Raw genomic sequence first — 57,671 nt, 5'->3', positions numbered from 1 at the left:
AATGGCCGCGTTTTCCTGATTCTCGGGGATGTCTTTGACAAACGAGCGATCTATTTTCAACGAGTTCAGCGGGAAACGGTGCAGGTAACTCAGCGAAGAGTAGCCGGTCCCAAAATCATCGATCATGATTTGGACGCCGATATCTCGGAGCGACTGGAGCATGGCCACATTGGCCGCCACGTTCTCCATCAAAATGCTTTCGGTAAGTTCCAGTTTCAGCAGTTCGGGCGGTAACCCGGTACGTGCCAGCACCCCGCGGATTACGCCGTTGAGATCCTGATGGTAAAACTGCTGCGCTGAGACATTGACCGAGACGCTCAGTTGGTCAAAACCCATTTGATGCCAAGCCGAAAGCTGGGTGCAGGCCTGTTCCAAGGCCCACTGACCGACCTCGACGATGGTGCCCATGTCCTCGGCCATGCTAATGAAGCGATCCGGGGGAATCATGCCGTGACGACCGTGGTCCCAGCGCAACAGCGATTCAAAGGCCGCGATCTCACCCGTTTCCAAGCTGACAATCGGCTGGTAGAACATGTGGAATTCGCCCCGTTCCAGCGCACGCCGCAGATCCGTTTCCAGGGCCAAGGTCCCGGGTGTGTGGGTTTGCATGGACTTCTCGAAAAAGACCACGCGGCCTTTTCCCATCGATTTGGCGCGGTACATGGCCACATCGGCGTCGCGGATCAGTTCCTCCGCGCTGGGGTAATCCGAGCGCCACACCGCGATCCCGAAACAGGCCGATATGTACACCTCGTGGCCGTCTAATTCGAAGGGCACCGCCAAGGCGTCGAGCATCGCCTGAGCAAAATCCTCGGCCTCACGGTCCCCTTCCAAATCCTCCAACAGCACCAGAAACTCATCGCCTCCCACGCGCGCAAAGGTATCGATCCGCCGCACGCAATTTTGCAAACGTTCGCTGACAGCCACCAACAATTTGTCCCCGAGCAGGTGGCCCAGAGAATCGTTGACCGGTTTGAAGCGGTCGAGGTCGAGCGCCAACAGGGCAAAACGTTCTTCCGGATGGCGTTTGATGCGCTCGACCGCGTGGGCCAAACGATCCATCAATAAGCCGCGATTGGGCAGCCCGGTCAGGCCGTCGTGGGCCGCATCGTGTTTCAACTGTTTTTCCGCATGGCTGCGTCCCAGGAAATTGGCCAGCATGGCGCCGACCGTGCGCACGATGCGTTTGTCGTCTTCACCCCAATACCGACAGCCGGTTAAATCGGCAATCCCGATGTAACCCCAACTACCGCGCTCCTTGGCCGCAACCGGCATCAGCAGCAAGGCACGGAGACCCAGCGCTTCCATAAAGGCCGCCGCCGGCTCCATGCCCTTTTCCAGGTCGGTGCAATTGTCAACCACGATTTTCCGGCGCCGCACGATGCGTTCGTGTAAGCGGGGGAACCGGGTCAGGTCTAACTCAACGGGATCGGGAACGGTCACCGCGACGTCGGGACAAGTCCACTCCAGGATTTTGCTAACGCTTTTGTCCTGCTGGTTAAAAATACCGACAAAGGCGAGATGGGTCCCGGTCACCTCGCCCAGAAGCCGCACCGCTTGGCGCAAGTCGGGATAGTGAATGGTGGAAAACAGGTTGGAAATACGCGCCACCGCCTCTTCAATCATCAAACTCTGGCGCAACTTCTCTTCCACATGACCCCGCTCCCCCACCTCCTCTTCCAACCGTTTATTCACCTGGCAAATCTCTTGAAAACGGTTTTCGAGGGCCATGTGGGCATGGGTCAGGGCCAAACTCTTGCGGTTGAACTGTTCACCGTAGCGATAGGCGGCAAAACCCCCAAACAACAACACCGCCAATACCGACAAAATGGAATGGAACCGTGCCGATTCCGTCTCGGCGCTGATCCAGGCCATGCGCTCTGAAAATGCCGCGGCGCGCCGCGTGCGAAACGCCGAAACCCGATCAATCAAACCATCGGCAAGGGCGTCCAGTTCGGCCCGGCGCGGGTCGGCGGGGTCGATTTCGGTCGTACGACGATCCGACAGCCATTCCATCCCGTGGCGGGCAAAGGTGGAGGCTTCTTTGTGAATCTGAAACACATCGCGATCCCGCGCCGCCAACTCGAGGCGCGCAAAAGCTTCCTCCACGGCGAGAATCCGGGCACGGGCATCCATTAAACGCTGGTCGTCAACCGGCTCGGGGTTCACAAAATGATCGTGCAACGCGCGCAGGCGCTGCTCCATTTGGTAGGTCTGTTCCAACACCTGAAAACGCGGATCGTTTAATTGCTCGATGTGGCGGCCGTTCTGATAGGCAACGCGGGCATGCCAAAGCGTGACCAGCAACGCCGGCACCAACACCAAAAAAAATCCTAGGAACAAGTCCTTGCGCGATCTCATAACCCGCCTCGCCGTCTCCGAGTGGCCATCCTCATTCGCCCACCTTCCGCGTGACGTCCCCAAGCGCCAACCCGAAACCCATCATCCCGAACCAAAGCCCAACGGACGCCGCGACTCGCCGACCGCCTCATGGGAAGCGCCGGGCACAGCCCGCGTTGGGCAAAGACAACAGATGCGTGCAACGGGTTTTTCGATTCTAACCTGAGGCCGCGACTTGGAGCGAGAGAATTCATAACCGAAGCAAGATTCGCCGGCGATGGGAAAATTCACATTATTTGGCAAATCATCCGACTTCCGCGGCATACGGGGTCGCGATCACCCTTCCCAATCGGTGCGTTAGGTCAAGAGACGGAACAACAAAAAGGCACCGACGTAGTTCCCGAGATTGGAGCCAAGGTGACTCATCACCACCACGAGCAGGGTGCGGGTCAAGGGATTGGCATAGATACCGCGCACGCTGCTGAGGTCGATCGGGATGCGTTCACAATCGGTCACCCGCGGCCGCCGACGCCAACCTTCGACCAAACCCACCACCACCGCGGTACGCAGGAGCGGACTTAAAACGGTAAAAGGCGTCACCAGCAAACCCGCCGTAAACGCGGCCAAGGTGGGACGCGCCGGGAGCATGAACAACCCCGTGCATAGCCAATTGGGAATGGCCCAGGTCAACAGAATTTCACGAAAGGATAGGTCACCGCGGCCAAAGAACCCATAGACCAACAAGCCGATGAGGAGCGCGCTCACCATCCAAGGGAACACCCGTACCCACCACGGGGGTTGCGGCATACCGGCAAGGGCATCGCGATCAACCGGGGTTTCGAAGTGGCGGGCCACCGCGGCCAAGCGTTCGGCCGGAATCAAGGCCACCACGTGGTCGCCCTCGGCGCGGCGAATCGAGTCCATTAAATATTGATCCGACTCGTCAAAAAAGGGTTGGGCGACCTCGGGCAAATGGGCACGCAGGGCGCCGTGCATCGATTCGGCGGGTAGGCTGTCTGGCTTGCGGCGCCAAACCAGGGCACGCAACAGTTGCAACAGGGTTTTGGCACGGCGGTTGGGTGACAGTTCCCGCCAGCTCCGTTTCAGGGTCACCTGGAGATCGCGCTCCCCAAAAACCAACTTGGCGCCCATTTCCTGCGCCACCTCCATGCGCGCCAGCATTTCCTGACCCAGCCGCACGGCCACATCTTTGCCCTGCCGGTGTTGAAACCAGGCGGCGGCCACATTGCCCAGCAACATCAAAAAGCGGCCTTGACGCAAGACGTCGATCACTTTGAGGCGACGCCAAAACAGATCGTCGGTAAGGATTTTGAAGCGGGTTTCGCACAAAGCGACACACACGGTATCGGGATTGAGCGCGGCGATCTTTTGGTCCACGGCTTCTAAGTCGGCGGTGTCGTGATCCGTGAGGCCCACCAAGGAAATCAGGCGATCCCCGTCCTTGATTTGCAAAAAGGGCGGATCGCCGGGCGGGTGGTCGGCGGGGTTGGGCGGTGATAAAGCAGCGGTCAAAACAACAACTCCGTGGCGGCGGTCCGGCGGTATTCTAACCGAAGCCCGTGGAACTTGGAAAAAATAGCCGGGTTGGGGATGGATTTCTCCCACCGGCGCACCTCAAACGGAGGGAAACCCCTATTCGGGTGACCCAACACTCAGTATGAGGGTTCCCGACGAAGGGGCCGCCTTCCCAGGTACCACAAAGAACGCGGCAACCAAAAATTTACCGGGAAACCAAGGATGATCCCGCGCCGCATCCTCGAGAAAAAGCCAGGTAAAATTCAAGTAAACGAGGAACCTTTTTTGTCCAACTCTTGATAACATACGGCAACTTATCAAAGCGCAAGAACGGCTAAGCGTCGGGCATTAAAAACAAGGCTCGCCTTAGGTCAAACAACAAAGTGACGAAAGAAAGACACCTTTTCTGACCGATACAGAGGGTCACGAAAACACAAAAACCCGCAACCCGCGCGTTACTTAGTATGCTTTTTTTAATTCATTGCTGCCTTCACCGCGAAGGCCTGCACGCGGCGCATCCCTAATTGAGTCCATGGCAAGGTCGGCAAAAGCCTTTGATTCAGGACGATCCGAACCTGATCACTCGGCATTAAGCGGCGGAAGCGTTCTTGATGATCACGAACCTCGGCCGAATCACCGAATATTTTGCCATCCCGCGGCGATTCCGAGAAGCGGCCCAATTCTTAAAAGTACCGTCCGTTTCGCTCCATTCGTTCGATAGAAAAAGAGGGTTAAAAAGGGTGCCGAAGAGGGAGAATTCTCCGGCACCAAACACCATCGAAGAAAAGAACGAGGACGAGAACGAAGGAAGTAAGGACACTATCCCACGGGAGTTTGCTTAGTCTTTATGGGTTAAAGGTTAGGCACCATCCTACTGCCAAATGCAAAATCTCTCAAGTGAAATTTTCCCTTAAAAAACTTCACAACAACTCACCAAGCCTCAAAAACCGAAGTTTTTAAAATCTCAATTTAACCAAACGTTCAAACTTTCAATCTGTTTCTCGTGGAACCGCTACCCAAGGTTCCGGTGTAACCATGATGAAGGCTAATCTCCTCATCCTTTTTCTTAAGATCCGTCCCCGGATTGCATCATGTTTTGCGCGTAACCCCATAACCGAAGGCCCGCCTCCCTGCCCCTGGTTTCACCCATTGCCGCCCGAAAACCTGAAACCACCGGCCCAACGGTTCATTGCCAGACGGAAACCCTGGTTTTCTGAAATTTTTCACGACCAAACCTTTGTCCTGGTTCGTCGTAAAAACACCACCAAACCACGCGGTTTCTCCTATGCCTAGCTTATTTTCCCGCTTATCCATCATTTGAAGAGAGGTTCCCATGACGCAGTCGACCCCCAGCCCGGACAACCAACCCGGTCCCGTCACCCGTTTGCTCAACCACTGGCAACAAGGTTGTCCCGAGGCGTTGTCGCAACTGATCCCCCTTGTTTATGACGACCTGCGCCGCATGGCCAACGCCCACCTGTACGGCGAAAACCGTTCCGCGCTCCAGCCGACCGCATTAATTAATGAACTCTACCTGCGCCTGCAACAAGCGGCCCATTACGATATTCAAGACCGCACCGATTTTTTCCGTTTTTCCAGCGCCTTGATGCGCCGCATTTTGGTGGACGAGGCCCGTTACCGCTGTGCCGCCAAACGCGGCCACGGCAAACCCATGCAATCGATTGACGATCCCAACTTCTTTAAATTGGCCAACGGTGAAACAGTTCAGCCCGAAACCTTGCTGAGTATTGACGAGGGCTTGCGTGCTTTGCAGAAACGGCACCAGCGCGCCGCCAAGGTTTTGGAGATGCGGTTTTTCGCCGGGTTCACGGTGAAGGAAATCGCCAAAATCCTCGACGTCTCCCGCGCCTGCGTGCTGCGCGACTGGCAACTGGCCCGCCAATACCTGGAACCCCGCTTGAGCCCCGGCGATCCCAACGCCGAGGAAAAACAAAGCGCGTAGCCCGCATTTCTCACCTGTATCCTGCTTCGCGAGCCAAAAACCTTGCTATCACCGCGTTTGCTCCCACCGTTGCATGGCAACGGTGAGAACCGGCCTTCGACGTAGCGCTGCTACGCCGAATGGTCGGACCCCTGTGTCCGGTTTCGGTCGCAAGCCTTGTGCTACCAAACTTTTTGACACGCTCGCGACGAAAACTGGTGAGAAATTCGGGCTAGCCCGGTCCAACCTAAAGGAGCAAGGATGAACACCGCCCGTCCCATCCCAGCCGATCCCGACGCCACCGTGGACAACCTGGTCGAAGCCGCCTTCGATTATCCACCCCAACAGCAGCGCCTGTTCCTAGAAAACCGCTGCCGAAACCAGCCCAAAATCCTGGCCCAGTGCCTGGCTTTACTTGGTTTAGATGAAGTTGATTCGGTGCTGTGCAGCAACCTCGATGTGGAATACGCCCACGAAACCCGCGGCGGCATCGCGGCCTTGACCGACCGCTACCAACTCGGCGGCGTGGTGGCGCGCGGCGGCAGCAGCAAGGTGTATTACGCGCGTTGCCGCGCGACCAACCAACCGGTCGCACTCAAACTCCTCAAGGCCGGGCCGGCCCACGTCTCATGGCGGCAACACTTTTTGCGCGAACAAAACCTGCTGGCGCGCCTCGACCATCCCAACGTGGTGCGCTTCCACGACGCGGGCCAACTCCCCGGCGGGCAATTGTACGTGGCAACGGAATTCATCGCGGGCGATTCCTTATTGCACCACTGCGACCGGCACCAACTGGACCTGCTGCAACGGCTGCGTTTGTTCCGCAAATTGTGCGCGGCGGTGGGCGATCTACACCAGCAGCGCCTGATCCACCTCGACCTCAAACCGGACAACATCTTGGTCACCCCGGAAGGCCGGATCAAACTGATCGATTTCGGCTTGGCCCAACTGAATCCCTACCATAGCGACTGGATCCACGGACAACCGAGCATGTTGACCTGTGAATACGCCGCCCCCGAACTGCTGGGCGGCGAAGGCTTTAACCACCAAAGCGACATCTACGCGCTGGGCGTGGTGCTCTACGAATTGCTGTGCGGGATTCACCCGTTCGAGGGCGTTTCCACCTACGACTTGGTCCACAAACGCCGCGAACAAGCGGTGCTGGCACCGAGCACCTCGCTCAAGCTGCTGCGCATCAACGAAAAAGGCCGCGCGCGTCTGCGCGGTTTAACCAAAGCACGACGCATGCAGGGCATCCCGGTTGGCGAATGGATCGCACCGGATTTAGACGCGGTGGTCCTAAGGGCCATGCATCCCAACCACGAGGAACGCTTCAGCGACACCAAACAACTCAGCCAGGCGGTATTGCGCCACCTGCTCGGATTCACCACCCCGAAACGGGGTAACCGCTTGTGGCAACGCACCTTGGCGTGGCTACGCCGCTTCGATTTGGTCGCTTAGGAAGATTTACCGCGGTGAATGGAACCGATTAAGGTGTGCCTGTCCGCATTGTGAACATACCTTCCTCGGTGTCAAACACCAAGTGCTTGTCCTGGTGGCGGGCCAGGACAATGAGGCTGTCGCTAACGGGAAACAGCTTGCCGTTTTCGAGCTTGTAGCGTTTGCGCGTGACCTCGCCAGATACCGAGTCCCTGGGATATAGATCGAAGTACACGGCATGGGCATCCGCAAAAACCCCGTGAATCAGCGATTCGAAGGGGTTCCTTCGATACTGCCGGCTGGACTTTTTTCGTTGCACCGGTTCACGTTCAGGCAAGTGGCGCTGTACTTTTTGGAAGGTAGCATCATATTCAACCACGGAACCGGTTTTACTGTGCAACGCAAAGAAGGCCTCGCCATTCGCATAAAAATATACCGTGTGGTGCTTTTCGGATTGAAATTGGTGCACCGGCAAAAATTCTTTTCTTTCTAAGTCAAGAAAGGACAGGATATGCAGCCCTTCTTCGTCCTTAAAGCGACAAAGAAACCGGCCCTCTGCTAAAGCTTGGGTACCATACCAAAGCATACTTGCCGGGCGTCCCTTAAATGATTCGAGCTTAATCGTTTCTCTGAATTCGCGCTGGGCGGTTACATAATAGGCAAGCTTGTTTTTCATAACTAAAAAGCCGTCTTTGTAAGGAAAGACCTTTCTGGCGGCAAAAATTTTCAATCGTGGGTCGTCGATTTCATGGACTTGGCCGGCTTCGAGATCAATCAAGCACAATTTGGTTTTCATCTGAGAAAAGTTGAGCACGGCAAGATGGTTTCCGTTTTGTGCGGCACCATGAAGGTTTTGGACAAAGTAATCATCCAACGGGAAGGCTTCGCTGCTCAAATCCGAGAAGCAAAGTGAAAGGAGAAAGAGCGTAACAATCATAAATACAACCCTTTTGGCTGAATCAAAACAGACCCGGAGCCAGTCCGGGTCGCGCTTTAAACGCTATACCAAGATCAGTAGTTTTGCAGTTCGCATTCAGCCCAATCTCGTTCGATCATTTCCCAGGTTTCTTCATCACATGGCGACGGAAAGGTCTGTACCGAACAATCGTAAATTTCCTCGAGAATGTCAAGACAGTCGGGCGTGCTGTCCGCAAGCATCACAAATGACAGAGAAGATAGAAATAGAAGAAACGCGATAACCTTTTTCATGGAATCAATCACCGATAGCGTGACGAAAACGAAGACGCGAACAATCGAACCCCGTCTGTCCTCGTCGTTGATTAGGGCGCCTCAAACGAGGCAGGCCTGATTCCAACATATCAATCACAGAACTGTCTATTGAAAAAAAATCACAGTAAACCGTCAAGTCTCTCAAAAGCAGCTTACCTCTTCTAAACCCGAATCCAGCCAAACAAGCACAGATAATTATCTTGTCTCCATTGCTGCTTTGGAAAACAACACTGTTTAAATTTAGAACCGTCCTTTGGCGAACCATAGGTTGGTTCCGTCTCATCGCGTCACGCTGTTCCCGCGGTAATTTTTCGCGTCGCGAATTGATTAATCCGGCCGGCCCGAGACCGTGATCGTGTTTGGGAACCTGACCGTCGTCTCGAGCACGCCTGTCCCTGTCCCACCCACGAGCACGCTTTTCTTTTTTCTGGTTAGGAACCTCCGGCGGGCCGGAAGCCCTGGTACTGCCAGGTGCTGCCCGGCGCGCTCGCGCCCCGGTAGGCGGACCGGCAGATCCTCGCGCCGTTGGAGAAGCTGCCACCGCGCACCACGCGCTTGCCGCCTCCCGCGGCGCCGACGGGATTCATACCATCTTGTGGGTCATAAGAACCGTACCAATCTGCGCACCATTCCAAAACATTGCCATGCATCTGATAGAGACCCCAGGGATTACACGGCAGATCCTTAACCGAAACAACCTGGTCGCGATAAATTTGATCAGGTTTGTTTTGCCGATACCGATATCGTCCATCAAAGTTGACCTGAGCCGTGTCAATCCTTTCACCGAAAGAAAAAGGTGTTTCGGTTTCCGCCCTAGCGCCCGCCACTGAGAACAAAATGCGGTCACATCGAAAAAGGAGACCGATTCAACGGGAAAGTCTTCGCCTGGGGATCGGCTGGGATTGTCACCCATTACGGCCGACCACAACGCCTGGGGGCAAGCCGTATCGGCGAGCCAAAAGCCTTTGGTGAGGGTGATTTCCCGTTGATCCTCATCGTCTGATCGCCCATGTTCCGTCGCGGGCGAACCCATGGTGAACTGTCCCGGTGGGCACCAGCGGAAGGTTTGGTCCACGCCGGCGACCTCGACCGTTTGCCAAATGCCGTAGGCGTCCCGGCCGTATGCGATGGTGCTCGGGTAGGGAAAATCGTCGGGTGGGGCGATGCGTCGCACCCGTGTTACCGCCATCTTGCCTTCCCCTTTTCGTCGCCTTTGATCATGATCAACTGCATTCGTTTCACACCGGTGTCTTCGTTAGCAGCGGGCGGTTTTTTTCTTGCGGCCGAGGCGGTTTTTTTCTTCGAGTTTGGCGATGTAGGTGGTAGCCAGGTGGACTTTGCACTGGGTTTTGCCCATGTCGACGTTAACCTTGCCGATTTTGGCGGCCACCGTTTTGGCTTGCTCAAGCAGTGGGATGGTGAAGGCGGCGGCGCCGAGCACAAACCCGTTCATGGCGTAGCGGGTTCGGTTGGGGCAGTCGTGGATGGTGTCGCCGACCCGGGTTAGCAAGGTTTCCAGTGTTGCGAAATCGAGTTGGTCGTCGGGTGTGATCGAGAGGCAATGGGTCAAGGTGGCCCAGCCCGCCGCGCTGACATGGTCGCGGTCGTCCTCGATCCAGCGCAGCGCGACGTCCCAGCCGTTGCCCGATTCCGCCGCCACGCCCGCGACCGAATATTCCGAGATCCAGAACCAGAAGGCTCTGTCGGCCCAGGCGTCGAGGTCTTGTTCCGTGAAGGTTTTGGGGTCGGCGGCCAGGCCCGCCAAATATTGGGCGTCGGCGTTGCCGGTGTCGAACAAGGCGCGCACCAGGTCTTGGTCTTTTTTGATCCCTTTGACCATTTTTTTGAGTTCGCCGACACGCACCCCGAAGGCCTCGCCCTCGTAGCCCTGGTTGCGGTAAATGCGCAACGCGTCCTCGTTGCTCTTGGCCTCTAGCTCGGCCATCACGGTTTCCAATGTGGTCATCCGTGCCCCCTGTTGATTGGTTTTAATCCGTATCTAACAGGATTCGGGCGCGGGATTCAATCTTATTTGAAGCGGTAGGAGAATCCGGTCAGGAACGTAGAAAGGCGGCTTTTATCGACGATGGGGCTGTCTTCGATGGTGCTCGGTAAAAACGAGGTGTTAAAAATGCTCAACCATTGCCAACCGGAACGACCCAGGGGCCGAATCACCTGCACACCGACGGCGGGAATCACGGCGGCATCCGGCTGATAGAAAGGCCGGGTCGGCAGGGCCTCGGGTAGGGTGACACCGTAGTAATAATCGGTGTTGTTTTTATCGCGGTAACCCAGGGAGAGGTCGCCGGACAGAATCCACATCCCGGCACGGTGCCTTCGCTGGAGCGACAGGTCCAATTCGTAACCACCGCTGCGGTCCAACACATCGAACATGGCCTCAAAATTCAAGCTGTTACGGCCGAAATTGCGTTGATAGGCCAGGCCGAGATCAAGGGATTTTTCGCGATCTTCCATGCCGCGCAACACCTCGGAATCGTCTTCCTCGTAGCTTTCGAAACGGGGTTGCAGGGCGAATTCGAAGGTTTGTTTGCGGGACTGCACCAAAGCGTAACTTGCGCGGATCCCTTGAAAGGTAAAGCGCCCCGACCGGTAGGTCAGCAACGGGATCGGGATCACCTCGGAATCCTGGCCGGCATAGGCGTTGTCGTTAACGAGCAAACCCAGGCCCAAGCTGAACCGGGGCGGACCGGGCTCGGCGCCGGCGGGAGGTTGTGCTTGCAGGAATCCGAACAGAAGCAGGGCGAACAGCGAAAAAAGACGGGGCATAAGCTTCTTCTCCTGGAATTGATCGGGGTGATGGTTTTTCGACACGGGGTTCAGGGCAAGCGCGGCCACTCCGCCTTTGGGGCAAGCGAAACCGAGCGGGCCGAAACCCGCTCGTGCAAAGTACATGGGACCTATTTGGATTTAGCCGGGTTTGGCGACCAGGACGATGCGTTCGCGACCGGAAACCACCACGCCACCGGGTTTTTCGATGGTGATCGCGTAGAGGGCCGGTTTTTTGACACCGATTTTGGCATCGATCGGGATGATAACCTCGCCGTCACCCGCGGGCATGTCAAACACGCCGCCGTCGACGGGGAAGCGTTCGTCCCCTTCTTCGTCGAAGATCCAGAGTTGGTATTGGTAGGTGCTGGGATCGTTGGCGGCCAAACCTTGGATGCGCATGTAGCCTTCTTGGGCGTCGCCGGACCAGACCACGTCGCCGGAAGCACCGGTCGCGGTTTGATCCGGGGTCGCTTGCCAAGGCAGCGTGGTCGCATCGGTTGAGGCGAGCAGTTGTTGTCGCTGTTCCAGCGGCGAGGGCGGCCGGTTGGCGGCTTCAATCGAGGCGCGCAACTCTTGTTCCAAGGCCGGACGCATCTCGGCGATGGTCGCGGTACGAATTTCGGCGATTTGATCGGCACTGGGCTCGCGCGGCAGCAGGGCGAAGGCGGCCAGGGCGGCTGCAACCAACCAACCGATGATGTTGGTCATGATACCGGCGCTGCTGGATGCTTCCGTTTCTTTGGCCGGAAAAGGCGTCACGACCCCGTTGTCGGCTTCATCCTTGGGCGAAGCGCCCTTTTGGTTCTTTTCCGCAAAAAACATTTTGGCGTCTTCGGCGATGTGGATGTGCAGTTCAGCGGGTAATTTTTCTTCTTCGGATTCCTCGTGGGCGAGCATGGCGGCGGCGACGGCCAGACCTATTTCGTCTTCCAATTCAGCGTAGGCATCCAGTTCGAGCCCGGCGAGGGCGATGCGGTCCTTGCGGTCGAGGTCACCGGTTTCACGGTCAACCAAGATATCGAGAAGGCGTTCGTTGTTCATTGAGCGGCCCTCCTTTCCTTTGGTTTCCCGATCCGTTCCAATTTCTCGCGAATCGTGGCTAAGCCGCGGCGGATGTGGGACTTCACGGTGCCCAGTGCCACCCCGGTGGTTTCGGCGATTTCACCATGACTCATGCCGAGGTGAAGGGACAGGTACAAAACTTTGCGCTGCTCGCGACCCATGTCGTTCATGGCCTCGTGGGCGCGTGTGGCGTCGGCGGAAGCTTCCAAACCGGCGGCGTAGGCGGGTTCGGCGGTTTCGGCGAGTTGGACTTGTTCGGGCCGCCGCTTTTGTTGGCGGAGCCGGTCGATTAAACGGCGTCGAGCGATCATCACCACAAAGGTTTTTTCCGAGGATTTTTCGGCATCAAAGCGCCCGGCATTTTTCCATAGATCGATAAAGATCTCCTGCACGGCGTCTTCGGCTTCTTGTGCGGGGCACAGTCGTTTGGCGACGGACCAGATGAGACCGCCGTAAGTGTCGATACACTTTTTAACCGCGCCTTGATCACCCTGCGCAACCCGAGGCAGCAAGGGGGTGGTGGCATTCATGGATACTCCAGGTAAGGGGTCCGTGGTATCGAAAACCCTGAGCGAGCTTACGAGCATGGATCAATCTCGCGGGATCCGCGGGGGTAGGGCATGGCATGGCGCAGAACGGGGGAGATTGAAACAGGTATCATCGTAGCCGCTTATCCTCCAAAAATCCTATGCAAATCGACAAGAAACAGTGAAAAACCGGGAAGCGCGCACCCGGCTCGGGTTCCGGGCCCCTGAAGAACGCCTGACAAAAGCTGGACAATCAATAGACAAGACAGGAAATGGAGACAGCAAGCGGTGGGAAGTCCGGGTCGGCCGCCCCGGGCCCGGTGCGATTGCCATCCACCGTTACCAGTCTCTTTCGCCGGCGAGGATGGTATGGATGCAGGCGATGTCGTTTTTTTTTGCGAGATGGTTTGAGGATTTGGTAAGCCCTTTTCCGGCAGGGGTTTTCGTTCGGGTCCGCACTCAATTTTGCTTTGTTTGGGATTCTTTATTTCTCAGGATGTGCGGATGGTTTGAGGATGCGGCCACGCCCCGGCACCCTCTGATCCCTCTTCCCGGCGCGGATGAGGCCGTCACTTCGATTCGGCTTCCCGGCGTTTCAAAATCAAGCACCGAACCCATTGGTTCCCGGCATGATAACCCCGGGCTTTCGACAGTTTAGGTAGACCGAACCCCGTCTCATCGGTTCCATTCGGATGCCGAAACCCAAACAATACAGCACCGTCGAAGCCACGGCTTCATCCGCGTCGGGTAAGCGCAACAGAGGGCGCCTCACCGCGCCCGCATCCTCTTTTCATCCTCATATCCTGAGAGAAAACGGATACCAACCCATGCCTAAAACATGGACAGCATCAACCCATCCTCGTCCAGCGCTTCGCCTTCAGTTCAAAGCGCGGCAAGGTCCCCTTGGCCACCACCTCAATCGGGATCCGCAACGCGAATTCAGCCTTGAGCGCCTCACCCAAGCTTTCCACCCAGTCGCCCTCGGCGTTGTCGGTGGGTTCGACTTGGAGCCGCATCTCGGTCATGGCGTCCCGTTCTTCAAGGAGTACGCGGTACTCGGCCACGACCGCGAAGCGGCGCACCACCGCCTCCACCGCCGCCGGGTACATGTTGACGCCGCGCACCACCACCATGTCGTCCGCGCGACCCAAAATTCCGCAGGGAAAACCCCACTCGATGGTTTGCCAATGGGGCTCGGGCGCTTGTAATTGGACCAAATCACCGGTGCGGTAACGCAGCACGGGGGCGGCCTCGCGGCCAAGCGTGGTGAGCACCAGCTCGCCGCGTTCACCCGCGGACGCCGGCGCCTCGGTAACGGGGTCGATGACTTCCACCAGGTAATCGCTTTCAATGATGTGCATCAACCCTTCGACATGGGGGCTCTCATAACCGGCCGGGCCGATTTCGGTCATGCCGTAATGGTCGACCACCCTTGCCCCGCGCCAAAATTGGCGCATCGCCCGGCGTGTCGCGGGGATGGCACCCCCCGGCTCGCCGGCGACAATGATCACCTTGAGGGGAATGCTGTCCAGATCGAAGTCGTTCTGCGCGGCGACCTCTCCCAAGCGCAAAGCGTAGGTCGGGGTACAACACAAAACGGTGGTTTGGTTGGCCGCCATCGCTTGCAAGCGGCCCAAACTGTTCAGAGCACCGCCGGGGATGCAGAGGTTCCCGCCGGCTTGGGCGGCCTCGAAGGCCGTCCAAAAACCCAAAAAGGGACCGAAGCCAAAGGCGAAAAAGATGCGCTCGCCGCCCCGCACCCCGGCGGCATCGTAAACGCGCAACCAGTGGCTCAGCATCCAATCCCAACTCCCCGGGGTATCCAATAACCGCAACGGCGCCCCAGTGGTGCCGCTGGTTTGGCAGTAACGGGTATAGTGGTGCGCCGGCTCGGTTGTGTTGCGACCATAGGGGGGAAAGGCCTGCTGATCAGCAACCAAATCGCGCTTAAAGGTAAAGGGAAAGGCGCGCCGAAAATCGGCCAAACCCATTTCCGGGAACCGCGCCAAAAAGGCGTTTACCCGCTCGCGGTAAAACGCATTGTCCGCGGCGAGTCGGCCCAACATGGCGTGCAGACGGGTTTGCTGGTGGTGTTCGAGCGCGTGGCGGTCGGAAAAAAACGGCGGCATGGTCGGCATAAACGCTCCCCTCGGCAGACACAGGCTGATCAACATCCGGTGGCGACAAGCGCCGGCCGTTACTCCACGGCTTCCAACAGCTTCTTGGGCGCCTCACTAATTTGGTCGTACAGCTTGTCGGGGATTTTGGCGGCTTTGAGCTTGCGGGTATCGTTGTCGACGCTCACGAATACGACGGTCAAGCGGCCCTTGGCCACCAGGCGGCCGTCGAACACACGGCGGAACAAAAAGACGTAGTTCAACACCTTGCGCAGTTTTTCTTCGACAACGAGATGGACCTCGACTTCCTCGTCGTAGGCAAGCGGGGCGAGGTAATCCATTTGCGCTTTGACACGGGGCCAACCATGGCTGTTCTTCTTTTTGAGGCGAAAACCGGAGAAGCCGAGCTCGTGGTAAAACGCGTGTTCGGCGAGTTCCATGTAACGAAAATAGTTGGAGAAATGAAGAATCCCAGCGGGATCGGCCTCATGAAATTCGATCCGTTTGATGTACTTGTATTCGTAGATGGCGCGTCTCCTCACAAGCGAAAACTTTTGTTAAGAACACTTAAGCTCCGATCAACCGGTAACCGGAAAAAGGTAAAGCTCACCGCGCCGGCACAAATGACGCGGCGATGCACGCGTCGTGAGATTATCATGAATCGCCCGCGAGGTTGGAGCCCTTTTTATTGTGGGCGATTTGACCCTGAGGGATGGCGCGACAACGCCTCGCGTGTCAACACCTTCAGCGTTTTACCATCCGTGAACGCCTGAGACCCAGGGTGCGACCATGTTCAATGATCGTACCCGGGGCTAACATAGGGAATCCCTTCAGGATTCGTCCAGGGTGGCCGGGAAAAGCCCGGCTTCTATTCAAAGCATGGTCCAGGGATGGGGTGGTGCGGCCCCGGTTGGGGCGCGCCGGGCCGGGGTTTCGCATTTGGCACCACGCCATTGGGTCGGTTATCGCTTCAAGGGCGAGGTTCCGCTTAAACCGAAAGCTTAGCTGGTGCGGGCCAAGCTCTGGAATTGCTTGGTTTTCTTGTGGCCGGCATGGATTGGGGTCGGCATCGGCACGGCATCAAACGACAGCAGGTAACGGTACACCGATTGATCAACGCGAAGAACGGCCGCCCACCGACATTCGACCTCGAGCGGTTCGCCGTCGTAGGGATGAAGCATCACGGTTTCCGGGTCGTGTTCGTGGCAATCACCCACGGCCAACATGGCCTCCAAAGTCACCACTTGGTCCGGCTCGGCCAAACGAAACACCTCAATCAACCGGCGACCACGTGCCAATTGCAACATCCAGCCGGTCAAGCGTTCCGCCTTGGTGTTCATGTAAACCACGGCCCCACAATCGTCTACCTGAATCAACGCCTGCTCCGATTGTTGCATCACCATCTGACTAAATTTGACGGCGTCGGCGGTCTGGCCTTCCACTCGATGGCGAAAACACGCCAGTTCAAGGGAAAGCCGCAATTCACGGAGGGTGAAATCGGGGTGCAGGTAGTGGAATGGATCGGTCTCTTCAAAAGCTTCGTGGTCCCGTTCCGAAAGCAACAATACCGGCCGAAAGAAACAATTAGCTGTCTCCAGCGCGGTCCGGGTGTGGATCATTCGCTGATCCGGGTCGGTTAAATCAATAACCACCAAAGTGTTAGCCTGTTTTTCCAACCAATCAGGTAAGGTCTCACGGGTCAAAACAGTAGCAACCAGGCGGAGTTGCTGAAAACGGTCAACCAAAAAACGACCGCGCTCGAGGTCGCAGCACAAAATACCAATGTTTAAGGACGAAGGAAGCATAAGCACAGCACTTTCGGGTGTCCGGCGGCAGGGCCACCCAGAAAAAATAATAGATCGGCGAAAATTAAGCCAAATGAAGTGGATTGTTGAGACCTAATATAAGGGAAAAAATGACCCGTTTTCAAGTTTTTTGCCCGTTCTTTTTCACAATTCTTTAACTTTCGGTGCCGCGACCTTGCCCGACCCCCTCCTTTTCAAATGTCACCGCCTTTGAAACAATGATTTCATTCTTCCCGTAAATCGGGACATGATTACCAATATGGATACCCAACCGATGTTCAGTACCCTCGCCGACGCACTCGACCTCAACCTCGATGCGATGGTCGCCATCGACGGCCAAGCCATGCCGCAACCCTACCGCGATTTACTGGTTCACGAGGGCGACATGACCCTGCGCCTGCAGGACCATTACCAAACCGAGATCCACTTGCGCGCGCTCAGCGTGGTGCGCGAGCAAGAGCGCCTGTTGCGCAAGGTGTTGCTTACTCGCCCCGACGGCTTGCTGGTCGAGTTCGGGGTGATCCGCATTTTCCTGGATGTCTTCACCGACGAGGTGCGGCCCTGGGTAGAAAGTTGCCGTTACCCCCTGGGCGGCTTGCTGGCGCGGTTTAACGTGCCGCGCCGTAGTGAATTGCAAGGCTTCTTTCGCATTCGCAGCGATGCGGCCCTTGAGGATGTGTTAGGTTTGGAGAGGACGACCGATTTGTATGGGCGGCTGAATCGCCTGGTCACCACCGACCACCAAACCATCGCCGAGGTGGTCGAAATTTTGCCACCCTCGTAGGCGGCAACCGAACCGAGCCGTTTCCAGCAGGCTCCAACGTTTATCGGGAAGGGCGCCAAACCGCCCAATGCTCATTTGTTCGGAGGCATGGTCGCATGTTGCAACACGAAACCGTTGACGCCGTCATCATCGGCGCCGGTCCCACCGGCTGTATCGCCGCCACCCATCTCGCCAAGGCCGGTTTTAAGGTCGCGGTTTTAGAGAAAACAACCTTCCCACGCTACCGCGTCGGCGAGTCCCTCATTCCCTACTGTTATTTCCCGTTGGAACGCGCCGGCCTCATTGACAAAGTGAAAGCGGCGGGATTCCAAAAGAAACACAGTGTCCAGTTTGCGGCAATGGACGGCACCTGCTCCCATCCGTTCTATTTCACCGAACACATGCACCATGACGCGGCGACAACCTGGCAGGTGGAACGCACCCGCTTCGACCAAATCTTGGTGGATCACGCCCGCGAGGCCGGGGCCGAAATTCATTTTGAAACCCAGGCCAAGGACCTTGTTCGCGATGCGGCCGGCACGGTCACGGGTGTGCAAGCCCTCCACAAAAGCCACCCGATCACCTTCGAGGCGCGCCTGACCATCGACGCCAGCGGTCGCGACAGTTTCGCCATTAACAAAAACCAATGGCGGGTACGGGATCCAAAACTGAAGAAAGTCGCGATTTGGACCTATTACGAAGACGCCAAACGGGATGAAGGTTTGGACGAGGGCGCCACCACCATCGCCTACCTGCCGGAAAAGGGCTGGTTCTGGTACTTGCCGCTGGGCGAGAACAAAACCTCGGTAGGCATTGTCGCAGAAAAAGCGTACCTGTACCGCGACGGCCGCGAACCGGCCCAAATCTTTGCCCGCGAAGTTCAGGCCAACCGTTGGATCGCGGACCACCTGGCGGGCGCTAGCCACAACGGCGCCTTCCGCGTCACCGGCGATTACAGCTACCGCGCCAAACACATCGCGGAGGACGGTTTGGTGCTTGCCGGCGACGCCTTCGCGTTCCTCGACCCGGTTTTTTCTTCCGGTCTGTTCCTGGCCCTGGTAGGCGGCGAGCAGGCGGCGCAGGCAGGCATTGCCGCCCTCCGTGCCGACGACGTGCGCGCGGCCCGCTTCGGCGATTACGCGGAACGCTTCATCGGGGGCATGGAAGCCTTCCGCAAACTGGTTTACGCCTTTTACGATCAAGGCTTTAGCTTCGGTGCCCTGGTCAAAAAGTACCCGGACCAAAGGCCCGCGCTCACCGATTGTTTGATCGGCAATGTGTTTCGCGATTTCGACCAACTGTTCCAAGCCATGGCTGATTTCGCCGCGGTCCCCGAGGCCTTGGGTCATGGACGGCCGCGCACCGAGTCCGTCTCGTGCTAAAGCCAACCGGCACTAAGGCCTTTGTACCTAATTCGTTTCCCACCCGCCGCTAGGAGGGTGGGAAACCCAATAAAACGCGGATCGTAACTGCATCCGCATTTCCTTTGTGCAGCGCCTTTGGGTAGAATGGGCATGTTTTTCTACCATGTCTCCCGAGGCGGTCTGATGCAGTATCTATTGGTTGTACCTGTTGCTTTTTATCGTGCGCCCGACGGTCGCGTCGCCTGTGAAAGCGCCTTCGTTGAACACCTGCGCATGACCCGCACGATGTTCGAACCCAAGTTCACCTCAATGCGCATCGCCGCGCCCACCATGTCGGACGAAGAATACGAAAAGAACAAACACCACCTCGGCCATTTCACCGAAGAAGAAGAACAAATCTTCTATACGCGGCTCCACCAATTCGAAGCGTCCCGCCTGTTGTTCGCCCTTTTTTTGTGGCTGCCCACCTACTTAAAGATCATCGGCGCGGTGCGCAAGGCCTCGCTGGTCCACAGCGGCCTCTCGTTTGACATCCTCATGCCGTTTGAAATTTTTTCGTTATTTGCCGGCACCGTTATGGGTAAAAAGACGGTGTTCGTCATTGATATCGACAACCGCAAAAGCGCCGATATGCGCTACGCCACCGGCGCCATGTCCAAGAAGAGTTACCTGATCAGCAAGTACGTTTACAACCCGTTGCGCATCCTGCAAATTCGCTGGGCGGTTCGTTTTTGCTCCCTGCTCATGCTCAAAAGTCAATCGTTGGTCGACGATTACGGCAAAGGCAAAGACCACGTCAAAAACTTCTACGACGTCGCCTTTTCGCCCGAATATGTCATTCCCGAGGACCGCTTGGCGCAAAAAACGCGCGACGTCCAAGACACGGGTAAACCCCTCGACCTCACCTTCTTCGGCCGTTTGGTTCCCTACAAAGGCATCGACTACTGCATTCGCGCGGTAAAAAAAGCGCGCGCGTTGGGGGCCGTGGGCGCGCGCCTACACATCCTCGGGTCGGGTTACCAAGAAGACGAACTCAAGGCGCTTACGGCGGAATTGGGTGCCGAGGACTATGTGATTTTCCACGGCGCGGTCCCCTTCGGCCCGGTTTTTTTCAACCAGCTCTACGACTATCATTTATTAATGGCTGCACCCTTGTCCCAAGACACGCCGCGCAGCCTGTTTGATGCGATGGCCGCGGGGATTCCTTTACTCGCCTTTGACACGGATTACTACAAAGATCTGGTCAACACGGGCGCGGTGGACGTGGTTCCCTGGCGGTCGGTGGACGCCTTGGCGGAAAAAATTGTCGCCTTTCACCAGGACCGTCCCCTTTTGGCCCAACGCATCGAAGCCGGCGTAACCTTCGCCAAGGAAAACAGCCAAGACATTTGGATGGCGCGCCGCCACCGCTGGATTCTGGACCTTTTTCCTGATTAACGCGGAAATTGGGTCTGAACCAAATTGGGTTTATAATACGCGTTAATTTTTGCAGTCTTCCGTCCCCACGCTGACCACCCGTCCGACATCGATATACAGCGACCGAAACAACCGCGACACACAGCTTGATCGCGGCCGAAATAAGGTATTCGTCCTTCCTGAATCAGGTCGCACGATTCGCCGCCGTACCCGACACAACCGCGTTACGGCATGGGTAGCAGAACCGCGGAACAGGCAGACACGGCAACCCGGCAGGGTGCGGCGCGGGTCGAAAAGACCCGTCAAGGGGCTTCGGTTTGTTTTCAAGCCCGACACCCTTGCGCGGTTTGCCACCGATTCAGAGGTCTCGACTCCGTCGCCGCCAGGCGGCTTTCCACAAAGGATTCCCACCCTATGAAAAAGAGTTTCATTGGCTATTGGCTCTTGTTTGCCGCCGCACTCGCGAGCGCGCAAACGCGCCACCACGCGCGCCAACCGGTTGGTTTGCAAGAAAATCCCCCTACCGCCTACGCCGTTACGGGCGTAACGGTCCAAGCCGATCCCAAAACGGTGATCGAGAACGCGGTCATTTTGGTTCGCGACGGCGTGATCGAAGCCGTCGGCCCGGCCGCAACGATCACCCTTCCGGCCGACGCCTTGGTCATCGACAAAAAGGGCGCATTTGTCTATCCCGGATTTATTGATTTGATGACGGACGCGGGCAAGAAGAAAAAGGCCGGCGAAGGCGGCAAAAAGAATCAGCCCGCCGGCACGGCCGACCACAACGCGGAAAACACGGCGGGCAAACTGCGCGCCGACAGCTACAACTACCCCAAGAAAAAAGCAAAAACCCTGCGCGAGGCGGGTTTCACCGCGGCCGTCTTTGTGCCCTCCGGCGGTATTTTCCGCGGCATCGCCTGCCTGACCTTACTCCAAGAAGGTCGCACCAACGACGTCATGCTCGACCCCGAGGTCGCGGGCGTCGTCAGTTTTGAAGGCGCCGTCCGCCAGGCGTACCCAGATTCAGCCATGGGTGGTATCGCCATGATTCGCCAAACCGTGGGCGACGCGCGCTGGTACGAACAAGCCCATGCGACCTACCAAAAACACCCCACCGGGCAAACACCACCCAGTGTGAACCGCGACTTGGCCGCCCTGGTTCCTTTTGCCAAGGGCGAGAAACCCTTTTTGTTTCAAGTGCGCAACCACCACGAGGCCTTGCGCGCGCTGAAATTGAGCGAAGAGCTGAAGGTCACATCCTGGGTTTTCGCCGGTGACGACGCCTACCGGCGCGTCGATGCATTTAAAGCGTACAACCCCAACTTGATCCTGCCGTTGGATTTCGCGGAAAAACCGGCGGTGGCTGATCCCGCCATGGAAGGCACCATCAGCCTGCGCGAACTGCGCCATTGGTACCTCTCCCCCGCCGGCCCGGCGGCGCTGGCCGAAGCCGACATCAACTTCGTGCTCACCAGCCACGGCCTTAAGAAAAGCGGTGACATCCTCGGCAACCTGCGTTTGGCACACCACCGCGGTTTGGCCAAAGAAACGCTGTTGGCGGCTTTGACAACCCGACCTGCCGCCTGGTTGAACCAATCGGACCGCATGGGTGTGATTAAAGCGGGCGCCATGGCCAACTTCTTCATCACCGCGGGCGACCTGTTCACCACCGAAACCACGGTCGGCGAATCCTGGGTCCGCGGTGAACGGCGGCGCTTCGACAAGGGCGACGAACAGGGTGTGTTGGGCGATTACCAATTCACGGTCGCCAAGAAAAAATACAGCCTGACCCTGGCCGGCAGCCCCAAGAAACTGAAAGGCACCTTGAAGCGCGGCAAAAAAGACGTGACCACCTCGGCTTGGTCGCTGGACAAGGGCCGGCTGGTGTTCCACATCAACGACAGCACCCTGGCGGGTGAAGGCGTGGCACGGGTGAACGCACGGGTTGAGGAAAACGGTTTCTACGGCCAGGTAATTCGCGCCGACGGTACCCGTTTCTCATTGAACGCCCAACGCGGGAAAGCGGCCGACGCCGACAAACCCAAGGCCTACCAAGGTCCCAAACTCTTGGACGAACCGCTCGCCACGGTGTTTCCCGACGGCGCTTTCGGCCGCAACGCCATGCCGGAACAACCCGCGCTGGTTGCCGTTACCAACGCCACCATCTGGACCTCCGGTCCCGACGGCAACCTCGAAAACGCGACGCTGCTGGTCAAAGCCGGTAAAATCGCCGCGGTCGGCACCGATGTCGCCGTGCCGGAAGGTGCGCTCGTGATCGACGCCGCCGGCAAACACGTCAGCCCCGGCTTGATCGACGAGCACTCCCACGCCGGTTTGGACGCGGTCAACGAATGGACCACCACCAACTCGGCCGAGGTCGGCACCCACGAGGTGATCAACCCCGACGACATCAGCCTGTACTACATGATGGCGGGCGGCCTGACCATGGCCAACCAGCTCCACGGCTCGGCCAACCCCATCGGCGGCCAGAACTCGGTGATTAAGTTGCGCTGGGGTAAAACTGCCGAGGAACTGCGTTACGCCAACGCCATGCCCGGCATTAAGTTCGCCCTGGGTGAAAACGTCAAACGCGCCAACTTCCCGGCCCCCGACGGTTACTATCCCCTGACCCGTCTTGGTGTGGAACAGTTCTTCCGCGATCAATTCGACGCGGCCCTCGCCTACCGTGCCGCGTGGCAGGACTACGAAAAAGCGGCCGACAAAAAACACCGCATTCCCCCACGCCGCGATTACCGCTGGGACACCCTGCTGGAAATCATCGACGGCAAACGCCAAATCCACTGTCACTCCTACCGTCAGGACGAAATTTTGGCCCTGATGCGGGTCGCCGAAGACTTCGGTTTCAAAATCGACGTCTTCACCCACATCCTCGAAGGCTACAAGGTGGCACCGGAAATGGCCAAACACGGCGCCATGGCCAACACCTTCACCGATTGGTGGGCCTTCAAAATGGAAGTAGTCGACGCCATGCCCTACAACGCGGCGCTGATGCACCAAGCCGGTGTGGTCGTCGGCTTCAACTCGGACGACGACGAACTGGCGCGCCGCCTCAACACGGAAGCGGCCAAGGCGGTTAAATACGGCGGCGTTTCACCGGAGGAAGCCCTCAAAATGGTGACCTTAAACCCGGCCCGTCAACTGCGCATCGACGAACACGTGGGCAGCTTGGAAGTGGGCAAAGACGCTGACTTTGTCCTGTGGAACCATTCGCCCCTGTCCATGTACGCGGTCGCCCAGCAAACCTGGATCGACGGCACCAAGTACTTCGACCGCGAGGAAGCCAAACAACACACGGCCGAGGCACAGAAGCAACGCCGTGTTTTGATTCAATTGGCGCTCTCCGACAAAGGCAAGGGCCCCAAATCCGACCGCGCCAAAGGCAAAACCCGGCGCATGATGCACTGCGAGGATCTGGACGCATTTAGCGACGGTTCTCTCGACGGCCATCATCACCACGCACACCACTAGGAGGTCCCCCTATGAAACCTTTTCCATCTTTTAAGCGGGCGCTCCTGAACGGGATGCTCGCGGCCCTGCTGCTCTGTTCCATCACCCATCTCAGCGCCCACGACTCGGTCCCCGGCGCCAAACAATCCCAACCCGTCGCGATTAAAGACGTGATGATCGTACCGGTCAGCGGGCCGGTCATCGAAAAGGGCACCATCGTGTTTTCCGAGGGTAAAATCGCGGCTTTGGGCACGGACGTCGCCATTCCCGCCGGCAGCAAAATCATCGACGGTCAAGGCCGCCGCGTGGTGCCGGCGTTCATTGAAAGCTGGTCCTACCTTGGCCTGCGCGAGGTCGGTTCGGTCAAAGCAACCCAAGACTACGACGAGTCCGGTGAGATCAATCCCAACCTGCACGCCCACAAGGCGGTCAACCCCGATTCCGAATTGATTCCGGTTACCCGCGCCAACGGGATCGGCCTGGCGATCACGCGGCCCAGCGGTCTGATCGGCGGCCAAGCCTCACTGATCCGCCTGGACGGCTGGACCTACGAGGACATGACGCTGGCCCCCAATGTGGCGATGGCGATGGATTGGCCGCAAACGCGGTTCTTGAACGTGCCGTGGTTGCCCCAACAGCGCCGCGATGAATTTAAGAAAAAGCGCGAAAAGGATCTGGCGGCCTTGGAAGCGTTCGTCAAACAAGCGCGCCACTACCAACAGGCCCAAGACGCGGCCAAAGAAGGCAAAGCCAAAAAGCCCCAACCCGACCCACGCCTCGCGGCGATGGACAAGGTGCTGCGCGGCGAGCAACGGGTATGGATTCGCGCCAACCGCGCCGATGAAATCCACGAGGCGATTGATTTCTGCAACCGCCATGACCTGAAGATGGTGCTGGTCGGCGGCCGGCAAGCCGACCAAGCCGTCGATCAACTGAAACGCTACGGCATTCCGGTGATTCTCCACCGCACCCAAGCGTTGCCGAGCCGTCGTGACGAGGCCTACGACCATGTCTACCGCATGCCCGCGATCCTTCACGAGGCGGGCGTTGAATTCGCCATTACCATCGGCAACACCCTGGGCAACGACCGCAACCTGCCCTACCAAGCGGCGGCCGCGGCGGCCTACGGCCTCGACCCGGCAGCCGCGCTGGCTTCGATCACCTTGGCCCCGGCCAAAATTATCGGGGTCGCCGACCGGGTCGGCAGCCTCGAGGTCGGCAAAGACGCCACCCTGATCCTGTGCGACGGGGATCCCCTGGAGATCACCACCCACGTACAGGCGATGTTCATCGAAGGCGCCGAGGTCGATCTCACCAGCAGGCACACGCGCCTCTGGAAAAAATACGAGACGCGCATCAAACGCCTCAACAACGGACGCTAACCCATCGAGCCGGCCCCCGGGGCCGGCTTTTTTTGTGCCCGAACCGAGATGCATCCCGGCAAAGGTACCAACCACACCTCCCCTTTCGCGCTGGTTCGTGTACAATAGCGCCAACCTTCTTGCCCCTGTCCTTATTGTAAAGACGGTTTATGACGCAACCCGGCGAAGCGACGCCGCACGGGAACCCTCATTCTATTCGGAACCCAAGCCTTTATTTGGTTGCGCCGATCTCATCGACACGCACCTGTCCCCGCGTGCCCTAAGGAACCCACCATGAAACTCCGTAACCTATTGTTTGTTTTCGGCCTGACCGCCGTACTCTCGGCCGCAACACCGGCCGAACCCACCAAAAATTACCAGCATGTTCGCGACGAACACAGCGCCGCGATTAAAGCCGGCACCCCGGTCAAAGTGGTCAATCACTATGGCGACATCCGCACCCGACCCGCGACGGCCAACACGGTAGAAATGGTCAGCCACAATCAATTCCAAAATACCCCAAAACCCCAACTCAACATTGTGAACGAGAAAGACAAGCTGCTGATTGAGGTGATTTTCCCTGAAGCCAAGGGCGACGTCACCGGTAAAAAAATCCAACGGGTCGACCTGACCCTGTTTATCCCCGAAAATTCACCCCTGACCATTCACGGCAAACACGGTTTGGTTGAAGTCAAAGGCCACGCGGCGCGTCTGGAAATCGAAGCCGACCGCGGCCACGTCCGCTTTAAAAACAAAGCCGAAACCCTGGTCAAAACCGTTCAAGGTGATATCAAAGGGAATTTTAAAGGCAAACCCGCCGGCAAGTCCCACATCGAAAGCATCCACGGCACCATCGACCTGCGTTTCGCCGACAAAGCCGCCTATAAAGTGAAAGCTGTGACCAAAGGACACATCACCTCCGATTACACGATGAACGTCGATTGGAAGGGCCGCGAACGCCTGAAGCACGCCGAACTTGAAACCGGGAACGCCGGGGCCGAGTTAATGGTCGACAGCCGCCACGGCAACGTCATGCTATTGCGCGAAATTTGAGGCCGGTAACAGAATAATCGGCACGGTTGTGGTGCAATGACCCACCGTGCCGTGTTCCCAAGTACCGCCGCTTCCGCGTCCCCAAGGAAACCGTGTCATGAACCGTCCTTCTGCTTATTTTGTTTTGCCACGGCCGATTGGGGACCGATCCCTTTGGTCCTTACTCCTTTGTCTGGTACCACTTTGGGCCCAGGGCCAGGCCGATGGATCGGTTCAAGTTTCCGATCCAGTTGTTCCTTATGTGGTTGAGGTCAACTTAGGTGACCTGCCCACGGTTCCCGACTGGCAACCCGGCGACCCGATTCGCGAGGTCCCGCGTTGGCAAGACCCAACCCGTCGCCCCCCGGTGCCGGCCGAAGAAAGCGTCGACCCGCTGGCGGCAAGGCAAACTGCCGCGTCCTTCCTTCGCGACCCGAGTTTTTCCGAGCCACTGCTCAACTTTGACGGCCAAAACTTTAGCGGGCGTACCCCGCCGGACCCCATCGGCGCCGTTGGCTTGAACTATTACCTTCAGGCCGTCAACAGCAGCACCACCTCGGTGATGGTCTACGACAAAAGCAGCGGCAACCGGGTGGCGGGCCCCATCGCCTTGAGCAACTTTTCCGTGTGCAGCGGCGGCGGCGACCCCACCGTGCTTTTCGATCCCTTAAACCAACGCTGGATTTTGGCCGAATTCGGCACCGCCAACTCGTTATGTGTGCTGATTTCCCAAAGCGCCGATCCCATTGGCGATCCCACGCAAACCTGGTACGCCTACAACTTCCAAACCCCCAACAAACCGGACTACTTCAAAATCGGCATTTGGAACGACGCTTTTTACGTCACCAGCAATGAGCTGGGCGGCTCCCCGGTCTACGTCCTGGAACGGGAAGCCATGCTCCAGGGTCAACCGGCGCGGATGTTGCGCCTTGAAGCACCCGACCTGGCCGGTTTTCCGTTTCAGCTGCTGATGCCGGCCGGCGTGGACGGAAGCAACCCCCCGCCCCCGGGTTCACCCGGAATTTTGATGCGTCACAAGGACGCGCAAGCCCACGGCGGCACAACCGACCAACTGGAACTGTTTTTTTGTTACACGGACTTCGATCAACCGAACAACACCTTCCTGGTAGGCCCGGTCGCCGTTCCGATCAGCCCGTTTTCCTCCGATCTCTGCGGCTTCGAAAGCCTCAACTGTTTTCCCCAGCCGTCCGCCCACGTTTTTCTCGACCCCTTGCGCGAACCACTGATGCACCGGCTGGTGTACCGCAACTTCACCACCCACGAGGCCGTGCTCGGTAATTTCACGGTAGATGTGGACGGCACGGATCGCGGCGGCATCCGCTGGTTCGAGCTGCGCCGCGGCGGCAACGAACCCTGGACGCTGTACCAAGAAGGCACCTATACCGCGGAGGACCGCACCAACCGCTGGGTCGGTTCCGCCGCCTTTGACGGGTCGGGTAACATCGCGCTCGGCGCCAACGTGGTCGGCCCGACGACCTATCCCGGCTTGCGCTACATCGGTCGTCTTGCCGATGATCCCACCGGCACCCTCCAGCGCGGCGAACATACATTAATAGAAGGCACCGCCGCGGCCAACAACAACCGTTTTGGCGATTATTCGGCCATGACCATCGACCCCGTCGACGATTGCACCTTTTGGTTTACCGGTCAGTACAACCGCGAGGGGCGCTGGAGCACCCGCATCGGCGCCCTCCGCTTCGCGTCATGCGGCTGCGCGTCCCCCTCGCCGACCAACGTCCTCGCGCAACCCGGCAGCGAGGACAACGAAATCTTGGTCAGCTGGGATCCCGTCCCAAACAGCCAGGGGTATGATCTGTACCGAACCATTGGTGCATGCGGGACCTCCGGTTACCGCTTGATCGCGGAAAACCACCAAGACCCCCAATTCCTCGATCAAACCGCCTCCAGTCGCGTTCAGTACGCCTACACCGTGGTCAGCCGCGACGCCACCCTGTTGTGCCCCTCTCCGCCCTCGGCCTGCGCATCAGCCGAAACCACGGGCCGTTGCCTGGTGCCGCCGGAATTGGAAGTACCGCCGAGCGCGGTCACGCCGGGCCGGTTTACCTGCCGCGTCGACTTAAGCTGGGAAGCGGCCTTTACCTTCTGCACAACCCCGATCCGCTACAGTGTCCACCGCGGGTTAACGCCCGACTTCGACGTGACCGAGGAAAACGCGATTGCGACCTGTTTGGAAGCAACGACCTTTAGCGACGAGACCTTTTATTTGGATCAGACCTATTATTACAAAGTCATGGCCGAGGATGCAGAGTCAACCGGCGACGGCGGCTGTAACGGCGGCAATGTGGGTAACCAAGCCGTAAGCGTCAGCATCCAACCCCTTGCCTTGGAGGCCCTGTTTTTTGACGATATTGAGCAGGGAACGGACAATTTCACCACCGAATCCGAACAAGGTTGGACGCTTCAGGGTGACACTACCAGCTCGGGTAAGGCGGCCTGGTTTGCCCCCAACCCCGATGTTTCCTCGGATCACGCACTTGTCCTGGCCCCACAAAGGATCCCGGAAGATGAAACGATAATTCTTCGCTTCCAATTATATTTTTTCACCGACAGAACCTTTGATGGCTTGGTACTTGAATACGCGATAGGTGAAAGTCGACAGTGGTTCGATATCCTCGCCGGCGACGGCGGATTAATTCCCGAGAATCCGAATCGATTTTTGGCGAATGGGTATTCCGACCGAATTTCCGCGCAAGCCGACAGCCCGCTCGCGGGCCGTTGGGCATGGACCGGGGTCAACTTTCGATTTAACGAAACACTGGTGGATCTAAACGACTTCCGTGGCCAACACGTCCGCTTCCGCTGGCGCATGGTGACCGACCCGGATACGGATCGACTCGGTGTATTTCTAGACGATATCGGCATCACCAAACCACGACGCTGTGGTTGCATCTATCCCGAGCAGTGGCCGAACCAAAGCATTTTAGGATTCATCCCTTGTCTGAACGCGCTTCCCTAGGTGAAACCGGGTCATTCAGCCGTATCCCGCGCGAATACGGAACAGTCAGAACAAGATAATCCACTAAAAAGTAACAGTTTACGACGTGACGTCACGGCTTTCGACCAGCCGAACACCCGTCACACGGCAATTCCAAACACCGCGGGAGCGGTAGCTAGGGGGTTCTCTCTTAAAAATCAACGGATAACTTATAACACTCTTTTTATCAGGTAGTTCCGAGCGAGGCGGTGGACCTGTACGTCGCAGACCCCGGAAAGTGCCAAAATTTGCGGCCCTATGACGGCCGCCGGCGTTACTCGCCCAAAAACAAGCGTGACTGCGTGAGTAACGCTCTGCATATACTATTTATTATCAGCACATTACAGAATTTTCTTTAAAAAGCGGTGCACGCCTGGTGACGCGACGAGTCACGGATTTTCGGCTTTTGGACCCCAACCGGCCGCCTGCATGCCACACCAAACTATTAACTTGTTTATTTACAGCGTTTAGAAAAATGGCACACCTTATGCTCTATCGCTAAGCAGCGACACAAAGCGGTTCGCACTATGGCGACCGCCGAACCGGAGAAGACACCATCCGGCAGGCAACGAATTCTCGTTGGCCGGCCGTGGTGTGCCCGGACAAATCCAAAAAGTCGCACTTACGAGGGAGTACACCATGAAAAAAGTAATGCAGACCTTGATCGTGTCCTTGTTTTTCCTGAGTTCCACCGGTTTCCTCAGCGCCGCAACCGCAGCACCGTTAACCCAAGGTGATGTACTTTCTACTCAGGTTGTGAATCTTGCCGCCAATCTCCAAGGGGACAACGTATTTCCTCCCCAAGATCCTCCCGAGGACCCAGATCCCCACGGAAACGGTGGCGGTATTGCCTAATCAGCAAGAACGCCGGTTCTAATTGTCAGGGTTTCAACCAATACGCGCTCCGCTTCAGAAACGTGACAAGGAAACAAAAAGTACCCGGCCTCTAAAAAGTAATCCCAAACAGCGCGACCAGGGTTTTCGCTTTCTTCTGGAAAGCGATAAACCCCTGTCGAAGCAAATCGAAACGGGCCCCACCTAAAAAGTTTTGCCCCATGACTAAACAGGCATCGGTTCGACCATACAGCCGCGAAGCTTGTGTTTTGTCAACAAACGGTGCAAATAAGTTCGATGCATGCCGGCGGCTTTGGCCGCCTCGGCAATTTCCCGATATTCAGTCATCAACGCCCGCAGGAAGCGGCGTTCGACATCCTCACTACACTTGCGACAGGCACTTTGCCGATGCGATTTTAGTTCTTCGTTAGAAAGCCGACGAAAGGTGGCCAGAATCGGTTCGGGATCCAAGCTGTCCGCATCCGGTAATTCGTTATCGCGATAACTCTCCAAAACCTCGGCGGGCAACAAATCCGGCCCGATCTCCTCGGTTTTGGCCAACAAACAGGCCCGCTCCACAATATGGCTCAGTTCGCGAATGTTGCCGGGAAAGCTGTAATTCTCAAGAATCAACATCGTGGCGGGATGAATCACGGCTCGGGTAGGACGCTGCCAGAACCGCTTCATAAAGTAGTCGATCAACAGCGGCAGATCGTCGCGCCGCTCACGCAGTGAAGGCAAGTTGACTTCCACCACCTTCAGCCGGAAATACAAATCCTCGCGGAAGCTTCCCTCCCGCACCATGGCCGCCAAATCGCGGTGGGTGGCCGCCACAATCCGTACATCCACGGTTTCAACCCGGTCACAACCAACCCGCTGAATTTCACCGAACTGGAGAAAACGCAGCAATTTGGCCTGAACATTAAGGGGAATCTCGCCCACCTCGTCAATGAACAGCGTGCCCCCATGAGCCGCCGCCAAACGCCCTTTGCGATCATTGACCGCCCCGGTAAAAGCCCCGCGTCGGTGGCCGAACAATTCGGCCTCAAGCACATTTTCATTCAAGGCGCCGCAGTGCAACACGGTAAAAGGTTTGCTTCGGCGATCACTTGCTTGGCAAACCGCGCGCGCGATCAGTTCCTTACCCGTGCCCGTTTCACCGCGCACCAGAACCGGCGCCCGGCTCGCCGCGACCTGCGAAACCATGTCCAGGCAAGAGCGCAACTTGGGATGGCGCCCGATGATCTCGCGAAACTCGCCCCGATTCTCCCGTTCCGATTCATAGACCCGCAGACTTGAATGAACCGCTTCCAACAACTTCGCCGGCTCCCACGGTTTCATCAAAAAGCGAAACACATTGGCCTTGTTAATCGCGTTGATCACCGCGTCAATATCGGAGTAGGCGGTGAGAATAATGCGCTTGGCGTCGGGGAGCATGCGTTGGGTCTCCATTAAAAAAGCAACACCGGACATATCGGGCATGGCCTGGTCCGTGATGATGACCTGAAACGGATTGGGGCGACCTTCCATTTCGCGTCGAATCAGGGCCAACGCTTCGTTCCCGCTCGTCGCCTTAGTCACTGAAAAATGCGCGGCAAGGTAGCTTGCGAGCTGATCGGCAATGGCCGGTTCGTCATCCACAACCAAAATCCGATATTTCTTGGCGGGCGCGGCTTTGCGCGCGTCGCTTTTGCTGGGGAGTTGTTTTCGGAAAACCAAGATTTCCTCCTTTAAGGGCACCATTCTTCTTTTGTCACGGCCGCGTTGAGACGGGCCGGGGGTTGGTTGACAAAGGGCGTTGACATGGGTGCGCACCGCGCTCGGGTTTTCAACCGGCGTGGCGATCACGGGCTGGGGGGACTTGTTTGGGGGGTTACACGGATGAACGGTTTGTTGAACGAGACGGCTAGGGAACCATTTCGGCGACGATGGGCGCGGCCGGTTCCGGTTTCAACGATCTGCCGCACATGGCCTTGGGCAGCCGAACCAAGGCCTCACAGCCAAGGCCTAGCTCGCCGGAAAGCGTCAGCGAGCCATGGTGTTCCGCCAACAGGCGACGGCACACCGCAAGGCCGAAACCATGCCCCGAGGTTTTTGGCGCGGTAAAACAGGCTTGGTTCAGCAGCGCCTCGCGATCACCGTCAAACCCGACGCCGTTGTCGCCAATGCGAACCAGCCAATCCTGCTCGGTTCCTTCCAACACCAAGGCGATTCGGCCTTGCCCCTTTTCGAGAAACCCGCGTCGGACGATTGCCTGGCAGGCGTTGAGTAACAAATTTATAAACACCTGTTCGAGGGCGCCGTGGACGGCCCGTACGGGTGCGACGTCGGACACCTCAAAGGAAAAGGTGATTCCGTCGTGATAGCGAAGACGAAATAACGCCAAAACCTGTTTCAGGACCGTACGGAGACTTTGGGGGACAAAAACGCGCGGTCGCTCGCGGGCAACATCCGACCAGCCGCGTAGGACGGATTCGATTTGGAGGGTGCCGCGATCCAAGGCGTAAAGTTGATCGCGGAGCACGTCGAACTGTTCGCTAAAAAGGGCGCGATAGGGGGAATCCTCATCTTCCAGAAGATCACTCAGTAATTGCTCAAAGCGACGGCCCCAGCGCTCGAGATGGAACAAGGCACCGCGCAGCAAGGTATTCGGATTGCGAACCTCGTGGATCACGGCCGCCGGAGAAAAGACCGGCCCCCCCGCGACCGGTACGATGGGGGAAGCGGAAGATGCGGTTTGAATCATGTGATGCAGAGAACGAATCCTTTCATGACAGGACAAGGCCGTCGCTTTTGGGGTGTAATCCGTTTCCAGTTCGCGCAGAAAAGACATCGAATGAAAAGGAATTCCCTGAGTCCAATTGCGTAAAAAGACATCAAGCTGACGTCGGATTTTTTGGAGAGACATTTTTCCTCTAAAATTATCCTCGATTAATAACGGTTCAACAATCCTTTCATACACGATTCTGACGTCAGAATTTTTATCAGAATCGGCGGGTTTCAACAGAACCGCCTTCTCACTTTCACCGCAAAACTCTTGCGCGATTTCCGCCAATAAACTTTTCAATAACAACCCAAGTTGTTGCAGTTCGTGTCGAAACGCGGGCGCCCAACCGGCATCGGGCCAAGCCTGATCGTGCGTGGTCAAGGCGCCGACCGCATCCGCCGGGGTGGCGTCTAGCGCAAAAGGTCCGATGCGGACGGCACGAAAGTCAAGGAGCCGGACTTTTTTATCAGCAGGGTGGAACAGCACATTCCTGGGATGTAAACTACCGTGAATAATGCCGTTACGGTGCAGCGCGATAACGCAGTCGAGCAGCGAGGCGGCCACTTCCAAAGCATGACCCAAATCTTTCACGGCCCCCTGCCAACCACAGCCGCCACCAAAACCGTTAGGCAAACCCAGGGTCAAGGCGGCACCCGCGTGGTCTTGAGAGAGACGCGGCGACTCGAGACAAAAGGCGGGCCCAACATAGGCGACAAGATACCATTCCAGCAACAGGCGCCAATAGGCATCTTGGGAATCGGATGATACAACCTTACGCGTCAGGGTACGCGACGCATACTGCCAATGGTTGCTTCGACAAGCGCAGTTTTCAACCATTCCTGTGTTGCAATGACCAAAACCACATTCTCCATCCTTTTCGCAAAGACATTCACGCATCATATCCACCTGTTAAATTAGTATCCTTATTAACCCGTTCTCACAACCTCATTTTTCGACTTTTTCTGATTGTTTACATTACTATTATTATTCTTGCTTTAAGGTGGCTCCCTCAATCCCCAAACCCAGAATGCCGCCGCCTCGAGCCGCGGGCGTCCGGCGACGCGAGCGGACCCCCTCGACAACCGCCTTCTCACCAGAAGCTGATCCGAACACGTCCATCCCGGCATCATCATCAAGTCTCCTGTTTCTAGGTCTTTCAAGACTCGAGCGGATTCGAGACAAACGAGATAACCCAACTCGAAACAACCAGCTTTCAACCCTTTACCAAAATTCCAACACCTGATCTTTTTCACCAATGTAACATTTTTCAGCACCCTTTCAATCAACCCCACATCTGCACATCGGTTCTTTTCAACTGATCACAGATAAGGCTCCTTTTCTTTGCGCAACTTATTTACAGATATTGATCGTTTAATCTTCCAATTCTTGAAATGCATACCACTGCAAAGACATTGCCAATATTCCTCGCAAAACCCGACAAATCCATTGTCTTTTTCAAGCAAATACCTGGCTTAACTATGGGATGTCGTTCATAAATAGCATTTTGCATTTTTGGCACCACCAGGCCAAATGCATCAACCGGAACCGCGAAATCCTTCACCCAACCAAATACGCCTGCACCTTCCCGCGGCCTACCGCTAAGTTGCGGGCCGCGAACGGTATAGCGCCCAACGATGGGCCGCGGGCTCGGCGCCGCCAACGGCCAGGCTGCACGCGGCGGGCGCGGCAATCTTTCCGCAAGATTGCAGAATCCGCGCGGCCTTGTTTTTGTCGTCAACAAGAAAAATTCGGACCATCTGACGTCAAAATAATGTTATTTTTGACGTCAACGTTCATTCTTGACGTTTTTCAAACATCACTTGTTGTTCGGTCCTCAACACAAACAACAGCCTTGTTCATTTAAAGCTTTTGATTTAAAAAACTTAATTCAGCTTTCCCAGAAGAAGCGCCCCACCGCTTCATGCTGGAACACCTGTTGCTCTTGGTTCTTCCCAACGCCCTAACGCATCTCGGGAAGGACATCTCCTATGGAGCCAGAGACCAACAACACCAACGCACCTAAGAACAACCAGGATCAGGCTATGCCCGACTTTCACAGCCAGACGCGACCTCCCGACGAGCTCCACGCGCAAACCGCCCAACTTCGCGTCCTCTCTTTCACCATCGCCTGTCATCCCGACCCAACCCGCATCGGCGAACGGGCCGTCCTCCATCAACTCAACGAGGGCAAGGCCGAGGCGGTGTCCCGCAACCAACCCGATTTTCACAGCCCGGTTACCGGGGTCTCGCGCGCCCTGGATTGCGCCACCATCAGTCGCCGACCCGTGCTCCTCGAACACATGGACGACGGCGTGCTCATCAGCACCGGCATGGGCAATTCAAAAATTCGCATCGACGGCCGTCCCGTCACCACCGAAAGCCTGATCTCGTTCGACAAAATCGAACAAGGCGTGGTCCTGGAAATCAATCGCAGCGTGGTCCTGGTCCTTCAACCCAGCTTGGGCGAGCGATCAGACGGCGCCGATTTCGGACTCAAAGGCCACAGCCCCGCCATTTGCCATATTCGCGACGACATCCAACGTGTCGCCGATTTGGAAATGCCGCTGCTGATTCGCGGTGAATCAGGGACCGGCAAAGAGCTGGTCGCCCGCGCCATTCACGAGCGTGGCTCGCGCATGAAGAACCCGCTCGTTTCGCTCAACCTCGCCGCGTTGCCCGCCACCATCGCCGCCGCCGAGCTGTTCGGGGTCCGTCGCGGCGCCTATACCGGGGCAAGCGAATCTCGGCAAGGTTTCTTCCGTGCCGCCGACCGCGGCATTCTCTTTTTGGATGAAATCGGTGAAGCCCCGCTGGAGGTTCAAGCCATGCTGTTGCGGGTGCTTGAAACCGGCGATATCTTTCCGGTCGGGTTTACCCAACCGGTTCGCGTCGACGTACGCGTCTTGGCCGCTACCGACGCCGACTTGGAAGCCCAATGCGAACAAGGCCGCTTTAAGGCACCCCTGCTCCACCGCCTGTCCAGTTATGAAATTTGGCTGCCGCCCCTGCGCCGACGTCGCCAAGACATCCCCGAGTTGTTTATCCACTTTGCCACGGAAGCGCTCACGGAGCTGGACGAACACCTGGCCGACAAAAGCGCCCACAGCGAACACCCTTGGCTGACGGCACAACTGGCAACCCAGTTGATCATGTTCCACTGGCCGGGCAATGTGCGTCAGTTGCGCAACATTGCCCGCCAACTCGTGTTCGGTAGCCGCAAGCAGAACCGGCTCAAACTGCCGCCTCGGTTCGAGCAATTGTTCCAAAACGATGCCCAACAACCCACGATGGAACCACCGCCGCTGGAAAGCAAACCACAAGTCAGCGTGGCCAAACCCGCAACACCCAAAATGCACCGCAAGCCGGCCAGCATCACCTATGAAGAATTGCATCAAGCCCTGCACGCTTGCGATTGGAAACCGGCCGACGCCGCCCGTCACCTTGGCATTTCCCGCTCCTCCGTTTACGCGCTTATGCAGCGGTATCCCAACATAAAAATCGCCGAATCGCTGACCCAGGAACAAATTCAAACCGCCCTGGAAGCCAGCGACGGCGATATCGACGCGGCCGCCCGTTACCTACAAGTCTCCAGCGCGGGCATGCGGCGGCGGATCGTCAAGCTGGATATCGACCCCCAGGTCTATGCCTCGGAAACCAACGGTACCTGAGACGTCCAGGGGCACATGGAAAGAATCGCAACCATTTCTTAGCTGATCCGGGGTTTTGTCCGATACGGGATAACAAAGGTGCGAATCGCCTTTCGCTTCGGCAACACTCTGAGGTAAAAGAACGCGGCACGATTGACCCATCCCCGTAAGCGGTCAACCGCGTTATAATTTCGGCATGAGCGAAAACCCAAAAAAATCCGGCCAAAAGAACATCAGTGAACAAGGTTCGCGTATAACCGCGGCCGGTCCGGCGCTTTCCGCCCTGGAAGAGGAAACCTTTATCCCCCATGCCGAAGACACGATTCCACCACGGGACGATCAGGACACCTTAATTCCCCTTGCCGAGGACACGATTCCACCCCACGACGATCAAGGGACTCTGTATCCCGAGGCGGCGGCAAGCTTCCCCCCGGTAGCGGGTACCGCGTTCGACACTACCCTGATGCCGGCGGACGAAATCGCCGCCGGTAGTACCACACCGGTACAGCATGCCGCTCGCCGGCAAGACCCCCTCATCAACGGCGATCCCGAATACATCGGCCCCTTTGCCGTCCAACGCAAGCTGGGTCAAGGCGCCATGGGTTGGGTTTACCTCGCCGAACAGCTCAAACCCAAACGTCTGGTGGCACTGAAGCTCATTCACCGGGATGTGGCCACCCACGCCTTCCGTGCCCGTTTCGAACAGGAATACCAAACCCTTGCCGGCATGAACCACGACAACGTGGCCCGCATTTATTCGGTGGGAACGACCGCCGACGGTACCCCCTATTTCAGCATGGAATACATCGCGGGTTCGCCGATTGACGACCATTGTCGTGCCCTGCGTTTACCCCTTGACGCACGCCTTCGTTTGTTTCTCCAGGTTTGCGACGGGGTCTTGCACGCCCACCAACGAGCCGTGGTTCACCGCGACCTAAAACCGGCCAATATTTTGGTCTCCGATGAAGGCAGCCGCGCCTGCGCCAAACTCATCGACTTCGGCATCGCCAAAAACCTCAAAAAAGCATTCAAAGAGGAGATGCTGGAGACCCAAATCGGCTCGCTGGTCGGCACCCCCGCCTACATGAGCCCTGAACAATTCGGCGGCAGCAAAGTGCCGGTGGACACCCGCACCGATGTCTACAGCCTCGGTGTCTTGCTTTATCAGCTCCTCACCGACCAACTGCCCCTCGAAGGCAACCTGTTTGAAAACAAAAGCTGGGATCAATGCATCCAGATCTACCGCGAAACAGAACCCTCGCCGCCAAGTCAACGCACACCCCTACCCGACGACCAGCGCGCCCATTTCAACACGCCCGCCGCAAAGGCATTACGCGGTGATTTAGATTGGATCGTCATGAAAGCCATGAGCAAAACGCCGGAGCGGCGCTATGAAACCGTGGCGGCGCTGCGTCAAGATATTCTCAATTACTTGGACAACCGGCCCGTGAGCGCCGGCCCGCCTTCCCTGCGCTACCATTTGCGCAAAACCTTACGTCGCCACCGCAACCTGGTGCTGGCATGTACCACGTTGGCGGTTGGGTTGGCCATCGGCCTGGGTACAGCGGTGCAGTCGTGGCGCGAAACCGAGGTCCAACGCGCCAAAGCAACTTATTTAAGCGACTTTTTGTGGGGCATCCTCGAAAGTCCCGACCCCCGCAACCTCGGCCGCGACGCCAAATTGGTCGACCTAATCGACAACGCGGTCGATCAACTCGAAAACCGGCCCGACACCGAACCCGAAATCAAAGCCTCAATTTTGGGTCGCCTTGGAGCAACTTATTCCGGACTCGGTTCCTACGACCAAGCACTCCCCTTACTCGAAAATGCACTAGACATCCACCGAGCATCCTTGGGTGAGATTCATTCAGACACCCTACGAACCAAGTTCAACCTTGCCGCCCTACACAGCTTGAGGGGAAGCAACGATACAGCCCTCTCCCTTTTCCAAGAAACCTTGACAGCACGCCAAAAGGCGCTTGGTCCCCATCATCCAAAAACACGAGCCGCGGTGAATGCCGTCGCCCTTTCCCAAAACCGATTAGGCCACTACGAAACAGCCACCAATACCTATCTAAGTAACCTTGGTGAAGCCTTTCGACCGAACCCGGCTGCTGAACAGCAAGTCGAGGACCCCAGTTACCTAATTGCAATGAGCGGCCTTGCCATCAGCCTGATGTACCAAAACGAACACGGCGCGGCCGCCCAAGTTCTCGAAGAAGCCATCCCGCTCCTTAAACACTATCTCGGCAATGAGCATCCAGACACCCTGGCTGCAATAAACAACCATGCAGGTTGTTTGCGGCGCCTCAAGCATTTTGCCGCCGCGGAACAGACAAGCCTCGAGGTGGTCGCGATCCGTTCCCGCTTGATGGGCCCCGATCATCCCGACACCCTAAAAGCTCAGGTCGATGTAGGGCGTGCCCTCTGGTACCAAAAACGGTACGAGGAAGCCTATACCGTTTTGTGCGAGGTTTGGCTCGATCAATTCCAGGCCAAACCCTACAAACCGAGTTGGGTCTATTCTGCCAACATGTTGGCCTATGTCCTGTTTGGTCTGGAAGACCAAGAAGGCTGCGCAACACTGTACGAGGAAATCCTGCGCAAGTTAGGGGAAACCGGCCTTTTGGAAAACCGCGCCGCCATTCAAATTTTTCATGATTACTCGATGCTTTTGGCGCAAGAGGAACAATGGGAAAAAGCAGAGGACTTCATCCTCACTCACCTTGAGCGGGTCCAACGCCTCGGCGGCAAAAACCAAGCACTCGCGATGCGCGAAAGCCTGGCCAAAAGCTACCTCGCCCAAAACAAACGGGAAAAGGCCCTTCCCCAAATTCAGTTCCTCTACAACTACGCCCCCAACGAAACGATGAAACAACGCGCGATGGCTCTGGCCAAACAAAGCGCCCTCCAACTCGATTGAGCCACGCTTTCCATAAAACGCATCTTTTTTCATTTTTTCGGTCACAATGGATCACCGCCACTTGTCTTGTTTAACAGAAGCGGGCAACACGCCCCCATAAACAAGGAGCCAACCCCATGAACGAAATCCAGATGTACCAATTTGCCGGCGGCTACGGTGTCGCCAGTTTCAGCCCTTTTTGCCTCAAACTCCAAGCCTACCTGCGCCTCGCCGGCGTGCCCTACCGCGCGGTCAATGTGCGCGACACCTCCAAGGCACCCACCAAAAAACTGCCCTACATTGTCGACGGTGACCAGGCCGTGGGTGATTCCGGTTTGATCGTGACCCATCTCAAAAACAAGGCCGGGATCGATCCCGACGCCCACCTCAGCGCGGAACAACGGGCGCAAGCCTTTGTGTTAACCCGCATGCTGGAAGAACATTTCGCCTGGCTCCTGGTTTACTCGCGCTGGGTCGATCCCGACAACGCCGAAAACCTCAAAAAGATTTTTTTCCGCAAAGTCCCCGCCCCGGTAAAAATGCTGATCGTGCCCATGTTGGTTCGCCGCGTGCGCCGCACCATCTGGGGCCAAGGCATCGGTCGCCACGACAAAGCCGCGATTTACCAAAGGGGTCGTGACGACCTCGACGCGCTGGCGACGTGCCTCGGCGACAAAAACTACCTCATGGGCGACCAAGCTTCCACGGTCGACACGGTCGCATTCGGCTTTTTGGCCAACCTGCTCAACACGCCGTTCCCCTCCCCGCTCCAAAATCACGCCCGCAAACACGCCGACCTCGTGCGTTACGTGGCACGCATGGACCAAGCTTGGTTCGCCAACAACGACTGAGGCGGCAACCATGACTCGGGAAGAACCACCCGCCAAAGGCGACGCCGGGATCGACACCGGGATCGACGCCGGGAGCGACGATCATCGTGACGCCTTGGCCGATTTGGCGCGACAAGCGCTCGCCGGCTCCTCGGCCGCGCTCGAACAACTGATGGAAGCCGTGCGCGATCCCATCTACGGCTTGGCACTACGCATGCTGCTCCATCCCCAGGACGCGGAAGACGCGGCCCAAGACATCGCGATCCGCATCATCACCCACCTCAGCCAATTCCGCGGCGAGGGTTCTTTTATTAGCTGGGCGATGCGCATCGCCGCCAACACCCTGATCAACATGAAGAAAAAACGCCGCCTTGAACAACTGACGTTTGCCGATGTCGGTGCCGAACTGGAATCGGGTTGGGACGCGCCGCCGCTCGCCGGCCAAAATCCGGCCACGACCCACCGCACCGAACTCAAATTGCTGGTCAAAGAGGTGAAAATCGGCTGTAGTTCCGCCATGTTGCAGTGTCTGGACCGCGACAAACGCATCGCCTACATTCTCGGCGAAATTTTCGAGGTGACCAGCGAGCAGGGCGCTTTTATTTTAGAAATCACGCCGGCCGCCTTCCGCAAACGCCTGTCCCGCGCCCGCGAGTTGCTCACCGCCTTCATGCAACAACACTGCGGCCTGGTGGTCCGCGAAAACCGCTGCAACTGCCGCGACCGCTTACCCGTCGCCGTATCGCGCCACCACGTCGATCCCAAGCAATTGTTTTTTGCCAACCACCCCCGCGCCGCGGTTTCGGTTCGACAACAGTTGAATCCCACCACCCCAGTGAGCGGTGCGGTCCATCAAACAGTACGGGAAATAGACGCCATGCACAAAGTGGCGGCCGTGTTCCGGTCCCACCCGGATTACCGCGGCCCGGAGGCTTACATGCAATCGGTGCGGGCCTTGATGCAATCCGGCAGCTTCCGCGCCTTCGAGGTATAACCGCAAGCCAAAAAGAAACCGGGGAAACAGCGTCAAAACCCTGTTTCCCCGATCCTTTTCACCGAAAAAGTTTACAGCTTAGTAAACGAATTGCTCCTTGTAAGACACCGGCATCATGCGGCCGCGTACACCGACCACCAGGCGGTACTCACGCCCTTCTACCAAATTGGCGCCGTGGAATTGGGTATTCAGGTTCACACCGGGCTGCTGGGGGACTTCGCGTTCGAATTGCAGCGCGCCCGTGGCAACATCGTAGATGGAAAACACCGCGGTGGTGTTGGCTTCGCCGTCCCACACCCAGGTCATGCCACCCATCTTCAGTTGGTTGTAAACGGTCAAGGTCGGCGCTTTTAATTCGAAGGGCGCGGATTCCATCGCCACGTTGCCGTTCGCATCTTCCACGCGCATGATCAGTGGGTGGTTGGGATAGGTGAACATCAGGAACAGGCGCGCGGTGTGTTCACCGACGGTGTTCACAGCGTCCAAGTTTTGTCCGGTAATCACCCGGCCCTCGCTGTTCACATAACGAACCCGCCAGGCGGAACCGTCACCAAGCACATTGCGGCGGAAACGAATGTCGAGGAGCTGGTGCGTGTAAAGCGTGGTGGGGATTGCATCCAGGAATTCGCCCGGCGTTTGGGTGACGGGAATCAGTCCGCTGTCACGAGTGGTCGCACCGGCACGCATCCGCAGCAAAACACCGTTGCTGGGGAAGCCGCGGGTGAGGTCGCCCGTGCCAAAGGAGAAGGTACCCGTGTTGGTGCCCTCGGCAAGGGGCAGGTTCGTGCCCAGGGTTTTGATCAAGGTTCCGTCGGCATAGTGCAGCGACAAAGAAGCCGTCACGCCGTCGAAACCGGCCGTTGCATCCCAATTCACCACGAAGGGGAAACCCGGCGCAACGGGTGTGGCGGTGGTTACCAGGTTTTCAATCGAGGGTTCGCCGATGGTGAACATGTTGGAATCACCGCTAATCGAAGCCGCGTACAAACGGAAGTAGTAGTTGCCGGGCGGTTGGTTGAGCAGGAAATCGTGTTGGTTGAGGCCGTAATCGGAGCTGTTGGTTAACACGCGCGCCACTTCACGGTGGTTTTCATCGCGCAGGGTGATCAGGGTCTGACCGGCAAAATCACAACGCGCCTGCCATTCAAGGCGCAGCGTGCTATTCGGTTCAAAACGGGTGCCGTTGGTGGTGGCGGTAATCGCCATGGCGCGAATGGTGACGGGATTGGAAGCGACCCGACGGCCTTCCGCGTCGGTGACCCGCAAACTGTAACCACCCTCTCTCAAGCCGGTGGACAAGGTGACCGAACCCGCGTTCGCGCCGCTTTGCAGGGTAAGCGAACCCAAGTTTTGGGCGACTTGGCCGCTGCTGTTCACCAGGGCCAGGGTCGCGCGCTCGCCGGCGGCACAGGCAGCGGCGGTCACCTCGTAGCTCAGGCTTTCACCGCGACAGATATGGTTGCCAAACAGGGTCGCACCCACAATTTGGGTTTCGCATTCGGGCGCGTCGGACCAGGTCGCGGTCAAGCTATAACCGATGCCGTTCAAAACCTCAATGCCGCCGTCGTTGCGGATGTAATTCGCGTCGGGATAGCTGGCCCCTTTCACGCCGATGAACCACTCACCCGCGGGGGGGTTGTCGATCACCAAACTTTTGCTGCCGCCGCTGCCGACCACTTCACGGGTGTTGTAACCCAAAAAGGCGAAGTCACCGTTATGGAGGAACAGGTGCAGGTCGAACGGATCGGTAGTTCCCAAATCGATGCGCAGGAAGCGTTGGCCGGAGGGAACCGTCACCTTGTAGTGGTGGTATTGCCCGTCGCCGACCTTGATCTCGTCCCATTGTGGCCAGAAGCTATCCTCATAGGCTTCGTGGGGTTGGCCGTTGGCCAGTTCTTTTTTAAGGACGGGGCCCTGGTTACCCGCGATGGTTGCTTCCAGCATTTCGGCCACAATCGCCACCGCGTTTTGGTCCCGTTTCATTTCAGGATGTACCCCGCTGAGCAGGAGCCGTCCCTCGTCGAGATTGTTGGGATTTTCGTAAAACCAGGTCGCACCTAAGGTGCGGCTATGTCGGCCCCAGGGGACGATAATGGTGGCAATCTCCTCAAGCCCGGCGATTCGTTCCGGCTGATGTACCCAGGTCCCGCCGGCTTGCAGCACGTAGGGAATATCGCCGTAATCGGAATGGTAATCACCGGTAAACGTCGAATCCACGGGTCCGGGATCCTGGGGATACAGGTAATCAACCAACCCAATCGGCTCAATGCCGAAATCGTCCATAAGCTGCATGCCCGCACAAAAACCGGCATAGCCGCTACCGCCGTCAACAAACTTCACAATCGCATGATTGCCGCTCAAATGAGGCTTAATTGGATGGTAATACTCCTGCAAAATGGTGCCCTGTACACCGCCGATGAAGACGCCGTTCTCACTACTTGCTCCGCCGACGGTCATAATGCGGTAACGGGGGCTTCCGTCGGGGTACAGCAACAGGCCGTTGTGGTCTTCCAAGCGGCCGGCAATATGGCCGTAAAAGGTCCGACGGTCTTCTTCGTCGTTTCCACCACTGACGACGTCGAAACGCCAACCCAAATATTCGGCATGCAACCGCGTGTCGGAGGAACCGATACCGGGACCGCGGTTAACCAACTTTTCTTTGAAATAACCCTCGCCAAAAGGATAGGGCGAGGTTTGGGCGAATGCCCAAGATGAGGCCGCGAGGGCACACATCAATAATCGAAACAGGACTGTTTTAAACATAGGTTTATTACTCCAGGTTCATAGTTGTTTTCACAATCAAATCATTAACTAAAGGGTAACCAAGGGACCATCAATGTGGTGGCACCGAGCACACTTGCTAAAGAGAAAGGTTCAAACTAAAGCGGGCGTTGCTCGTTCCATCACCCCTTATTTAGCAAGGCACGGTATTTGGCCTTTTCCGCTAATCTTTTTTCACTTTTTGTTCGAATCCCGCTCGAGGTTCAACCGACATCGGGAAAAAATGGGGGAAACAACGGAAAACGCGGTCCCCCCATTCGGTCGTTTAAGCGAACGACGGTTTAGTAAATAAAGGTTTCGGTATGAACCACATGGGCGAGGCGGCCGACAACGCCGACCGTCAACCGGTATTCACGACCTGGCACCAAGTTAACCCCACCAAAACCCATGTAGAGGTTGATGCCGGGACTGTTGGTCATGGTATGTCGGAAAAGCTCCGCGCCCGTGGCAACATCGAAGATCAGAATCACCGCGTTGTTACCGGCTTCACCATCCCATTCCCAGGTGATCCCGCCGAACGCCAAATCGTTGTAAACCGTCAAGGTCGGCGCCTTCACCTGGAACGGCGTCGAGGTCACGGCCACGGTGCCCTGGCTGTTTTCCACCTGAATCCTCAGGGGTCCAACCACATTGGTGAAACCAATCACCATGCGGTCGCTGTGATCGCCTACCGTGTTCGCACCCGTCACGGTTTGGCCGCCCACCGAAACGCCGTTGGCGTCCAGGAAGCGAAGGCGCCATTCGGAACCGTCGGAAAGCACGTTGCGACGGAAACGGAAGCTGTACACCTGGTTTTCGTAAAGGATGGCCGGCACCGCTTCCAGAATCTCAGCCGGCGTTTGGGTTACCGCAATCGCCGCGCTGTCGCGGGTGGCGTTACCCGCGGTAAAGCGCAGGAACACAGTGGACGTGTTGAAACCACCGGCGAGATCGGCCGCCGTAAAGGAGAAGGTTCCCGTGTTCACACCTTCCGCCAAGGGCAAGTTGCTACCCAAAGTTTTGATGAAGGCACCGTTCGCGTCGTGCAGACTCAGGCTTCCCGTCACGCCGTCAAAACCGGCCGTTGCATCCCAATTCACCACAAAAGGGAACCCCGCGGCCACCGGCGCGGCATTGCTCACCAGGCTTTCAATCGAAGGTTCGGCGATGGCGAACATGTTGGAGTCACCACTGATCCAAGCGGCGTACAAACGGAAGTAGTAGTTGCCGGGAGGCTGGTTCAGCAAAAAGTCGCTTTCGTTCAAACCGTAGTCGGAGCTGTTGGTCAGCACGCGGGCCACTTCTTGATGGTTCTCATTGCGCAAGGTAATCAGGGTTTGCCCTTCGAAATCGCAACGCGCCTGCCATTCGAGACGAAGGGTACTCCCCGGCTCGAAACGGTCGCCGTTGGTGGTGGCCGTGATTTGCATGGCGCGCATGGTGATTGGGTTGGATTCCGTTTGATTGCCCTCGGCATCCGTCACACGCAAGCGGTGCGCGACCTCTTTTAAGCCGGTAGGGGTTGCGATGGTACCCGTGTTGGTACCCGCGCTCACCACGTGAGAACCCAAATCAAGAACCACCTGGTTGACACTGTTAACCAGCTCCAAATTAACGGATTGACCCGCGGCACACTCGGCAACGAGGAACTGATAATCCAATCCTTCGCCGCGGCATACGTTGGTTTCCAAAAGCGCCGCGCTCAAAACAGCCGTTTCGCATTCGGGTTGGTCCGACCAGGTCGCGGTCAGGGTGTAGCCAATCCCGTTCAGCACCTCAATGCCCTCATCGGTGGTCATGTAGGAGGCCGCCGGATAGCTGGCGCCTTTCACGCCGATGAACCACGCGCCTTGGGCGGGATTGTCGACCACCAACACCTTGGAACCACCGCTTTCCACGAGTTCGTAGCTGTTATGACCCAAAAACGCATAATCATCGTGGTGGAGGAACAAATGCAAATCGAAGGGATCCAGGGTACCCAGGTCAATGCGCAAGTAGCGTTGGCCCGCGGGAACCATCACCTTGTAGTGGTGGTACTGACCGTCGCCCACTTTGATTTTGGTCCAGTCGTGGGTAAAGGTCTCCGCGGTGGCGTCGTGAGGGACACCGTTCTCCAATTCTTTTTTGAGCACGGGTTCGTGGTTCCCCGCGATGGTGGCTTCCAGCATCGCCGAAACCACCGATACCGCATGTGGGTCACCATTCATTTCCGGGTGAACACCGCTCAACAGCAGTCGGCCTTTGTCCAGATTGTTGGGATCGGTGTAAAACCAGGTCGCGCCCATGGTCCGATCACTATTATTGCCCCATGCCACGGTCATCCGAGCAATTTCCTCCATACCGGGATGGCGTTCGTACTCGTGAATGTAGGTACCACCCCACTGCAATACATTGGGAATGTCGCCGTAATCGGATGCGTAATCCCCGATAAACCGCGAATCCACCGGGCCGGGATCTTGTGGGTACAGGTAGTCCTGCATGCCGACCGGTGTCAGTTGAAAATTGTCGGCCAACTGCATGCCCGCGCAGAAACCCGCGTAACCGCCGCCGCCTTCAACAAATTGTTTCACCATGTGGACCCCAAGATAATGGGGGTGCATCGGGTGGCGACCGCCAAGGAGCGTCCCCTGCAGACCACCGATAAATGCACCGTTCTCGCGAGTCGCCCCGCCCACGGTCATCATGCGGTAACGCGGGCTCCCGTCTGGATACAGCAACAAACCATTGCGGTCTTCTTCACGCCCAGCCATCAATGCAACAAAGCGATCCATATCTTCTTGGCTACTTCCGCCGCTCACGACATCAAAACGCCACCCCAGGTGATCCGCATGCCGCCGCGTCGAGGTGGCGCCGACACCGGGCCCCGCGTTAATTAACTTCTCTTTAAAATAACCTTCGCCAAAGGGATAAGACGGGGTTTGGGCGTAGCTAAAAGTACATGCCGCTAGGGCACAAAACAACATTCGCAATAGGACTGTTTTTAACATATCTAGGTCACTCCATAGTGGTAATGGTTCGTGTTTCATTAGTACCTAAGAAGCGGGATAAGAGCGAGGGATTTTGGCTAAAGATCTGGAGCGAAATGGCTTGGAACAAGCGGACCGGGGTCGCGCCCGACCGCACCCGGTGGGTGCGGTGAGCATTTTTACAGGCCGTTGTAGCCCAGAGGTTTGGCTAAAATCACCGCGACTTATCGCGCTTCTTAGGTAGTACCTTGGTGACAATGCGAGGTGCCATTGTCCAGGCACACGGATTCCAGGATAGGAACACTTTAGGTGATCCGTACTTCTCATGACGTGAGGCGTTTTTCCGGTGTGAACCGGCAGTATTTTTTCTACCAAAAGAACAGGCGCAACTGTTCCTTCTCAAGCCGCCGGCACGAGCCACCTCACCATCAAGGTAAGTCGCAATGGACGGGTTGTAAGTGTGTTTGTGTTTGAGACGTGGTCGATAATAGGCGTTTACCGGCAAAGTTTTGCGAGCCCGCATTTCTCACAAGGAATTCTGCTACGAATCCTTGTCAGAAATGCGGGTAGCATCTCAATAAGTTCCGTTAACCAAAAGGGTCCATGCCCACCGAACCGAAGAGCAAGGTGATTTGAGTAACCTCACCCCTTATAGGGTATCGCGCAAAATTCCCAAATTCCGTCAGCGCTTCTTTAAATTTTTTTTCAGCCAACGCGAATGGACCGCCAAAATTCAATAAATACAGAGACTTAACCAAAAAGATAAACCATCCTTAAATTGCGCCTCAATGCGCATTCTAGACCGCCGGCGAGGTCATACGGATTCAATTCGTTGCTAAAGCACGCCCTACGACCCAGAACACCGAGGCATTTCCGTTTCTGTCATAAAAATCAAATATTCAAAAGGTCACATCAACGACTCAAAGTCGTCAACATGTCAACCAAAGCAAGAATACCAAAAGATAAACCTTCCGCCCACCCCGGTCGCGGTGACGAAAATCACCCTTCCACCGACATGCTCAGCTTTGGAAATCGCGCCGTTCACCCGCCACTTCCGAAGCCTCGTTGACCTCAGTTTCCCGATGCGCCGCTTCACGCCAATGCACCATCGAGGGCAATGCCGTCATGTGGTCGGCGTAGGCGGCGCACACTGGATCCATGTCAATTTGGTAACGGGTGAAGCGAAACACGACCGGGGCGTACATCGCATCCGCAATCGTCAGGAAATCGCCGAACAGGAAAGGACCCCCGTGTGTTTGGATCAGGTCACGCCACATGGTTTGAATGCGTGCAATTTCCGCTTCGAGCTTGGCGTTGGGTTCGGGTTTGGGGCAAAGGCGGCGCACGTTCATCGGCATCAAGGAACGGACCTGTTTGAAGCCGGCGTGCATTTCGGCACTGACGGAACGCGCCACCGCGCGGGTCGCGGCGTCTTCCGGCCAACCCCGCACCTCGGGACAAGCCTCCGCCGCCCATTCGCAAATGGCCAGAGAATCCCAAATCGAGGTGCTGTCGATGCGCAGGCAGGGCACCTGACAGGTGGGCGACACGGCGCCGACCTCGCGATAAAAGGCGTCGCTGTTAAACGCGTAACGGCGAACCTCCATGGCGACACCATAATGGTGGAGCAGCAGCCATGGGCGCAGCGACCAACTGGAATAATTGGTGTTACCTATGTAAAGAATGGGTTGGCTCATGATCGTTCCCCTACCAAAATTTCCACCAGGGTTTCTTTTCCAGGACGGGCGTCGCTGCTTCCCCTTCAGAACCGGATGGATGCGCCGGTGCCTCGTTCGCCGCCGGCGCGGCATCGGTCGCCTCGGCCTGATCCGAGTCGGGTTGATAACGCCGCCAACTCGGCGCCCGCGCCGCGCGCCGCTCGGGATAAACCGGGTTGCCGTGTTTTTCCACAATGCGCGCCAGTTGTTCCAAAAAGGGTTGGGCCCGCGCGGGATCCACCATCTTGAGGAAGTGGGCGTAACCCGTTAAGCCCGCGATCACATGCTCAGCCTGACCCCAGTGTTTCCCTTCCGGCCCGTCTTGTTCGACCTGAAACATCACCGCCCGAAAACGCCGCAGCGTCTTGCGATCCACCGACAACTTCTCGTTCACCACAATCCCGGTCACTTCCTGGCGGGCGTTGTTGCGCAACACCTTGGTTTTGTCCGGGTGCAGGGTAAAGCCGTGGGCGCCGACATGTTGTTCGATTTTGCGCAGCACCCCGCCGATGCGTCGGTTCGCCTCGCGGCCCCGCGTGGAAAAGGTAATGTCGTCGGCATAGCGGGTGTATTCGTATTCATTGACCAGGGCCAGTTCTTCCAATTCCGCATCCAAACCGCGACAGATAATGTTGGTGAGCGCCGGACTCGACGGGGCCCCTTGCGGCAAACGCCGCTCGCCCTTTGCCATCCAATAACGTTGTCCGTCCATTTCCAGCGCCACCATCTCCGGCTCCGTGGTCAGCATGGCCAGGATGGTGGCTACCTGGCCGCGATAACCCAACTTGCGAAACACGCCTTTGACGCGGGGATAGGTCACCGTCGGGAAAAAATCTTTGATGTCGACGTTAATCACCACATCGGCACCCACGTGGGGTCGCGCATTATCGACAATCGACTTACCACGCACAAAACCGCGCGCCGCGGAGCGGATCGGCACCTTTTCCAAAATCTCGCGCAAAATCCAGCTTTGTATCTCTTTCAGGCGCGGCATCGGCGCCGAAATCAAGCGCAACCCACCGCTTTTTTTAGGTACCTGGAAACGCTGGTAGTGTGTGGTTTGGGACACCTTGCGACCAAATGCCAACCAGCGCAACTCACCGATGCTAATGCCCATCGCCGCGGCCAGAGCCGCCGCGTTCTCATAGGCGGGCAGCGCGCCGTTTTCGTCTAAAGCTGCCGCATCGCACGCGCCCTGCTCACCCAGCGAATGGGAATATCCCTCGCCCAGGTACAAAATGTCCTGTTGTTTTTTGAGCCGCCAGGCCTCGGCGCGCGCCTGGCGCTCGGCCTCACGCCGTTTTTTGGTTTCAACCCGACGTGCCTTGGCCTGCTCCATGTTGCGCTTGCGCAGGGCTTTCAGCATCGCCTCTTGGTTGTCGATGCGCGCCATTTCACTCCGCAAGGCGCTCATCTCCCGCTCCAATTCGGCGGTTTTGCCAATCAGCTCGGCGGCCGCTTCCTTGCCCGGTTGCGCCGGATCCCAAAAGCCGAGCGCGATCATTTCTTCCAGAATCACTTCATCCTTGGAAGATTCGCGGATGCGGTCGTACAGGGCTTGGCGTGCTTGGTTCATGCAGCACCTCGACAAGCCGGTCCACTACCGGGATAGGGGCGACGGCGACGATCCATCTTCGATGAATTCCCGAGACCGAATCGATCAACTCGACGCGGAATCGCGCTATGTTCGACCAGGAGGTTCAGGGAACCCGTACCGGCCTGGCGAACATAGCGTGAATTCCGCACAGTGAAGATCGAGTCGGTGAAGCGTGACAAACCAACAAGCACGGATGGCGATCCGCCATCCAGATTGCAAGACGGATCGTCACCGTCGTAATGGAGACCATCATAAGCCCAAAGGGACAATGGCACAAGGGGTTGCACCGGGTGAACGGGGACGGAAAAACGCATCAGGAAATACCTCCCTGTTCCAACGAAAAACGCAGCCGCGTCGCGAGTAAATGCACGCAGGGCCCACGGTACAATTTGTTCTGGGTAAAAAAGTTACACTGACAGCTTCCTTCCTTGAGCGCTTGGTCGCTGTTAATGCGCAGTTGGGTTTGGTAGGTGCGTTTGCCTTCCTTCACCGTCGCGCTCAGGTGCAGGTTGCCGTCGGGATCCAACCGCTTCTCGTGCAGCGTCACCCCGCCCCCGTCCACCAGCGCCCGCGCCTCGGCTTCCCGTGGGTTGGCAAAGCGCAGCTTGTCCATCGGCAGGGGTTCTCGGCTTAGTTCGCGGGCGCGAAACACGTCCTTGGCCAAGTCGAACATCACCGAACCGGCTTGGGTATAGGCGCTGAGCGCACCCAACACCGTTTCCCGCGCCAAACCTTCGCTTTTGGCGACCGCGTCGGCCGTGTTTTGCCAGTCTTTGCGCAATGCTTTGAAAACGCGCAGCTTGGTGTCCTGATCTACCTCGGCGCGCGGCGCCATCAGGTCGAAATTACCCGCCCGTGACCAGTCGTTGCTGGTCCAGCCCGACATGCCGAGCGTGAAACTCATGCCGCCCAGGTCGGCCACCATAAACGAGGGCATGCCCGTGCCCGCCAAACAAAAAGTAAAACCCCGAGCGATGGGAATCAGCCGTTCCAAAATCAGCAGACGCCGCCGGCCCCACAGCCGGATTTCGGTTTCCTCGCGGCCGCGGAATTCACTTCGCGCGAACACCAACGTATCGTTCCAGGGTTCGATCAAGGCGCGAATCGGTTCGCCGGGTTTGAGTTGAAAACGAATCGAGCGCGGGCCCTGTTTTTCCCGTTTGCGCCGCAACACAAAACACAGGTTGTGGATGTCCATCGGCGTCAGGTGCAAACGCACCATCGGCAAGGTCATCGCCGAACTCACCTGGAGGAACCCGCGCACCCAGGAATCGGGCAGATCGATCTTAACTTCCTTGAAACCCTCGTCCAACCCCGTGGTCACCTCAAAACCGCCGGGGTCAATGTCGAAGCGGGTGGTTTTGTAGGTGCGAATTTTTTGGAATTCACGGTAAAGGTTGGCCGAGTAGTCGATGTTGGTGGTGCCACAGGCAAAATCGTTGATGTTCTTAAACACCCCGTAATCGCAACTGAGGCGACCATAGGTGGCCTCATCCTGGCTAAAACACTCGAAGAACAGTTCGTCGGGATGCACGGTAATGACGGGATCCAGCACGAACCACTTGTCGTAATCTTTTTTGTAGAGGTAGTCAAAGTAACGGTTCCGCGCTTTGTAAAACGGGGCCAAGGCCGCGGCTTTGGCACGCCGCGCTTCCGCCAAACGGCGGCCGACAGCTTCCATTTGTTTGGCCAGGTCTTGTTTCCCCGCCGTCAGCTCCGCCAAATCTTCCATGTCGCGCGCTTCACGCCAAGCCTTGTAGGCCGTGGTATCGCGCGGCTTAAACCGCAAATCGGAAACCACCACCGCGTGCAGTGCCGAAATCGCCTCGCGGAACGGGACCGCTTGCGCCAGTTCGCCGCCAAAGTAGGTGGGTTCGCGCAAGGTGTCCGGCGCAAACGACATGTCGGTACGGTTGCCGTTGCTTCGCGCCTCGGTGGAACCGCTGTAACGGTAGTTAAACTCCACGTTTCCTCCTTTCGCGAATCGGCGCCGCCACCACGCGAACCGGCCCGACACACTCGGGATATTCGGTCGCACACTGGTGCAGAATCGCCATGCAGCGATCCCGGTCGCCGACGGCAATCGTCTGGGATATCGGCGCGAGGATGTCGCGCACCACCTCGGCACGATCCCGATCCCCGCCAACCTGCTCGGCCAAAAAGGCGTAGATGCGGGTTTTGGCGACGCGCGAACGGTTAACGCGCATCAAGACCGTGGTGAGGTACGGCTGCAGGGCACGCAAGCCGGCCGCGCTGGGTTCGGCGTGGTCCAGCAACCAGTTGGAAGCCAGCAATTGCATGTCGGCGGCGGGGTGCTCACTGAGTTTGAGCAGGAACTCGCGGCCCTGTCCCTTTTCGAAACGGGCCGTCAGCAGTTCGTACCCAAAAGCGCGGACCTCGGGTCGGGTACTGTCGCAGAGGGCGACCAGGTGGGTCGGTGCCAACGCGGAAAAAACCGGTTCGGCGCGGAACAAAACAAAGGCCGCGTCGCGGGTATCTTCCCAATCGGTGTCGGGCAGACGCACCGCCTCGGCCAGATCATCCAACAAGCGGGGGGCAAAATCACGGCAAGCCCCAACCCCGAAATCGCGCAGTTTTTGTTGATCGCTATGGGCCAGCAACACCCAATCCCGCACGTTCAGTTCTCCCGGAACCCAAGCCTGGCTGACGATTTCGCCCGCGGCTTGGCGCGCAAATCGGTAGGCGCTCCGGCTCATTTTCCAAACCGTGTCTTTTTCGATTTCGGCCAAAGCCGACTTAAGCGGGTTGGCCAAAAGATGGGCCAAATCAGCGTGTTGGGTTTCGTCCGCGACCTTGCGCAACAAGTGGCGACACAGGGTTTGCGCCAACAACACGGCAAAACCGCGGTGGGCGGCGGCAATGCGTTCGACCAAGGGCACCGCCGCATGGCGAACCGGTGCGTGGGCGGACAGGACCGCCGCCAAAACCAGGCTGTCGCGATGGAGCAGCGTCTCCAACGGCAGCTTGCCGACAAGGGTTACCCCGGCCGCGCGCACCCGCGGATCCTCGGCGTCCAAAAGCGCGGCAAACACCTGTTGGGGAAATTCCTCGGCCGGTGTTTCGTGATCGCGCAACAGCCGACCCGCGAACCCTTGCACCGCCGCCGCCGGGTGTTCCAGCAAACGCATGATCTGTTCTAGGTCGATGCGGCGCAGGTAGGTGGCCAGCGGCCCCGCGAACAGGTTGTAGGCTTCGTCGAGCAAAGCATGGGGCGTATCCTCGGCCAACCCCACCAGCGCCGCCAACAAAGTGCGGCCGATCTGCGCCTGATCCGGCAGGGCCAAAACCCCACCGGCGAGCACATCGGCGATGACGCGGCGCACCTCGGCCGCGGCGTGAATGCCCGCCGTCACCACCAGCACCGCGCTTTCGCGGGTGGGGCGGGGATGGGCGCGCATGAAATCGGCGGCGAGTTGGTGGGCGGCGGCAACCTCGGCCCGCAGCAAGGTGGTTAACATCGCCACCGGGAACGGGTCGGGCTGCAACCGCTTTTCGATCAGTTCCACCGCGAAGGCCTGGGTTTCTTCATAGGCTGAACCCAGCCAAGCCGCGAGATGTTCGTCGGTAATCGCTTCATGATAGCTCGGGTTGGCGCGCAGGGCCTTTACCGCGAAGCGATGGACCTCGTGGTGCTTGGCCCCGTCCAGTAGGGGTACCAACGCGTGCGGGAACTGATCCCATAGTTCGGGATAAGGTTCCTCGCGTTGATCGCGCGTCGCCGCCGGCCGGTTGCCGTCGTAGGCATCGATGGTGTAGCGCAGTCGGGCGCTGTCTTGAATCACCTCAAAACGATCACTTTTGCCGAAAAGCAGCATGCTGAATGCAAACAAATCGGCAAACGGCGGATAGTGGATCAAGCGATCTTGATCCGTTTCCCACTGGTACATCGACCGCGAGGGGATGTTGCGGTTGTCGCTGTCGCGGAATTGCAGCAACAGTTGCCCGGCCATTTGGACAAAGGTTTCGGGCCGATCCCGCGCCGCGCGGGTTAATTCCCGCCAGCTCCGTTTCACCAAGTATTTGCGTGTTTCGCGGGTGAAGCCGACCCGCGAGGTGGTTTTTCGGGCTTCATTATATATATTGATGTAATCCCAATCGATGGTGGCGTAACCATAGGCCCATTTGGCTTTGGTGGTGTGGATGCGATGGGAGAGCACGGCGAAAACCGCCCAATCCTCACGCAAGATCGCGGCTTTAAAAATGAAGCGCAGGTGAGGCCAGTAGGGCGGCTCAAGCGGGATGTTTTGCAGGAGGGCAAGCAGCGCCGGTCGGTATGCAGGGACATCGAAATGGTAGAGGTCGTGGAGCAGGCTGCTTTTTTCGAAATTGGGTGACTGGAAGTTTTTGAGAAACCAGGCGACCACCTCATCGGGCGCCGCCAAGGCTTGCGCCTGTTCCAGCGGCAACTCGGCCGTGAATTGCTCGGCCGCGGCCGCGCGTTCCTCGGGTGACAGCAGGTGGAAACGGGTCTCGCGAATCCAGACCTTAAGCCAAGCGGGCCGCTTTTTTTGCTGGAGGATCGGCGCCAAGTCGGGAAGCAATTCGCGGTAGCCGCAACGGGCGATGACCCAGCAAGCCGTGTGCACCATGCGGTCGTCTTTGCTTTTGAGGTGGGGTCGGATGATCGCCTGGGCGCCGTCTAAGCGACGCTCGCCGATGCGCCACAACAGGCGGGTTAAGGTGCGGCCACCGCGGCGGGTCAGGTTTTGGGCCGCGAGAAAGGCTTGTTCGAGAATTACACGGTCCCCGTGGCTTAGCGCTTGATCCAGGTTCGGAAGGTCGGCCGCCTGGGTTTCCTCGGCCGCGCCCGGCCCGTCGACCAGCGGCTGGTAGCCTTTTTTGGTTTTGGAGGCGACCAGTTTGTCAAAAACCGTTTCGGCCTCGGCCAAACCAACCGGCAAGGGGGTTTTGGAGCCGTGGCGCAAATTGCCGCCGCTGGGACCGTAGCGGAAATTGACCACGTAGGCGTCTTCGCCGACACGGCAGAGATCGACCTCGTAGACCTTGTCGGAGGCGCCTTTGCGAAAAAAGAGGCGTGTTTGCCGCTCAAGTTTCATGAGCACATTCCATAAAAAAGTAAATCGGGACAACCAACAGATGAGCGCATTATGGCATAAGCTCGGACGCGAGCTCAAGGCGGAAAACTCCCTGTTTCGCCCGCGCCGGTTGCCGCTTGCGCCTCAAAATAAGATGGTTAGCGCCATCCGTAAAACGCCGAAGCGGCGGCCCGCGCCACGAACTGGAAAGACGCCGCGCACCCAAACGCGCGCGGCGTTTCGGGCTAGTTATTGCAAACGGAAGGTTAAAACCGCCGCCATGGCACCGCTTGTGCCAAGCGAAAGTTCGTCCCGCTGGAAGTCCACCGCGGTCACCGCCTTGAGCCGCATTTGCAGGCGATCACCCTCGGCCGCGAGCGCCGTCACCGCCGCCGGCAGGGTCACCGTGACACAGGCCCCGTCGCCGTCCGGTACCGGCACCGTGAAGGCGTTGAACAGGTCGGCCGCAGCGCTGTAATCGCCGCGGGCCAGGGCCGCGTTGCCGCCGAAACCGCCTTGAATCGCATCCACATCAAGGCGCTGCACCGCACCGACCAGTCGCGCGCGACACAGGCGCAGCCGGCCCTCGGCGAGGACCGCGCCCTCGGGAAGCGCGCTCAGGTCGAAGGACAGGATAATGCGGCGCCGTTCCCCGTTAAACATGCCGGGATCGCCGGCGACCAGGCTGCTACTGAAAACACCGTCGACGTAATACAAACCCACCGTCCCCTGCTCACCCGCGACCGACACAAAATCCAATTCGGTCGCCACCGTCACGCGGTAATCCTCGCGACGCACCGCCTCCCAATTCCCGGCCGCATCCACCGCGCGGAACTGGAGCAGGGTATCGGCGGAAAAAACCAGCGGTTCGCTGTAGACCGCGGCGCCGGCGTCGGGGGTGGTCCCGTCGAGGCTGTAATATATGGTCGCGGGTTCATCTACCTCAAGCCGCACCGTCACCGAACCGCTGTAATCACCCCCTGGCGGATTGGCGAGCGTGGTGGGCGCCGTGGTATCCGGGCCGTCGTCGATGCGGTACACCGCCGTTTGCACCGCCTCGCGGTTGCCCGCGCCGTCCACGCTGAAAAAACGCAGGGTGGTCGTGCTGTTAAAAACGCGCGGGCCGTTCCAAACCGCGGCGCCCGTGTCCGGTTCGGAACCGTCCAGGCTGTAATAGGTCGTCGCCGCCTCATTGACCGACAGATCCACCGTCACCGGTTGTTGGAAGGTACCGCCCGCGGGGTTGGCGCGGGTCACCGGCGGCGTGGTGTCGGTTGGGTCGCCGTCCAGTCCGAAGAACGCGACCAGCAAGGCGGAAGCGTCGGGGCCGCTGCTGTCGGTAAAGGCACCGGAGCCGCCGGACCAGGCATGACCCATGCCGTCGACCCGATAGTACGCGGTCAAAACCCGCCCTTCGGCATCCTGGTACAGCGCTTTCGAGAATGCCCGCCCGCCTGGCACCCGGTCGTTCTCGACGCTGTCGGCGAGGGCGTCGACGCTTTGGTCATCGGCGCCGTTGTCAAGCCAATCATGGGTCTGAAGCCATTGGCGCACCACCTGGTCGCCGTTGATGGGGGCCACCGTGGTATCGCCGGTGCCGTGGACCACGATCACCGGCATGCGCCGCGCACGAGAACCCATCACCTGATAGGCACGGGTCCCCTTTTGGTCGGGATCGGGGCCGCCGCTGTTCATCACGGTGAAGGCCGTGTTGCTGTTGACCGCGGCCTCGTATTCCAGGCCGGCGCTAACCGCGACCCCGGCGAAGAGGTCGGGATAGGCGACGCCCATAATCACCGCCATGGCGCCGCCGGCGGAAAAGCCGCCAACGTACATTCGGTCGGCATCGACCGCATAGCGGCGCTGCAGCTCGGCCACCATGGCGGCGATGGCGGCGGCTTCGCCGGAGCGGCGTTGGTTGATGGTTTCAAACCAATTCCAGCAGCGGAAGAGGTTGGCACTGCTCGATTGTTCGGGGTAAAGCACGATAAAGCCGTGTTCATCGGCGAGGGCGTCCATGCCGGTGGCGGCGGCGAAGTCGGCGGCGCCTTGGGTACAGCCGTGGAGGAGCACGAGCAGGGGCCGGGGTGTTGCGGCATCGCCGGCGGGAAGGGTGGCGCGCCAGGCCAGGCCGGCGGTCGAACCGGTTACCGTGTTGGCGGCGTGAACAAGGGTGAAGGAGCCGAACAAGCAAAGCAGCGCAACCCATAAGCAGGGCAGAGCACGGGACATAGATCACCTCAACGTGGGTGGCGGCGCAAGGGCCGCCGCGGGATTGGGAAATTGGGGCAGAGCCAGGAGGAGCACCCAACCCAAAGCCAACCAGGGCGAGGTGCGGCACACAAAACAAAACGATCATTCGGTTTGTTTAACAAATTACACAACCGTTA

35 protein-coding genes (1 of these 35 cut by a window edge) are annotated in these 57,671 nt (G+C 57.8%); 14 read left to right on the top strand and 21 right to left on the bottom strand.

What is annotated here, in order from left to right; all coding sequences use genetic code 11:
* Window positions 1-2,361 carry the 5' portion of a putative bifunctional diguanylate cyclase/phosphodiesterase gene (locus J3U88_RS08780; protein ID WP_207856478.1) on the bottom strand. The gene continues 231 nt to the left of window position 1, outside the view, so only the first 2,361 of its 2,592 coding nucleotides appear in the window; its start codon is at window positions 2,359-2,361; its stop codon lies beyond the left edge, outside the window.
* Between the two features lie 336 nt (window positions 2,362-2,697).
* Window positions 2,698-3,873 (bottom strand): hypothetical protein, encoded by a 1,176-nt coding sequence (locus J3U88_RS08775; protein ID WP_207856477.1) that lies wholly within the window; start codon window positions 3,871-3,873, stop codon window positions 2,698-2,700.
* Between the two features lie 1,336 nt (window positions 3,874-5,209).
* Here J3U88_RS08775 and J3U88_RS08770 point away from each other — a divergent pair.
* The gene (locus J3U88_RS08770; RefSeq protein WP_207856476.1) at window positions 5,210-5,839 is read left to right on the top strand and encodes an ECF-type sigma factor; all 630 of its coding nucleotides are present in this window, start codon (window positions 5,210-5,212) and stop codon (window positions 5,837-5,839) included.
* Window positions 5,840-6,079: 240 nt separating this feature from the next.
* Window positions 6,080-7,279, top strand: coding sequence for a serine/threonine protein kinase (locus J3U88_RS08765; RefSeq protein ID WP_207856475.1), 1,200 nt, complete (start codon window positions 6,080-6,082; stop codon window positions 7,277-7,279).
* A 28-nt stretch (window positions 7,280-7,307) separates the two neighbouring features.
* On the opposite strand, the gene J3U88_RS08760 is transcribed toward J3U88_RS08765, so the two are convergent.
* The 9 genes from J3U88_RS08760 to J3U88_RS08720 form a co-directional block, all read right to left on the bottom strand.
* Entirely contained in the window at window positions 7,308-8,195 is an 888-nt protein-coding gene (locus J3U88_RS08760; RefSeq protein ID WP_207856474.1) for a hypothetical protein, read from the bottom strand.
* A gap of 724 nt (window positions 8,196-8,919) precedes the next feature.
* Window positions 8,920-9,315, bottom strand: coding sequence for a formylglycine-generating enzyme family protein (locus J3U88_RS08755; protein WP_341535170.1), 396 nt, complete (start codon window positions 9,313-9,315; stop codon window positions 8,920-8,922).
* Window positions 9,316-9,743: 428 nt separating this feature from the next.
* A complete protein-coding gene (locus J3U88_RS08750; RefSeq protein ID WP_207856472.1) occupies window positions 9,744-10,454 on the bottom strand; it encodes a DNA alkylation repair protein in 711 nt (236 codons plus the stop codon).
* Between the two features lie 62 nt (window positions 10,455-10,516).
* Window positions 10,517-11,275 carry a MipA/OmpV family protein gene (locus tag J3U88_RS08745; protein ID WP_207856471.1) on the bottom strand — a complete coding sequence of 253 codons (759 nt, stop codon included), beginning with the start codon at window positions 11,273-11,275 and terminating at the stop codon, window positions 10,517-10,519.
* A 141-nt stretch (window positions 11,276-11,416) separates the two neighbouring features.
* A complete protein-coding gene (locus tag J3U88_RS08740; protein ID WP_207856470.1) occupies window positions 11,417-12,319 on the bottom strand; it encodes an anti-sigma factor in 903 nt (300 codons plus the stop codon).
* Complete coding sequence (locus J3U88_RS08735; RefSeq protein ID WP_207856469.1) at window positions 12,316-12,870, bottom strand: RNA polymerase sigma factor; 555 nt, start codon at window positions 12,868-12,870, stop codon at window positions 12,316-12,318. The genes J3U88_RS08740 and J3U88_RS08735 overlap by 4 nt, the downstream gene beginning before the upstream one ends.
* Window positions 12,871-13,715: 845 nt before the next feature.
* A complete protein-coding gene (locus tag J3U88_RS08730) occupies window positions 13,716-15,005 on the bottom strand; it encodes a phenylacetate--CoA ligase family protein (RefSeq protein WP_207856468.1) in 1,290 nt (429 codons plus the stop codon).
* A 59-nt stretch (window positions 15,006-15,064) separates the two neighbouring features.
* A complete protein-coding gene (locus J3U88_RS08725) occupies window positions 15,065-15,526 on the bottom strand; it encodes a thioesterase family protein (RefSeq protein ID WP_207856467.1) in 462 nt (153 codons plus the stop codon).
* Between the two features lie 459 nt (window positions 15,527-15,985).
* Window positions 15,986-16,789, bottom strand: a complete 804-nt coding sequence (locus J3U88_RS08720) for a PAS domain-containing protein (RefSeq protein WP_207856466.1) — start codon at window positions 16,787-16,789, stop codon at window positions 15,986-15,988.
* A 259-nt stretch (window positions 16,790-17,048) separates the two neighbouring features.
* Here J3U88_RS08720 and J3U88_RS08715 point away from each other — a divergent pair, with 259 nt between their 5' ends.
* From J3U88_RS08715 to J3U88_RS08680, 8 genes are all read left to right on the top strand, one after another.
* A complete protein-coding gene (locus J3U88_RS08715) occupies window positions 17,049-17,573 on the top strand; it encodes a hypothetical protein (RefSeq protein WP_207856465.1) in 525 nt (174 codons plus the stop codon).
* Window positions 17,574-17,668: 95 nt separating this feature from the next.
* Window positions 17,669-18,934: an NAD(P)/FAD-dependent oxidoreductase gene (locus J3U88_RS08710; protein WP_207856464.1), complete on the top strand. Its 1,266-nt coding sequence runs from the start codon at window positions 17,669-17,671 to the stop codon at window positions 18,932-18,934.
* Window positions 18,935-19,099: 165 nt separating this feature from the next.
* Window positions 19,100-20,353, top strand: coding sequence for a glycosyltransferase (locus J3U88_RS08705; RefSeq protein WP_207856463.1), 1,254 nt, complete (start codon window positions 19,100-19,102; stop codon window positions 20,351-20,353).
* A 393-nt stretch (window positions 20,354-20,746) separates the two neighbouring features.
* Window positions 20,747-23,821 (top strand): amidohydrolase family protein, encoded by a 3,075-nt coding sequence (locus J3U88_RS08700; protein ID WP_207856462.1) that lies wholly within the window; start codon window positions 20,747-20,749, stop codon window positions 23,819-23,821.
* A gap of 11 nt (window positions 23,822-23,832) precedes the next feature.
* Window positions 23,833-25,182: an amidohydrolase family protein gene (locus J3U88_RS08695; RefSeq protein ID WP_207856461.1), complete on the top strand. Its 1,350-nt coding sequence runs from the start codon at window positions 23,833-23,835 to the stop codon at window positions 25,180-25,182.
* A gap of 273 nt (window positions 25,183-25,455) precedes the next feature.
* Window positions 25,456-26,214: a DUF4097 family beta strand repeat-containing protein gene (locus tag J3U88_RS08690; RefSeq protein ID WP_207856460.1), complete on the top strand. Its 759-nt coding sequence runs from the start codon at window positions 25,456-25,458 to the stop codon at window positions 26,212-26,214.
* A gap of 97 nt (window positions 26,215-26,311) precedes the next feature.
* Window positions 26,312-29,191: a fibronectin type III domain-containing protein gene (locus J3U88_RS08685; protein WP_207856459.1), complete on the top strand. Its 2,880-nt coding sequence runs from the start codon at window positions 26,312-26,314 to the stop codon at window positions 29,189-29,191.
* Between the two features lie 657 nt (window positions 29,192-29,848).
* A complete protein-coding gene (locus tag J3U88_RS08680) occupies window positions 29,849-30,064 on the top strand; it encodes a hypothetical protein (RefSeq protein ID WP_207856458.1) in 216 nt (71 codons plus the stop codon).
* 204 nt (window positions 30,065-30,268) lie between these two features.
* Here J3U88_RS08680 and J3U88_RS08675 read toward each other — a convergent pair whose 3' ends face one another.
* Both J3U88_RS08675 and J3U88_RS08670 read right to left on the bottom strand, forming a co-directional pair.
* Entirely contained in the window at window positions 30,269-31,762 is a 1,494-nt protein-coding gene (locus J3U88_RS08675) for a sigma-54-dependent transcriptional regulator (RefSeq protein ID WP_207856457.1), read from the bottom strand.
* 187 nt (window positions 31,763-31,949) lie between these two features.
* Window positions 31,950-33,647: a sensor histidine kinase gene (locus J3U88_RS08670; protein WP_207856456.1), complete on the bottom strand. Its 1,698-nt coding sequence runs from the start codon at window positions 33,645-33,647 to the stop codon at window positions 31,950-31,952.
* A gap of 1,151 nt (window positions 33,648-34,798) precedes the next feature.
* On the opposite strand from J3U88_RS08670, the gene J3U88_RS08665 reads away from it, so the two are divergent.
* The 4 genes from J3U88_RS08665 to J3U88_RS08650 all read left to right on the top strand — a co-directional run bounded on the left by J3U88_RS08665 (window position 34,799) and on the right by J3U88_RS08650 (window position 41,183).
* Window positions 34,799-36,478, top strand: coding sequence for a sigma 54-interacting transcriptional regulator (locus tag J3U88_RS08665; protein WP_207856455.1), 1,680 nt, complete (start codon window positions 34,799-34,801; stop codon window positions 36,476-36,478).
* A 175-nt stretch (window positions 36,479-36,653) separates the two neighbouring features.
* Window positions 36,654-39,380 (top strand): serine/threonine-protein kinase, encoded by a 2,727-nt coding sequence (locus tag J3U88_RS08660; protein ID WP_207856454.1) that lies wholly within the window; start codon window positions 36,654-36,656, stop codon window positions 39,378-39,380.
* Window positions 39,381-39,496: 116 nt separating this feature from the next.
* Window positions 39,497-40,210 (top strand): glutathione S-transferase family protein, encoded by a 714-nt coding sequence (locus tag J3U88_RS08655; protein ID WP_207856453.1) that lies wholly within the window; start codon window positions 39,497-39,499, stop codon window positions 40,208-40,210.
* Between the two features lie 10 nt (window positions 40,211-40,220).
* On the top strand, window positions 40,221-41,183 hold the full coding sequence (locus J3U88_RS08650; protein WP_207856452.1) for an RNA polymerase sigma factor: 963 nt from the start codon (window positions 40,221-40,223) through the stop codon (window positions 41,181-41,183).
* A gap of 78 nt (window positions 41,184-41,261) precedes the next feature.
* On the opposite strand, the gene J3U88_RS08645 is transcribed toward J3U88_RS08650, so the two are convergent.
* The 8 genes from J3U88_RS08645 to J3U88_RS08610 form a co-directional block, all read right to left on the bottom strand.
* Window positions 41,262-43,946 carry a PPC domain-containing protein gene (locus J3U88_RS08645; RefSeq protein ID WP_207856451.1) on the bottom strand — a complete coding sequence of 895 codons (2,685 nt, stop codon included), beginning with the start codon at window positions 43,944-43,946 and terminating at the stop codon, window positions 41,262-41,264.
* A gap of 299 nt (window positions 43,947-44,245) precedes the next feature.
* Complete coding sequence (locus J3U88_RS08640; RefSeq protein WP_207856450.1) at window positions 44,246-46,930, bottom strand: pre-peptidase C-terminal domain-containing protein; 2,685 nt, start codon at window positions 46,928-46,930, stop codon at window positions 44,246-44,248.
* A 566-nt stretch (window positions 46,931-47,496) separates the two neighbouring features.
* Window positions 47,497-47,667: a hypothetical protein gene (locus J3U88_RS08635; protein WP_207856449.1), complete on the bottom strand. Its 171-nt coding sequence runs from the start codon at window positions 47,665-47,667 to the stop codon at window positions 47,497-47,499.
* Between the two features lie 261 nt (window positions 47,668-47,928).
* Entirely contained in the window at window positions 47,929-48,606 is a 678-nt protein-coding gene (locus tag J3U88_RS08630; RefSeq protein WP_207856448.1) for a glutathione S-transferase family protein, read from the bottom strand.
* Between the two features lie 10 nt (window positions 48,607-48,616).
* On the bottom strand, window positions 48,617-50,203 hold the full coding sequence (locus J3U88_RS08625; protein ID WP_207856447.1) for a reverse transcriptase family protein: 1,587 nt from the start codon (window positions 50,201-50,203) through the stop codon (window positions 48,617-48,619).
* A gap of 334 nt (window positions 50,204-50,537) precedes the next feature.
* A complete protein-coding gene (locus tag J3U88_RS08620) occupies window positions 50,538-52,190 on the bottom strand; it encodes a hypothetical protein (protein ID WP_207856446.1) in 1,653 nt (550 codons plus the stop codon).
* On the bottom strand, window positions 52,180-55,302 hold the full coding sequence (locus J3U88_RS08615; protein ID WP_207856445.1) for a hypothetical protein: 3,123 nt from the start codon (window positions 55,300-55,302) through the stop codon (window positions 52,180-52,182). Before J3U88_RS08615 ends, J3U88_RS08620 begins: the two co-directional genes overlap by 11 nt.
* 228 nt (window positions 55,303-55,530) lie before the next feature.
* On the bottom strand, window positions 55,531-57,513 hold the full coding sequence (locus J3U88_RS08610; RefSeq protein WP_207856444.1) for an extracellular catalytic domain type 1 short-chain-length polyhydroxyalkanoate depolymerase: 1,983 nt from the start codon (window positions 57,511-57,513) through the stop codon (window positions 55,531-55,533).
* Between the last annotated feature and the right edge of the window lie 158 nt (window positions 57,514-57,671).

The organism is Acanthopleuribacter pedis (assembly GCF_017377855.1).
Taxonomy (GTDB): Bacteria; Acidobacteriota; Holophagae; order Acanthopleuribacterales; family Acanthopleuribacteraceae; genus Acanthopleuribacter; species Acanthopleuribacter pedis.
Note: the sequence above shows the minus strand (reverse complement) of the source record. Positions and strands in the feature narration are given on the sequence as shown.

Coding starts and splice junctions, on each gene's coding strand:
- J3U88_RS08715 (WP_207856465.1), top strand. CDS start 17,049: ATGGATACCCAACCGATGTTCAGTACCCTCGCCGACGCACTCGACCTC.
- J3U88_RS08735 (WP_207856469.1), bottom strand. CDS start 12,870: ATGAATGCCACCACCCCCTTGCTGCCTCGGGTTGCGCAGGGTGATCAA.
- J3U88_RS08680 (WP_207856458.1), top strand. CDS start 29,849: ATGAAAAAAGTAATGCAGACCTTGATCGTGTCCTTGTTTTTCCTGAGT.
- J3U88_RS08705 (WP_207856463.1), top strand. CDS start 19,100: ATGCAGTATCTATTGGTTGTACCTGTTGCTTTTTATCGTGCGCCCGAC.
- J3U88_RS08710 (WP_207856464.1), top strand. CDS start 17,669: ATGTTGCAACACGAAACCGTTGACGCCGTCATCATCGGCGCCGGTCCC.
- J3U88_RS08745 (WP_207856471.1), bottom strand. CDS start 11,275: ATGCCCCGTCTTTTTTCGCTGTTCGCCCTGCTTCTGTTCGGATTCCTG.
- J3U88_RS08655 (WP_207856453.1), top strand. CDS start 39,497: ATGAACGAAATCCAGATGTACCAATTTGCCGGCGGCTACGGTGTCGCC.
- J3U88_RS08630 (WP_207856448.1), bottom strand. CDS start 48,606: ATGAGCCAACCCATTCTTTACATAGGTAACACCAATTATTCCAGTTGG.
- J3U88_RS08695 (WP_207856461.1), top strand. CDS start 23,833: ATGAAACCTTTTCCATCTTTTAAGCGGGCGCTCCTGAACGGGATGCTC.
- J3U88_RS08670 (WP_207856456.1), bottom strand. CDS start 33,647: ATGGTTGAAAACTGCGCTTGTCGAAGCAACCATTGGCAGTATGCGTCG.
- J3U88_RS08660 (WP_207856454.1), top strand. CDS start 36,654: ATGAGCGAAAACCCAAAAAAATCCGGCCAAAAGAACATCAGTGAACAA.
- J3U88_RS08645 (WP_207856451.1), bottom strand. CDS start 43,946: ATGTTTAAAACAGTCCTGTTTCGATTATTGATGTGTGCCCTCGCGGCC.
- J3U88_RS08625 (WP_207856447.1), bottom strand. CDS start 50,203: ATGAACCAAGCACGCCAAGCCCTGTACGACCGCATCCGCGAATCTTCC.
- J3U88_RS08770 (WP_207856476.1), top strand. CDS start 5,210: ATGACGCAGTCGACCCCCAGCCCGGACAACCAACCCGGTCCCGTCACC.
- J3U88_RS08720 (WP_207856466.1), bottom strand. CDS start 16,789: ATGCTTCCTTCGTCCTTAAACATTGGTATTTTGTGCTGCGACCTCGAG.
- J3U88_RS08615 (WP_207856445.1), bottom strand. CDS start 55,302: ATGAAACTTGAGCGGCAAACACGCCTCTTTTTTCGCAAAGGCGCCTCC.
- J3U88_RS08650 (WP_207856452.1), top strand. CDS start 40,221: ATGACTCGGGAAGAACCACCCGCCAAAGGCGACGCCGGGATCGACACC.
- J3U88_RS08665 (WP_207856455.1), top strand. CDS start 34,799: ATGGAGCCAGAGACCAACAACACCAACGCACCTAAGAACAACCAGGAT.
- J3U88_RS08765 (WP_207856475.1), top strand. CDS start 6,080: ATGAACACCGCCCGTCCCATCCCAGCCGATCCCGACGCCACCGTGGAC.
- J3U88_RS08610 (WP_207856444.1), bottom strand. CDS start 57,513: ATGTCCCGTGCTCTGCCCTGCTTATGGGTTGCGCTGCTTTGCTTGTTC.
- J3U88_RS08730 (WP_207856468.1), bottom strand. CDS start 15,005: ATGCCGACCATGCCGCCGTTTTTTTCCGACCGCCACGCGCTCGAACAC.
- J3U88_RS08640 (WP_207856450.1), bottom strand. CDS start 46,930: ATGTTAAAAACAGTCCTATTGCGAATGTTGTTTTGTGCCCTAGCGGCA.
- J3U88_RS08740 (WP_207856470.1), bottom strand. CDS start 12,319: ATGAACAACGAACGCCTTCTCGATATCTTGGTTGACCGTGAAACCGGT.
- J3U88_RS08700 (WP_207856462.1), top strand. CDS start 20,747: ATGAAAAAGAGTTTCATTGGCTATTGGCTCTTGTTTGCCGCCGCACTC.
- J3U88_RS08750 (WP_207856472.1), bottom strand. CDS start 10,454: ATGACCACATTGGAAACCGTGATGGCCGAGCTAGAGGCCAAGAGCAAC.
- J3U88_RS08685 (WP_207856459.1), top strand. CDS start 26,312: ATGAACCGTCCTTCTGCTTATTTTGTTTTGCCACGGCCGATTGGGGAC.
- J3U88_RS08690 (WP_207856460.1), top strand. CDS start 25,456: ATGAAACTCCGTAACCTATTGTTTGTTTTCGGCCTGACCGCCGTACTC.
- J3U88_RS08760 (WP_207856474.1), bottom strand. CDS start 8,195: ATGATTGTTACGCTCTTTCTCCTTTCACTTTGCTTCTCGGATTTGAGC.